Raw genomic sequence first — 57671 nt, forward strand, 5'->3', positions numbered from 1 at the left:
GCGGTCTCCTTGGCGGCGACGCGCTGGAGAATGCGGTCGGCCATTTCGATGACGGTGACTTCAAGGCCCAAATGGCGCGCAACGGCAGCGGCCTCGAGGCCGATATAACCGCCGCCTATAATAAGGACGCGGCGGCCCGGGCGCATTTCGGCAGCCAGAAGATCGGCGTCACGCTTGTCGCGGGCGACATAGACGCCCTCGAGATCACCACCGATCGCCGCCGGCAGGCCGCGCGGCGTGGAGCCCGTCGTCAGCGCCAGCGTGCCGTATTCTATGGTGGACCCATCCTGCAGGACGACGTGCTTCTTGTCGCGCTTGATCTGTTCGACCCATGTGGAGAGGCGAATCTCGACGTCGTTGTCAGTGAACCATTGCTCCGGGCGAAACAGCAGGCGGTCGAAGCTCATTTCGCCGAGCAAATACTTCTTGGTGAGCGGCGGGCGCTGGTAAGGCAGCACGTCCTCGGCGCCAAGAATGGTGATGGGCCTGGTATCCTTGAGCGCACGAAGCTTGGCCGCCATTGCAAAGCCTGCCTGACCCGCGCCGATAATCACCAATCTGTCCGTCACGATATCACTCCCGCATTCACTGTATTGAGCAAAGGCCTATCCCCTGCCCCTTGCGTCGTCAACCGGAGCGGAGCGCCGTCAGGCGATCTCGATCCAGCGGCGCTGGTGATAGGACTCTGCCATGGCGTGAACAGACTTTTCTATCCTAAGACCGTCTTCGAATGTGACGATCACCGACGGCTCACCAGAAATCGCACGAATGCGTTCGCGGCATTCGATGATCTTCAGATCGTTGAAGCCGAGGCCGTGGCCGGGCGCGGGAATGAACCGGCCGACGCCCAATGACTTCATGATATCCTCCCGCTCCGATCATGATTTTGGAATGCTTGGACCATTTTGACAAGACTGGCAAGCGAGCCAAGGAGCAGATGAAAGCCATCAAACACCGGAAATGGCTCGATATTCCCCGAATAAAAAACAAATATGCCGGGGAATGGAAATCATCTATGGTCGGGAAACTGGAATATACGTTTCATTTTCGGATCAGCACATGGACAACGACCCCAAGGCCCCCTCTCGCGTTCCCAGGGATTTTGAGAGCCTGCGCAGCACGATCATCGAGCGCAAGGCGACCATGCCGAAGCGCCTGGCGCAGGTGGCGGCCTTCGCGCTGGCCAATCCCGATGAGATCGCCTTCGGCACGACGGCAAGCATCGCGTCTGCTTCCGAGGTTCAGCCATCGACGCTGGTGCGGCTTGCGCATCACCTGGGATATGAGGGCTTTTCCGACCTGCAGAGCATTTTTCGCGAGCGACTGCGCGACCGGACGCTGACCTACGAAGAGCGGCTGGTGACGCTGGAGCAATCGGGCGGCGAGGACGAGGATGCCAATCTGCTTTCCGGCTTCATTTCGGCCGCCGGCCAATCGATCAACCGGCTGGCCGCGACCGTTCAGTCGGACACTTTCAGCAAGGCCGTGGACATTCTGGCGGCGGCCGACACCATCTATCTGATCGCCAAGCGCCGCTCCTATCCGCTGACAGCGCATATGAGCTACGCCTTCTCCAAGCTCAATATCCGCCACCAGATCGTCGCTTCTCCCAATGGCGTCGACCCCGAGACCGTCCAGTTCGCAACGCCCAAGGATGCGGCGATCGCGGCGAGTTTTTCGCCCTACGCCGCAGAGAGCCTTGGTCAGGCGGAGATGTTGAAGGAGCGCGGCGTACCCGTCGTCGTCATCACTGATTCGGCCTTTTCGCCGCTCGCCACCAGCGCCGCCTGCTGGTTTGAAGTGGCGGAGGCCGACTTTGCCGGCTTCCGTTCGCTTTCGGCCTCGATGGCGCTGACCATGGCGCTGCCGGTTGCGATCGCCGAGCGGCGGCGAAAGCTGGGGCAGCCAAAATCCAAAAAAGCAAAAATGGAATAAACATTCTGAATTGACATTCAAACGGAACCGATGTTTCATTGATCAATATCACCGGCGGACATCCACGCCGGACTGAAAATGATCGGGAGGACATGATGGCACTAACTCAACCGGGCGCGAATCCGGGGCTGTCGCTTGATGTGATCACCATCGGCCGCTCGTCGGTCGATCTCTATGGCCAGCAGATCGGTTCCAAACTCGAGAACATCGCGTCCTTCGCCAAGTCCGTCGGCGGCTGCCCGGCGAATATCGCGATCGGCACGGCGCGCCTCGGCCTGAAGTCGGGCCTGATCACCCGCGTCGGCGACGAACAGATGGGCCGCTTCATTCGCGAGCAATCGGCACGCGAAGGTGTGGCGACCGACGGCATCGTCACCGACAAGGAGCGCCTGACGGCGCTGGTGCTTTTGGCGGTCGAGGCCGAAGGCGTCTCGCCGATGATCTTTTATCGCTCCGACTGCGCCGACATGGCGCTCGAAGAAGGCGATGTCGACGAAGCTTATATCAAGTCCTCGCGCGCGGTGCTGGTTTCGGGAACGCATTTCTCGCGGCCAAACACGGAAGCTGCGCAGCGCAAGGCGATCCGTATCGCCAAGGCCAACGGCCGCAAGGTGATCTTCGACATCGATTATCGCCCGAACCTATGGGGCCTTGCCGGCCACGCGGAAGGGTTCGAACGGTATGTGAAGTCGGACCGCGTATCTTCGAAGATGAAGGAGACGCTGCCGGATTGCGATCTGATCGTCGGTACGGAAGAAGAAATCCTGATTGCATCGGGCGCGGACGACGTGCTTGGCGCGCTGAAGGAGATCCGCCGCCTGTCGCCCGCGACCATCGTCCTGAAGCGCGGCGCCATGGGCTGCATCGTCTATGACGGGCCGATCTCGGACGATCTCGAAGCCGGGATCGTCGGCGAAGGTTTCCCGATCGAGGTGTTCAACGTGCTCGGCGCCGGCGATGCCTTCATGTCCGGTTTCCTGCGTGGATGGCTGAAGGATGAACCGCTGAAGACCTGCGCCACCTGGGCGAACGCCTGCGGTGCCTTCGCGGTCTCCCGCCTGCTCTGCTCTCCTGAGTACCCGACCTGGGCGGAACTTGATTTCTTCCTGAAGAATGGCAGCAAGCATCGGGCGCTGCGCAAGGATGAGGCGATCAACCACATTCACTGGGCCTCGAACCGCAAGGGCGACATCCCGCTTCTGATGGCGCTCGCCATCGATCATCGCTCGCAGCTGACGAGCGTCTGCGACGAACTCGGCGTCGACTACAAGCAGATCGTCGCCTTCAAGCGGCTGGCGGTGGAAGCCGCCGCGCGCGTCGCCGATGGTCGCAGTGGCTACGGGATGCTGATCGACGAGCGCTTCGGACGCGATGCCTTTTTCGACGCGGCGACCAAGAATTTCGCCTGGATCGGGCGGCCGGTCGAGCTGCCCGGCTCGAAGCCGCTGCGTTTCGAGTTCAGCCAGGATATCGGCTCGCAGTTGGTCGAATGGCCGCTCGATCATTGCATCAAGTGCCTGTGCTTCTATCATCCCGACGATCCCGCAGAGCTGAAGAGCGAACAGCAGGAGAAGCTGCGGACGCTATTCGAGGCGGCGCGCAAGGTTGGCCGCGAGCTTTTGGTTGAGATCATCGCCAGCAAGAACGGGCCGCTTACCGACGACACCATCTCGACGGCGATGGAAGAGCTTTATGCGCTCGGCATCAAGCCGGACTGGTGGAAGCTGGAACCGCAGGCATCGAGCGCGGCATGGAAGAAGATCGACGCCGTCATCGCCAAGAATGACCCCTGGTGCCGAGGCATCGTGCTGCTCGGGCTGGAGGCGCCGGCGGACGAGCTGGTGAAGGGTTTCGAGGCGACGCTGGCAGCCCCTTCGGTCAAGGGCTTTGCCGTGGGACGGACGATCTTTTCGGACGCAGCGCGGGCCTGGCTGTCGGGCAAGATCGATGACGAGCAGGCGGTCGCCGACATGGCCGGACGCTTCCGTGAACTGACCGAAGCCTGGTTGAAAACACGCGGGCTAGCTTCTTAATTACGAATAGACTTCTCCCCAGCCCGGTGCATTAGGCGAGGCGTTGGGGAGAGGAAAACGGATACGAGAATTGCGGGAGGAGCCTTATGGGCAAGACTGTACGATTGACGATGGCGCAGGCCGTCACCCACTTTCTGAAGAAGCAGATGACCGTCGTCGACGGCAAGACGGTGCCGATCTTTGGCGGCGTCTGGGCGATCTTCGGCCATGGCAATGTCGCGGGCATCGGGGAAGCGCTCTATCAGGTGCGCGGCGAGCTTAAGACCTATCGCGCGCATAACGAGCAGGGCATGGCACATGCCGCGATCGCCTATGCCAAGGCGAGCTTCCGCCAGCGCTTCATGGCCTGCACGACATCGATCGGCCCCGGCGCGCTCAATATGGTGACTGCGGCGGGTGTGGCGCATGTCAACCGCATTCCCGTGCTCTTCCTCCCAGGCGACGTCTTCGCCAACCGCGCGCCGGATCCGGTGCTGCAGCAGATCGAAGATTTCGGCGACGGCACGGTTTCCGCCAACGACGCCTTTCGCCCGGTCTCGCGCTATTTCGACCGCATTACCCGGCCGGAACAGATCATCTCGGCGCTGAAGCGCGCCATGCAGGTGCTGACCGATCCTTATGATTGCGGTCCGGTGACACTGTCGCTTTGCCAGGATGTTCAGGCGGAGGCCTTCGATTATCCGGAGAGCTTCTTCGAGGAGCGCATCTGGACCACGCGGCGCCCTCGCCCCGATGCGGACGAGTTGGCGAATGCCATCGCGCTGATCCAGAAGTCGGAAAAGCCCGTCATCATCGCCGGCGGCGGTGTGCTCTATTCGCAGGCGACGAAGGAACTGACCGATTTCGCGGACGCGCATGGCATTCCTGTCGTCGTCACGCAGGCGGGCAAGTCGGCGATCGACGAGCGGCATCCGCTGGCGCTCGGTTCGGTCGGCGTGACCGGCACCTCGGCGGCCAACGCGCTTGCCGAGGAGACAGACCTGCTGATTGCTGTCGGCACGCGTTGCCAGGACTTCACCACCGGTTCGTGGGCGCTTTTCAAGAATGAGAAGCTCTCCATCCTCGGCCTCAACATTGCCGCCTACGACGCCGTCAAGCATGATGGGCTTCCCCTGGTGGCGGATGCGCGCGAAGGGTTGAAGGCGATCTCCGAGGGTCTTTCCGGCTGGAAGGCTCCGGCCGCATTGGCCGAGAAGGCCGAGAAGGAGAAGAAGATCTGGATGGAAGCCGCCGCCAAGGCGATGGCGACCACAAACGCCGCACTGCCCTCCGACGCCCAGGTGATCGGCGCGGTCACGCGCACCATCGGCGGCGAGAACGCCATCGCGCTTTGCGCGGCGGGTGGCCTGCCTGGCGAACTCCACAAGCTGTGGCCGGCCACGGCGCCGGGCAGCTACCACATGGAATACGGCTTCTCCTGCATGGGCTACGAGATCGCCGGCGGCCTCGGCGCCAAGATGGCGCATCCCGACAAGGACGTCATCGTCATGGTCGGCGATGGCTCCTACATGATGCTGAATTCGGAACTCGCGACCTCGGTGATGCTGGGCCTGAAGCTCAACATCGTCCTCCTGGACAACCGCGGCTACGGCTGCATCAACCGGCTGCAGATGGGCACAGGTGGCGCCAACTTCAACAATCTGTTGAAGGACTCCTATCACGAGGTGATGCCTGACATCGACTTCCGCGCGCATGCCGAGAGCATGGGAGCGATTGCGGTCAAGGTGTCTTCGATCGCCGAGCTTGAGCAGGCGATCATCGATTCGAAGAAGAACGATCGGACTTCGGTGTTCGTGATCGATACGGATCCGCTGATCACGACGGAGGCCGGCGGGCATTGGTGGGATGTCGCCGTGCCGGAGGTCAGTTCGCGCGAGGAGGTCAACAAGGCGCATGCGGCTTACGTGAAGGCGCGTGCGGCGCAGCGGATTGGGTGACGCTTATTGGACGTTAGAGTGCGGAGCCCCCTCATCCGGCTGCCGCCACCTTCTCCCCGTTGGGGAGAAGAGAATCGTGGTGAGGCGCTCGCTTCATCTTCCCTTCTCCCCAGCGGGGAGAAGGTGGCCCGAAGGGTTCAGATGCAACAAGTTGCACCGGGGATGAGGGGGCCGCGCTCGCTGACATTAGAGAATGACGAGGAGAAACAACAATGAAAGCCAAACTTGGCATGTCGCCCATCGCGTGGTGGAACGACGATCTTCCCGAACTCAGCGACGACGTATCGCTTGAGGAATGCCTGAGCCAATCGCGCGGCGCCGGCTTTACCGGCATGGAACAGGGGCGCCGGTTCCCCAACAATCCGCGCGAGATGCTGCCGATCCTGAAGGCCGCCGACGTGACGCTGTGCGGCGGATGGTTTTCCGGCACGCTCGTTGACGAGGAGCTCGCGGCCAACAAGGATCGCATCCAGCCGATGATCGAGCTCTTCAAGGCCGTCGACGCGCCCTGCATCGTTTACGGCGAGGTCGGCCGCTCGATCCAGGGCGACCGTTCCAAGCCGCTTGCCACCAAGCCGAAACTCTCCGACGACGAGATGAAGGCCTATGCGCGCAAGGTCACGCAGTTTGGCGAATGGTGCGCCGAACAGGGCATGCCGCTCTCCTACCATCACCACATGGCGGCCGTGGTCGAGACCGAGCCGGAACTCGACGCCTTCATGCGCAACTCGGGCGCCGGCATTCCACTGCTGCTCGACGCCGGCCACCTTGCCTTTGCCGGCGGAGACGTGCTGCGCGCCATCGACAATCACCACGCCCGCATCAACCACGTCCATGTCAAGGACATCCGCAAGTCGGTGGTCGACGGTCTCGATCGCAGCAAACAGTCCTTCCTCGACGCCGTGGCGCTCGGCGCCTTCACGGTGCCGGGCGACGGATCGCTAGATTTCGAGGCGATCGTGAAGCGGTTTGCGGATTACGGCTATGAGGGCTGGTTCGTCGTCGAGGCCGAACAGGACCCGCGCAAGGCGCCGCCGCAGAAGATGGCGGAGATCGGTCACGCCGAACTGATGCGGGTGATGACGGCTGCCGGATATACGGTGGAGACGGAAGGGTTTCCGAAGGGGTAGTCGTACGCGAGAAAGGTGGGTGAGATACCCCCCTCTGCCCTGCCGGGCATCTCCCCCACAGGTGGGGAGATTGGCTGGGCGCAGCCGCTCGCTCTACCTTCATTGTTTGGCGTAAACCTCACCGCATGTCGATCTCCCCCCTTGTGGGGGAGATGTCCGGCAGGACAGAGGGGGGCGCCACACCCACGAATGTTCACGAGGAGAAACAAATGCCAAACCTCAAAGTCAAACCAACAGGCACGCACGGCCGCGTCACCCATGTGACGCCCGAGAGCGCCGGCTGGACCTATGTCGGCTTCGACATGCATCGGCTGAAGGCGGGGGAGACCGTGTCCGGCGAGACCGGTGAGCGCGAAGTCTGCCTCGTCTGGGTGAGCGGCAAGGGCAAGGCCAGCGCCGGCACGCGTGACTTCGGCACGCTCGGCGAGCGGATGAGCCCGTTCGATGGGGCGCCGCATGCGCTTTATATCCCGATGGAATCGGCATGGTCGGTGACGGCGGAGACCGATCTGGAGTTGGCGGTCTGCTCGGCGCCGGGCGGTGGCGCATACGAGGCGAAGGCGATTCCGCCGGGCACGCATCCGGCGCTGACGCGCGGCAAGGGTACCAATGTGCGCTACGTCAACAACATCATGCCTGAGGATGACGCGTCGGCCTATTCGCTGCTCGTTGTCGAAGTGATCACGCCGGGCGGGCATACCTCTTCCTACCCGCCGCACAAGCACGACCAGGACAACCTGCCGAACGAGAGCTTCCTCGAGGAGACCTATTATCACCGCCTGAACCCGCCGCAGGGCTTTGGCTTCCAGCGCGTCTATACAGACGATCGGTCGCTCGACGAGGCGATGGTGCTCGAGGATGGCGATGTGACGCTGGTGCCGAAAGGCTATCACCCCTGCGCTGCCACGCACGGCTACGATCTCTACTATCTCAACGTGATGGCCGGCCCGAAGCGCGTCTGGAAGTTCTACAACGCGCCGGAGCATGAGTGGCTGCTCAAGGCCTGAGACCGGAAATGTGACAACAAAAGCCGCGCCTCGACAGCGCGGCTTTTTCGTTTCAGCCACCCGGCATCAGATATCGAGCACCAGCTGCGGCAGGCCGTTCGAGGTCTTGCGCGGGGAAACGCCGTTCTCGTCGACCTGCGCGTTGACCCTCTGGCGAAAGGCCGAGAAGCTCTCGAAGGTGACGACATCGACGGGTTCGTCGAAATGAAGCGTCAGCTTGTGCAGGCCGCCGGATTGTTCACCAAGTGCCAGGATCTTGCCGATGAACGGCTGGTTGAGATAGCGACCGCTTACCCGCGCGCCGACGGTGAGTGCTGCAAGCGGCGGCGTATTGGGCCTGCTTGCCAGCGCCGACAGCGTATTCCAGTCGCGGACGCCGTGCTGGCTGGCGATCAGCTCCAGAGCCGCGCTATGCGATATCGGCGTGCCGCTGGATGCCATGGCGCCACGTAATCGCTTTGCCTGGGCCTTCAGATCGTCGATCGAAGGATATTTCATGGTTCAGCCTTTCAAAAAGGCATGCTGTTCGAAGCAGTTGGGAGCTCGCATTGCCACCAGTCAGCATGCACAAAGGGCTGTGACCGTTCATTGCAGGAGATCTTCACCATGGATTTTCATCCGCGAGCGGCAGGCGTCTCTAACCGGTTTTCGGTATGAGGCAGGGAGGCGCATCTGTCAAGCTGCGTAAATTTCCGGCAAAACTGACGAATATTGCCTAAAAATGGGACTTCTGAGCGCCGCAATCTACATAAGCATCTAGTTTTAAAGATCTTTTTCAGAACTATTCAGCACACTTGCCCTAGATTGAAACCAGACAACCAGCGGAGGCGACCATGGCCTTTCAGATGCACCTCGATACTGCACATCCCGAACCGGAGCAGGCTTACCGGGAATTCGCGCTCGATCGCCCCGGCAAGATCATTTTCGTCGGCCATCACCTCAGCACCGCTACCCAACTCCGCTGCCTGATCCGCAGCATCACGCTCGCCGGCGCGACGCTGGAAGTGAATGCGTCGATCGAAATGCCGAACCATTTCTTCCTCGAAATTCTCGGCATCCAGGATGAAATCGGCGCGACGCTGGTGAAGCGCGAGGGCGACCTTGCGACGATCAGCTTCAACATGCTGATCAATCCGGAATTCCTGCACCACGTGCTGCGCCTGAGCTTCGAAAACTAGGGCTCGACATGTCGCAGAAAAAGAGCGGGCTTGCGCCCGCTCCGGCTTCGCCTGATATCGTCAGGCCGCCAAACGCCGCTCGATCTGGTCGATCGGCAGGTTCGTGTAATCCTTGGGAATTTCGGCCGAGATAATGGCCTGCGCCTCGACGCTGAGGTTGGAACGAAGCGTTCCGAGCGCGCGCGGCGGCGCTACCAACACGATGTTGGTCGCATCCTTCTCGATGATCAGGTCGTCCAGCTTGAATGCGATCTGCTTCAGGAATTCGGCCTCGGCCTGATCATGCCAATCGAGCTCCTCGACCGCGCTGCCCCGACCATCCGCGCTATGGGCCCGGCCGGGCTTATCGGTGCCGATTTCGCGATCGGGTTCGTTCGGTTGCGCCAGGGTTTCCCTGACCTTGAGATCGACGCCGCTAACGTCGCCGTCATTCTGCATAATCAGAGCCTTGCCTCCGTCGCATACCACAACCCAGGAATTTCGCGGCACTCTGATGTCAGCCATATCAGTCTCCTTGATCTTTTTTGCTGAGTGCGGATCCCGCACTCGGGAGCACAAATCTGTGCTCGTGAACAAGAAGCAAACGCCCGGGGTCGTAAAGAGTTCAACGATTTGTGGAATTCGCGCGATAGGCAATCCAATCCGTGTAGAGCACGTACAGAGAGGCAAACGTCAGGACAGGATCATGAAAACAGCTCTCGTCGCCTATGCCGGTTCATTTGGTACGCTGCTCGTGTTGGATGCCATATGGCTCGGCCTCGTCGCCCGGACATTCTATCGCGATCAACTGGGCGATCTGATGCTGCCGTCACCGAATTTCGGCATCGCCGCGATCTTCTATCTTTTCTTCGCCGTAGCCGTGGTGGTTCTTGCCGTGCTTCCGGCAATCGCGTCTGGGTCGCTATGGACCGCCGTCATTTACGGCCTGATACTGGGGCTTGCCGCCTACGGCACCTACGACGTGACGAACCTCGCCACGCTGAAGAACTGGCCGCCGCTGATGAGCATCGTCGATCTCGCCTGGGGCGGCTTCGTCACAGCCATGACGGCCGCCGGTGGATTTTTTGCCGTCCGAGCTTTCAGTTAAATTCTCATTCACTAAAATTGTAGTGACTTCGTTGATGATTGCGCAAAGCATTCATGTGACGCTCCATTGGAAAGACTAGGATTTTCCTGATTTTAGGAGTGTGCCTGCGATGTCGATGCTCAACAACACGCACCTCACGACGGTGAAATCGGAGATTTACGAGACCCGATGGGAGCAGTTCAACGTGCGGCGCCCGGCCCGCATTGTCGCGGTGCGCCCCTGCCTGACGGGTGTCTCGATGCGCAGCGCCGAGATCATCGACATCTCGCGCGGCGGCGCCACGCTTCTTGTCGCTTCGGCGACCGGTCTTCCCAAGCACTACTATCTCAACATTCTCGGGCTCGCCTACCGCATTGGCTGCGCCGAGGTATCACGGCGCAATGAGCGCCTGCATGTGCGCTTCATCAACACGATCGAGCCCGAGGTATTACGCCGCGTCGTGCGTGCCGACTTCATGATCGGCAATATGGAAGCGATCAGCGCGAGCCGCACGATCAGCATGTAAATAGGCTTCCCAGGGGAATAATCGTCCTTGCCATGGCACCATCAGCGCCTATTGTTGGCGCGATTTTCATAGCCTTGGGAAATGCCCTTAAAATGTCTGCCTTCTCGCGCTTCACACCGCTTGTCAGCGCCCTGCCCTCCACCGTTCCCTTTGTCGGCCCTGAGGCCATCGAGCGTCAACGCGGCCTCGCCGTCAAGGCGCGCATCGGCGCCAACGAAAACGGCTTCGGCCCCGCCCCATCAGTGCTGACGGCAATGCGCGAGGCGGGCGCTGATATCTGGAAGTACAGCGACCCCGAGAACCACGACCTGAAGGAAGCGCTTGCCGCCCATCTCGGCACGACGCCGGCCAATATCGCCATCGGCGGCGGCATCGACGAGTTGCTCGGGCAGATCGTGCGCATGGTGATCGAACCCGGTGCGCCCGTCGTCACGTCGCTCGGCGGCTATCCGACCTTCAACTTCCATGTCGCGGGCTTCGGCGGCCGGCTGGTCACCGTTCCCTATGTGAACGATCGGGAAGATCTCGACGGATTGCTGGATGCGGTGAAGCGCGAAAATCCGCCGCTCATTTACTTCGCCAATCCAGATAATCCGATGGGTAGCTGGTGGGATGCCGACCGCGTGGTCGCTTTCGCCCGCGCGATCCCCGAGACAACACTGCTGATCCTCGACGAGGCCTATAGCGAGACGGGTCCAGCCAGCGCGCTGCCGTCGATCGCATCGCTGATCGATTTGCCCAACGTGATCAGGACGCGCACCTTCTCGAAGGCCTATGGCCTTGCCGGCGCGCGCGTGGGGTACGCGATCTCGACGCCGGGGACCGCGCTCGCCTTCGACAAGATCCGCAACCATTTCGGCATGAACCGGATGGCTATCGCCGGCGCAATCGCCGCGCTGAAGGATCAGGCCTATCTCTCGGAGGTGATTGCCAAGATCCACGCCGCGCGCGAGCGGATTGCCGGTATCGCCGATACCAACGGCCTGCAGGCGCTGCCGTCGGCAACCAACTTCGTCGCCGTCGACGCCGGCCGCGACGGCACCTATGCGCGGGCGATCGTCGACGGGCTGATGCAGCATGGCGTGTTTATCCGCATGCCGGGGGTCGCTCCGCTCAACCGCTGCATTCGCGTCAGCGTCGGCCCTGCCGCCGATATGGATCTATTCGAGGCGGCACTGCCTCAGGTTCTGAAGTCGATCGGCTGATCAAACGACAAGAACCGCGCCGGCCTTGTTCCTGCCGGTCGCGGTTCGATATGTCGACGCAGGCGCAAGGCGCCTCGCCATCCCCTCTTCGAGGTTATTGTTTTTATTGAATTGTCGGCACTGACAGTTGCTTAGTGAACCGTCATCCATTCGCGAGCCGCGCGCAGCGCCTCGACAAGCTGCATCTTGTCCATCGTGGCCGCGAGATCGGCGCGCAGTTCGGCGGCGCGATCGTGGCCCTTGATGGCGGCGATGTTCAGCCATTTGTGGGCCGCAACGAGGTCAACGGAGCATCCGCGACCTGTCGCGTACATCAGACCCATTTCGCAGAAGACGTCGGCGTTGTTTTCGCCACCCATGGTGGCCGTTTCAGCATTATGCATTTCAAAGCGTGCCATCGGTTTTATCCCTGTTTAGCCTGTTATCGACTTACCCTGTTTTACCTCGGAGCCTTGCCGTCTAACGCGGCGTTCGGTCTCTTCGGTTCGGCGGGTTTGCCCCGCTCGTTTGATGGGTTCAATATGCAGCAAGCCCTTCAAAAAACGCCTAAAATGCATGATTAATTTGAGACAAACAAAGTGCAAACGCTTGGTAAAATTGGGTTTTTGTTAAACATCGGATCGCCTGCTCATTAAGGGTTCCGGCATTTGTTTAAGGAAAAATTCAGAATTGAAAATCAACCCTTCGTTCACCACGAAATCAGCGGCGAAATGAAAACACACGGAAATTCGTCTTCGCGAACGGGCACTTTCAGGCATGCCGGAACCACGAATATTTACCTTTACGTTCGCGTAAGCTATCGTCCGCAACCTCAGGACATCAGGGAGGAATAAGATGATCCGCAGTCTCATTCTGGCGAGCGCATTGGCGCTCTCCGCAACGCTTGCGCATGCCGAGGAGCCGATCGCAGGCAATTGGAAGACGGTGGCGGGCGATACCGCCGTAATCGCATCCTGCGGCGGCAGCTACTGCATCACGCTGAAGACGGGCAAATATGCCGGGCGCAAGATCGGCACGCTGACGGGCAAGGACGGCACCTATAATGGCGAGATCACCGATCCGAGCAACGACAAGACCTATAGCGGCTCGGGCACGGTCTCCGGCAATTCGCTGAAGATGAAGGGCTGCGTGCTGGCCGTGCTCTGCAAGTCGCAGACCTGGACACGTCTCTAACCGAGTATCCGGTGCGCCCGGCCCATCGGGCGCATCTCCTCCGTCCTTCCCGCCCATGCTTGTTTCATGAACGGCGGATGAATTCCGATCTCAGCATCGGTTCAGCCTGACCATGGCAAAACGGTGTCATTCTAAAGTGCACTGCGTCGCAAGCAGCACCCGGCGCACACATGACATTCGGAACATGGCACATGGGCAAGGATACGGAAGTGCTTATCATGGCAAGACGCTTCACCATCATCACGCTGTTCGCGGCGATCTTCGCCGTCTCGTTTTCGGCGGCCGTCAACCGCAATGCCGGCGGCGGCGCGCAGTCGCATTTCGGCGCGAACTATACCTGCGTCGACAGAACCAACCCGATCTGCACCAGCGTCAACTGACGCCACCACGGCCGGCAACCGCCGACCCCGGCTGCCGGTCATCCTGGTCATTCAGCACATGTCATGCTGGTCATGAACGCGTCGTTTGCTTGTTAAGAACGACGTACTATAATGCCTCATGAGCAACCGAATCTCTCCTTCTGCCCCCCTCGACGTCTCGTCTCCGAGCCCCTTCAAGCCGCAAAGTTTCGACGATCCCATCAAGGCCGTCGAAGCGCTGACAGAGCTTTACGAGCGCAACACGACCTTCCTGATCGAGCACTTCAAGGAACTGGCGCAGGGCGCGCCGATCACCTCGCGCTACCGGGCGTTTTATCCGCAGGTCAGCATCGAGACGACAAGCTTCGGCCATATCGACACGCGCCTCTCCTATGGCCATGTCACGGCACCGGGCATCTACACGACGACGATCACCCGTCCCTCGCTCTTCCGGCACTATCTGAAGGAGCAGCTTGGGCACCTGATGCGCAATCACAATGTGCCCGTCGTCGTGTCCGAATCGACCACGCCTATCCCGCTGCATTTCGCCTTTGGCGAAGGCGCGCATGTCGAGGCATCCGCGTCGGCCTTCGTCGATGTCCCGATGCGCGATCTTTTCGATACGCCCGACCTCAACACCACCGATGACGAGATCGCCAACGGCGAATATATCCCGCCGCCGGGTGAGCCCTCGCCGCTTGCGCCTTTCACGGCGCAGCGCATCGACTATTCGCTGGCGCGCCTCTCGCACTATACGGCCACTGGCGCGCAGCACTTCCAGAATTTCGTGCTGTTCACGAACTACCAGTTCTACATCGACGAATTCTGCGCTTGGGCGCGCAAGCTGATGGCCGATGGCGGCGACGGCTACACCTGCTTCGTCGAACCCGGCAACATCGTCACCCATGCCGGTTCCAGCGCGCCGGAGACGGACGCGACGCTGTCGCGGCTGCCGCAGATGCCGGCCTACCACCTGAAGAAGAAGGGCCATGCCGGGATCACCATGATCAATATCGGCGTCGGCCCCTCCAACGCCAAGACGATCACCGACCATGTGGCGGTGCTGCGCCCGCATGCCTGGCTGATGCTCGGCCATTGCGCCGGCCTGCGCAACAGTCAGCGATTGGGCGACTACGTGCTGGCGCATGCCTATATGCGCGAGGATCACGTTCTCGACGACGACCTGCCGGTCTGGGTGCCGATCCCCGCGCTCGCCGAAGTGCAGGTTGCGCTGGAGGCCGCCGTGGCCGAGATTACCGGCTACGAGGGCTTCGAGCTCAAGCGCATCATGCGCACCGGCACCGTCGGCACGATCGACAATCGCAACTGGGAACTGCGCGACCAGCGCGGACCGGTAAAGCGACTGTCACAGGCCCGCGCCATCGCGCTCGACATGGAATCGGCCACCATCGCCGCCAACGGTTTCCGCTTCCGCGTTCCTTACGGCACGCTGCTTTGCGTCTCCGACAAGCCGCTGCATGGCGAACTGAAGCTACCGGGCATGGCCACGGCCTTCTATCGCACGCAGGTCAACCAGCATCTGCAGATCGGCATCCGCGCCGTGCAGAAGCTTGCGGCCATGCCGCCCGAGACGCTGCATTCACGCAAGCTCAGAAGCTTCTTCGAGACGGCCTTCCAATAGGCCGCCTCGCTTGCCTCACGAGGCGCGACGACGACCGAACGGCAAGGAGATTGCCGTTCCCGTGAGCGCGGAAACAATAATCAGCAAATGGGCATTGATGCTTGCACGGGCGAGCGCCGCGATATCCGCGGCATTGCTCGATGCGCCGAAGGCAACGGCGCCCGCCGTGATGCCCGCCGGATAGGTACCGACACCGCCAGGGGCATGCATCGGCAGCACCGACGACAGCTCGCCGCCAAGTGCGCCGCCGAAGCTCGCAGCCGCCGGCACCACGCCCATTAGCCGCAGCGCCCAGGCAAGCACTAGCACTTTCACCAGCCAGTTGATGACGGTCATCGCCCAGGCACGCGCGAAGGCCAAAGCATTTGCGGGCAGACCGTTTTCGATCTCGGCGACGAAGTGCTGCAGTTTCCTTGGCAGGAGCTTCGCGGCAAGGCGCACCAGCGGTTTGCGCGCCGCGAACGCTGCGACGGGCAGCAGCAGGAACGCCACCCACAGCAGCCACGTAATCAGTTTGTGCGACGACGCGATAGCGAAACCGATCCCTGCGGCTGCAAAGAGCGCATGAAGATCGAGAAGCCGCATGACGAGCAGCGCCGCCGTTCCGCGCGCAAGCGGAATGCCGAATTCGGTGCGCATCAAGAGCGGAAAGCTGGTTTCGCCGGTTCGAAACGGCAGCATGATATTCAAGAGATTATGAACCTGCGTGACACGAAAAAGCGCAGGGAAGCGGCCGCTGGTTTCGCGCGGGAAGTAATCGTAGATGCGCCAGGTGCGCAGGAAATAGGTGCTGGTCAAAAGCGCCAGGGCTGCGATGATCGTCAGCGCGCCGACCTCGGCCCACTGCCGCAGAATGGTCGACCAGCCCCAGAACCACTCGATGAAGGCGGCATAGACTATGACAATTATGACTGTGAACAGCAGCATTCGATTGCGTGCGAACCAGGATTGTCGGCTGGCAACCACCGGAGACTTCATGTACTAGCTTCCTGCCTTCGGCCGACAGAAGAGCGGCACCACTGGGCGGCGTTTTAGGAGAAATACGTGTTGCAGACAACGGCAGAAACACTTTCAGGCGCGACCGACGCCGCCGCTCCCGTCGAACTATCGCTGGTCGTCCCCGTCTTCAACGAAGAAGAAAGCGTTGGCCCGCTGGTCGATCGCATCTGCTCGGCGATGACGCGCTACCCCAACCGCTGGGAGCTCATCCTGGTCGACGATGGCAGCACCGACGCCACGCTGGTCAATGCCCGCAAGCATATCGGCCGTGACGGCCTGTCGCTTCGCATCGTGGCGCTGCAGCGCAATTTCGGCCAGACCGCCGCCATGCAGGCGGGCATCGACACGGCCACTGGCCGCCTCATCGCCACCATGGATGGCGACCTGCAGAACGATCCGAACGACATCCCGCACATGGTCGCCGAACTCGAGCGCCGCGAACTCGACCTGCTCGTCGGCTGGCGCAAGAACCGCCAGGACGGGCTTTTGCTGCGCAAGATCCCTTCGTGGTGCGCGAATTACCTGATCGGCCGCATCACCGGCGTCAAGCTCCACGACTATGGCTGCAGCTTGAAGATCTACCGCACCTCGGTCATCAAGCAGGTGAAGCTGATGGGCGAGATGCACCGCTTCATTCCGGCCTGGGTCGCCGGCGTCGTGCCGAGCTCGCGCATCGGCGAAATGGTGGTCACGCACCATGCCCGCGCGCACGGCCAGTCGAAATACGGCATCTCGCGCACGTTCCGGGTTATCCTCGATCTGCTCTCGGTGATGTTCTTCATGCGCTACAAGGCGCGTCCGGGCCATTTCTTCGGCTCGCTGGGTCTCGGGCTCGGCGCCTTGTCGGCGCTCATCCTGATTTATCTGTTCTTCGACAAGTTCATCATGGGCAACGATATCGGAGCCCGACCGATGCTCATGGTCGGCGTCGTCCTTCTTCTGTCGTCGGTGCAGATGATCACCACTGGTATCCTGGCCGAAATGATCGCGCGTACCTACTACCGCGACGACGTCTCGCCCAACTATATCGTCCAGCGGATCTTCGACGGGAATGAGAATGCGTAATCTCCTGGCGCGCAAGCCGGATGCTGTCGTCTGGCTGATCGCCGGGTATTTCTGCATCCAGTTTATTGTTCGTCTCCTGCAGCCACACGGCCTGAGATTTGACGAGTCGCAGCAGGCGTTCGTCTCGCAGTGGCTGACGCTCGGCTATGATTCGCAGCCGCCGCTCTACAACTGGCTGCAGTCGATCGTCGTCTGGTTTTTTGGCCTGTCGCTGGCAACAGTGTCCGCGACCAAGAACCTGGTGCTATTTCTCGTCTACCTGACCTATTACAAGCTTGCCCGAGAGGTGCTCGAGGACAAGCTATACGCTGTCATCGCGACGCTTTCGCTGCTGACCATCCCTCAGCTCTTCTGGGAAGCGCAGCGCGACCTCACCCACACCGTTATTCAGCTTCTTACGATCAATCTCTTTCTCTACGGCGTGATCAAGACGCTGAAGGCGCCGTCGCTCGGCTCCTATGCCTTCATGGGGCTGGCGCTCGGATTGGGGATGCTGTCGAAGTACAATTTCACGCTCGTGGCCGTGGCCACTATCCCCGCCGTATGGCTGCATCCGCAGGGACGCGCGCGGATCATGGACCGGCGTTTCCTGCTGTCGATCGCGCTTGCCGTGCTGATCTTCCTGCCGCACGGGCTCTGGCTGCTCCACAATCTTGATATCGCGTCGGGGCGTACGCTTGGGATCATGAAGCAGGAAGCGCCAGACACGGCGTTTGCGAAGTTGGTGCAGGGGCCATTCAAGTTCCTGCGGCTTGTCTTGGTTATCATGGCGCCGACTGTAATCGTCTACGCGATCGTCTTCGGCCGCTCCTTCTGGAAAAGCCTTCGCGCATCGTCCGAATGGACAAGGTTCTTCACGGCGCTGTTCGTCACCATCGCGCTTCTGGTGCTCGTTCTGGTCGTCACCATCGGCATGACCTCGCTGCGCGACCGATGGCTATTGCCATTCCTGTTCCTCATGCCGATCTATTTCTGCTTGAAGATGCAGGCTGCCCGCCATCGCTCTGATAATCACTTCCGCCGCTTCATCGTCGTGCCGCTGGTTCTGATGATCGTCATCCCGACGGCGTTGCTTGCCAGGCCGAACCTGCCCACCTTGTTTGGTCGGTACGAGGCCTACAACGTGCCCTATAGCGGCTTTGCCAAACACATTGCTGCCGAGGAGAGCAAGACGCCAGGTCTCATCGTGACCGACAGCTGGCTGCCGGCCGGAAACCTGCATCTGCAATGGCCCGATGTGCCGCTGATGTCGCGGTTCTTCGACAATATGAAGATCGCCTACGAGTGGACAGCTGACCGGCCGATCCTGCTTGTGTGGATCACCAAGGACAGCGGAGAAGCTCTGCCGCCCCTGCTCGCCGAATGGATCACGCAAAATCTCGGCGAGCAATATAGCGCCGTCGACGTGAAGAGCACCTCCGTCCCCTATCATCGGGGACGGCCCGAGGATCAGGTCGGGTTCAGCTACGTCTGGATCTACCCGAAGTAAGCGGGTCTCAAGCCCTGAGTTCCTTCCACGCAGCGTCCAGCGCAAGCTTGGCGATGCGTCCCATTTCGTCCACTTCCTCATGGCTGATGATCAGCGGCGGGGATGCGAGCATGCGGTCGCCGGTGGCGCGCAGGATGAGGCCGTGGGCGAGCGCATGATTGCGCACCAGAGTGCCGACGGCATCGGGCTTCTCGTAACGGGTGCGGGTTTTCTTGTCGGCTGTGAGCTGCAGCGCTGCCATCAGGCCGATGCTCTGGGTCTGACCGACGAGGTCGTGCTCGCCGAGCGCACCCCAGACCTTGGCGAAGTAAGGGCCGATATCGTCGCGGACGCGCTCGACCAGCCTTTCATCCTCGATGATCCTGAGGTTCTCCAGTGCAGCTGCGGCGCAGACGGGGTGGCCGGAGTAAGTGAAACCGTGGTTGAAATCGCCGACCTCGTTGATGAGGACGTCGGCCACGCGGTCGCTGACCAGCACGCCGCCGATCGGGAGATAACCTGACGACAGGCGCTTGGCGATCGGCGCCAGATCCGGCTCGACGCCGAAATGTTGGTGACCGAACCATTCGCCGAGACGGCCGAAGCCGCAAATCACCTCGTCGGCGACCAGCAGGATGTTGCGCGCTTTGCAGATGCGGGCGATCTCGGGCCAGTAGGTTTCCGGCGGGATGATCACGCCGCCCGCGCCCTGCACCGGTTCGGCCACGAAGGCGGCGACGTTATCCTCGCCGAGTTCGTCGATCTTCGCTTCCAGCTCGCGCGCAACCTTGAGGCCGAACTCGGCCGGAGAGAGATCGCCGCCCTCGCCATACCAATAGGGTTGTCCGATATGGACGATCCCCTCGATCGGCAGGTGCCCCTGCTCGTGCATGTATTTCATGCCACCAAGGCTGGCGCCGGCGACGGTCGAGCCGTGATAGCCGTTCTTGCGAGAGATCACTATCTTCTTCGACGGCTGGCCGATGGCGCTCCAGTAGACGCGGGCCATGCGGAACCACGTGTCGTTGGCCTCGGAACCGGAGCCCGTGAAGAACACGTGGTTGAAGCGCGGGCCGGCATGGGCCGTAACCTTTTCGGCAAGCAGGGTCGTCGGCGTCGTCGTGGTGCCGAAGAAGGTGTTGTAATAGGGCAGTTCGTTCATCTGCCGCGCCACCGCCTCGGTGATCTCGTTGCGGCCATAGCCGACATTGACGCACCAGAGGCCGGCAAAACCATCGAGATATTTGCGGCCATGATTGTCCCAGACGTGCACGCCCTCGCCGCGCTGGATGATGCGGGTGCCATCCGCATTCAGCTTCTTCATGTCGGAGAACGGATGCAGATGATGAGCGGCATCGATGGCGGCGAGATTGGAGCGCGCGTAAGTATCAGACATGATTTGCTAAACACCCTCGGATATTGAAAGCCTCTTCCCAATGAGCTACGACCTTGGCCTTGTCCGAGGGGATTTTCAAGATCATGGCGAGCGACAACATGCACGGCAAAGCTGCGGGTGGCGATCCGCGCATCGAAATCCTGCTGGTCGGCATGAATGGCGACCTGCGCGGCAAGCAGATCCCTCTCGAGGCGCAGAAGAAGGTATGGGCCGGCGAAGTCCGCCTGCCCTCCTCCACGCAGTCGCTCGATATCTGGGGCGACGACAATGACGATATCACCGGGCTGTCGCTCTCCGTCGGCGATCCCGATGGACACTGTCTTCCCGACCGGCGCAGTCTTGCGCCGATGCCTTGGGCGCCGGAGGGCTCGGTCCAGGTGCTCGCCACCATGCATGAATTCGACGGCACGCCGAGCTTCATGGACCCGCGCGCCATCCTGCAATCGGTGCTCAACCGCTACGCCGAGCGCGGACTGACGCCCGTTGTCGCAACGGAACTCGAGTTCTACGTGGTGGCGCCCGACTGGCGCGAGACCGGCCGGCCGATGCCGCCGGCAAGCCTGACCTATCAGGGCGATCCGAACGGCTTCCAGCTCTACGACATGAGCGCCGTCGATGCGCTCGACGATTACCTGCAGACGGTGCGCACATACGCGAAGGCGCAAGCGCTGCCGGCAGATGCGACGACGGCTGAGTTCGGCCCCGGCCAGTTCGAGATCAACCTTTTGCACCGCGCCGACGCGCTGGCGGCGGCCGACGACTGCATCTACCTGAAGCGGATCGTGGAACAGGCAGCGCGCAAGCACGGGCTGAAATCCACCTGCATGGCCAAGCCCTATTCGGATCACGCCGGATCCGGCCTGCATGTGCATGCCAGCATCATCGACCGCGATGGACGCAATATCCTCGATGCTGGGGGTGGCGAGGCGACGAAGCTGAAATCGGTCTGCGCCGGGATGCTGCAAAGCATGCGCGATGCGCAGCTGGTGTTCGCGCCTTTCGCCAACTCCTACCGCCGCTTCCAGCCGGGTTCCTTCGCGCCTGTGGATCTCACCTGGGGCTACGGGCATCGTGGCACCGCCATCCGCATTCCCGACAAAAATGGTCCGGCGGCCCGCATCGAACACCGCGTCGCCGGTGCCGATGCCAACCCCTATCTGCTGCTAGCGGCCATCTTGGGCGGCATGCTGCTCGGGCTCGACAATGAGCTCGACCCCGGCGAGGAGACGACGCCGTCGCATATGCCTGACAATACCACCAAGCTGACGCATGACTTCTTGACGGCGGTCGAAACGTTTCGGGCGTCGCCGTTTATCGCGGATGTCTTCGGCGAGGCCTACCAGAGGCTCTACGGTGACACGAAGCGGAAGGAGGCGATCACGCACCTTCGCACCGTTTCCGACTTCGATTACCGCACCTATCTGCCGCGTCTTTAAGACGTCGGCTCGCGGCGTTCGGTCTCGTCGACCTGGGCGGCGAGCCCTTGTCGGACGAGAACCTTGAGTTCGCCGGGATGCAGTTTCAGCGCGACGTCGCGGGCGAGCGGCAACAGCTCGCCGTCCATGACGCAATTGGCCTTCGAATGCACCTTCGGGAAGTGCAGATGCACTTCGGCCGGGTGCATGATCATCACGTCGGCGTTTTCCCTCACCTTCCCGCGCAGGAGATCGATGGCGAGCCGCGCCACGCCCCATGGCTTCAAGGGCTTGGCGGTGTAGAAGCCGAGTTCGCCTGATGTCAGCGTATCGGCGTAAAGCAGCGCATTCTCGCCGAAGGGGTTGTTCGATACCGACACGGCCGAGACCTTGCGGCGTTCCTTGATGCCTATAGCCTCGAACTCGACCTCGAACTCCGGCGGATTGAGCACGACGCCAAAAGCCGCGCGGGTACTGGCGCGCATTTTTCCCAGCCGGGACCGATAGCTGTAGGAATTGCGATAGCGGACCATGCGCGCATGAAGACCGGCGGAGAACTGGTGGATGAAGGGGCGGTCGTTGGCGCTGGCGATGTCGACATGATCGACCTCACCCGAGGCCAGAACATCGAGCGCCTGCCAGATATCGAGCGGAATGCGCAGTGATCGCGCAAACAGGTTCATCGTCCCGGCCGGAATCACGCCGAGCGCCACGCCGTTCTTCCAGGCGATCGAGGACGCCGCCGAGATGGTGCCGTCACCGCCGCCGGCAACGATGCCGTCGATGTCGTCGCGGCGGGCGGCGCGCTCCATGGCCGGAACGATCTCCTTGCCCGGAAAGACCACCGCCTCGAAATCATGGCCGGCTTCGCGGAAAACCCGTTCCGCATGCTTCTCGTACGCCTCCATGTCGGTCGTGCGAAAGGTGCCGCCATCGCGGTTGAAAAAACCTATAAGCTTCATCGAGTTCCCGTTATTCATCGGCTGACGCGCTGCTTAGAAATGGTTGCTGTGCGTGCAATTTCAAGCAGATGGCATGTCAAATGACGCCGTTACGCACGCGTTCAGCCGGCACGCCGCCTACGTATGCGCCAGGCGGGATGCTGCGCTGCATAAAACGCACATGACGGCTCCCGACAAATCGTAAATTAATACCGTGTTGGAGCAGGCGCTCCATCTCCCTCATTTTCCGCTTGTCCGTCTGGCAGTGACACTTCATTGCGCGACTGTTCCAAGCCATTGCATGCCCGAAGGAGCTCGCGCTTGAGCCAGGTCGCCGTAAACGATTCCATCGCCGACATCCCCGTTTCCGAGGCGCCCTCGCCCATGGCGGTCGCGCTCGTGCAGCTGGCGCTGGCCTGTGGCGGCTTCGGGATCGGCACCGGCGAATTCGCGATCATGGGCCTGCTTCCCAATGTCGCCGGCACGTTTTCCGTCACCATCCCGCAGGCCGGCTATGTCATCAGCGCCTATGCTCTTGGTGTCGTGATCGGCGCTCCCGTGATTGCGGTGCTGGCCGCCAAGATGGCGCGCCGCTCGCTGCTCTTGCTGCTGATGGGGATCTTCGCCGTCGGCAATATCACGAGTGCCATGGCTCCCTCGTTCGAGAGCTTCACCGTGCTGCGCTTCATCACCGGCCTGCCGCACGGCGCCTATTTCGGCGTGGCCGCGATCGTCGCCGCATCGATGGTGCCGGTGCACAAGCGCGCCCGCGCCGTTGGCCGCGTCATGCTGGGCCTGACGATCGCGACGCTGCTCGGCACACCGCTCGCCACCTTCTTCGGCCAGTCGCTCGACTGGCGCGTCGCGTTTACCGCTGTCGGCGTGATCGGCCTCCTGACCATGGCGCTGATCTGGTACTACGTGCCGCGCGATGAGGTGTCCGAGGGTGCGAGCTTCATGCGCGAACTCGGTGCCTTCAAGCGCCCGCAGGTGCTGCTGACGCTTGCGATTGCGGCCGTCGGCTACGGCGGCATGTTCGCGATGTTCAGCTATATCGCCGACACGACCACTGATGTCGCCATGCTGCAGCCCGGCATGGTGGCCGTCATGATGGTGCTATTCGGCGTCGGCATGAACGCCGGCAATGTCGTCGGCTCGTGGCTCGCCGACAAGTCGATCATGGGCACGATCGGCGGCTCGCTGGTCTTCAACATCGTCGTGCTGACGCTGTTTTCGCTGACCGCCTCCAGCCCGTTCATGCTCGGCCTTTGCGTCTTCCTGATCGGTTGCGGCTTCGCGGCAGGTCCGGCGCTGCAGACCCGCCTGATGGATGTCGCCGCCGATGCGCAGACGCTGGCCGCCGCCTCCAACCACTCCGCCTTCAACATCGCCAACGCGCTCGGCGCGTGGCTCGGCGGCCTCGTCATCGCCTGGGGCTATGGCTCGGCTTCGACGGGTTATGTCGGCGCGATCCTGTCGGCGCTCGGCATCGTCGTCTTCGCGGCCTCGCTACGCCTCGACCGCCGCAGCCGCGGCTGACCCTCCACAGGCCGCCACATCCCTGAGGTGGCGGCCACTGGGGCGGCAGGATATGTTTTCCTCGCCCCACGCTGCCAAGGCGGCGATGACGGGCTTCAACGTCTTGCCGAGCGGCGTCAGCGCGTAATCCACGCGCGGCGGCACGACGGCAAACACGGTGCGCGACACCAGACCGCATTCCTCCAGTTCACGAAGCTGTTTAGTCAGCATCCGCTGCGTTACCGATGGCAGCTTGCGGCGCAGTTCATTGAAGCGCAGCGTGCCCTCCATCAAGTGAAAGAGGATCACGCCCTTCCACTTGCCATCCAGAAAACTCAACGTCGCCTCGACGGGGCATCCGGGGAAGTTCTCGGTCAGCTTGTCTCTCGGCAACGACATTTGACGGTATCCTTTTGGGTACTACGTACAGAATTTGTGCATTCTTGCGGATGTCCAACGTAAGACGCATCTAGCATCCGTGCAACAAACACTGGAGTCTTTCATGCGCGCCGTCGCCTACACCACCCCGCAGCCCATTTCCGCCGAGACGTCGCTGATCGACGTCGACCTGCCGATGCCTGAGGCTACCGGCCACGATCTCCTGGTCGAGATCAAGGCCGTCTCGGTCAATCCCGTCGACACCAAGATCCGCATCGGCGTGGCGCCCGCGGACGGCGAGTTCAAGGTTCTCGGTTGGGACGCGGCCGGCATCGTGAAGGCGGTCGGCCCCGAGGTTACGCTGTTCAAGGTCGGTGACGAGGTCGCCTATGCGGGCGCGATCAATCGCCCCGGTTCCAACGCCGAATTCCATCTGGTCGATGAGCGCATCGTCGGTCGCAAGCCATCAAGCCTCGATTTCGCGGCCGCCGCTGCCCTGCCGCTGACTTCGATCACTGCATACGAAGCGCTGTTCGACCGCCTGAAGGTGCAGGACGCCGTACCGGGCGCCGCCAACGCCATCCTCATTATCGGCGGAGCCGGTGGTGTCGGCTCGATCGCCATCCAGATCGCCCGCGCCTTGACCGACCTCACCGTCATCGCGACGGCCTCGCGGCCGGAAACGCAGGCCTGGGTGAAAGAACTCGGCGCCCATCATGTGATCGACCATTCGAAGCCGATCGCTGCGCAGGTGGCAGCACTTGGCATCGGTGCACCGGGCTTCATCTTTTCCACGACGAACACCAGCGATCATCTGCAGGATATCGTCGAGGCCATCGCGCCGCAGGGCCGCTTTGCGCTCATCGACGACCCCAAGACGCTCGACATCGTGCCATTCAAGCGCAAGGCCATCTCGATCCACTGGGAACTGATGTTCACGCGCCCGCTCTTTAACACCGCAGACATGATCGAACAGCACAAGCTCCTGAACAAGATCGCGGACCTGGTCGATGCTGGCACCATCCGCACGACGCTGAACGAAACGCTCGGCGTGATCAATGCGGCGAACCTGACGACGGCGCATGCGATGATCGAGAGCGGGAAGACCAAGGGCAAACTGGTGCTCGCAGGCTTCTGATCGCTGCCCGCTCACCCTGATGGATGAGCTTTGCGGCACAAGAAGCGGCTTATCCATCACGCTTACCAAGAAAGCCGCGCGGCCTGCGCGGCTTTCTCGCCGCAACCACCTACCCCGCTTGACTTTTTCAGCGTTTGGGACCACCTACAGCATCACGCACGGAACGCCCGTTCCGAGCGGATATCAACGGAGCCATCTCACGATGCCAAGCGACAGTAGTAGTCGATTGCCTTTGCCGTACGCGGCCTTCGTGCGCTGACCGATATCCATCGGGCTCGCCCGTCGGACGCTGCGGCGGATCGACGGAAAGGCGAGCTATATGAACATCAATCGCTTCCCTCTGCGGGCAGGCCATGCCGCCCGTTTCTTTGCCAGCGACAGCCTCGGTGCCATCACCACGGCTGAACGCGTCGAGCGTCTGAACGCGCTCGAAATTCCAGAAGCAGCGGCTATCCTCGCCACGCTGCCGCAGCAGAAGGCCGTCCGCATACTGGGACGCCCGGAGCTGCACCATGCCGCCGCGATGCTGACCGAAATGCCGGTCGAGCAAGCCGCGCGCCTATTGAACGCCACCGCCAACGACCGCGTCGCCGACCTGTTCCAGGAAATGGACGAGGCCGCGCGCGCGCATCTGTTTTCCAAGCTTGACCGCGCGACCTGCCTCGCCGTGCAGCACCTCATGGGCTACCCGCCGCGCACGGCCGGCAGCATCATGACGACGGAATTCGTCAGCGTGCCTGCAACATGGACAGTCGAGAAGACATTGGAGCATGTCCGCAAGGTCGAGCGTTCGCGCGAGACCGTCTATGCGATCTATGTTCTTGACGTGGAGACACAGGCGCTCACGAGCGTCGTCACGCTGCGTCGCCTTATCAACGGCGAACCGCAGGCCTCGGTGCTGAGCGTCGCCCAGCAGGGCGGCATCGTTCGGGCCGATCCGCTGATGACGCAGGAAGACGTGGCACGGCTGATCCGCAAGCACAATCTGCTGGCGCTGCCTGTTATCGGCGAGAACGGCCATATGCTGGGCATCGTGACCGTCGACGACGTGATCGACACGATGATCGCCGACCAGACGGAAGACGCCCAGAAGTTCGGCGGCATGGAGGCGCTCGGAAAGCCCTACATGGCGATCAGCTTCGCCGGCATGCTGAAGAAGCGCGCCGGCTGGCTTTGCGCCCTCTTCCTCGGCGAAATGCTGACGGCGAGCGCCATGCAGCATTTCGAGGGCGAGCTGGAAAAGGCGATCGTGCTGACGCTGTTCGTGCCGCTGATCATGAGCTCCGGCGGCAATTCCGGTTCGCAGGCGACCTCGCTCATCATCCGGGCGCTGGCGCTGGGCGAGCTGAAGCTGTCCGACTGGTGGCGGGTTCTGCTGCGCGAACTGCCGACCGGCATCGTGCTCGGCTCGATCCTCGGCGCCGTCGGTTTTGCCCGCATCATCCTGTGGCAGAACGTCGGGCTTTATGACTATGGCGAGCACTGGATTCTCGTCGGCTTCACGATCTTCGCGGCGCTGATCGGGATCGTGACGTTCGGCTCGGTCGCAGGCTCGATGCTGCCCTTCGTGCTGCAGAAGCTACGGCTCGATCCGGCGAGCGCGTCTGCACCCTTCGTCGCCACGCTGGTCGATGTGACCGGGCTGGTGATCTACTTCTCGGTGGCGCTGCTGATCCTCAGCGGCACATTGCTTTAAATAGGAAAACGGGGCCGATCGGCCCCGTTTCTCATTGTCGTTCAGGCCGTTGCCTGGATGACGACAACCTGCGCGCCGGGCTCTACGCGCTCGTAGAGATCGATTACGTCGTGGTTAAGCATGCGAATGCAACCGCTCGACATGGCAAGACCGATCGACTGCGGCTGGTTGGTGCCGTGGATACGGAAATGCGTGTCGTTGCCGCCGCGGTAGAGATAGATGGCGCGGGCACCGAGCGGGTTGTTCGGTCCACCCGGCATGCCGCCGGCGAGCTTGCGGTAGCGCTCTTCGCGGCGCTGCATGTTTTCGGTCGGTGTCCAGCTCGGCCATTCGGCCTTGCGCCCGACATAGGCGCCACCTGCAAAGGCCAGCCCTTCCCGGCCGACACCGACGCCATAGCGCATCGCCTGATTGTCGCCGAGGATGTAGTAGAGGCGGCGGGCGGGCGTATCGACGACGATGGTGCCGGGGCTGTAGCTCGAGGCGTAGCTGACCTGCTGGCGACGAAGCTCCGGATCGATCTTGTCGATCGGCATGGCCGGCAGCGGAAACTTCTCGGCCGGAATGGCCGCGTAGTTGGCGCGATGATCGGGACCGCTCGAAGCGCAGCCGGCGAGAAGCGCGGAGACGCCCAGAACGAAACCACGGCGGGAAAGCGACATCGAAGCAGATCCTTAACGTTCGGTTGATGAGACCGAGGTTACGGAGACTATGGTTAATGAACTGCTAAGCGTGTGCCTGCGGTAACGCATTCGTTAAGAGGTTGTGAGGTGGCTGCTCGCACCTCAAAGCCGCAGCAGCATGGCCACGCGCCGTTCCGAATCCATGCCGTTGCTGACCTCGTCATCGATCTTGGCCCGCAGAAATGGCGGCATGGCCTCGCCGTCTACCGTTTCGAAGCCGATGGATTGGTAGAAAGGTGCGTTGAACGGGACATAGCGGTCCGTCGTCAACGTCAGCGCGGAGAGCCGACGTGTCCTTGCCATTTCGACCGCGTGGGACATCAGGCGCCGGCCGACGCCTTTTCGTTGCCAGTCTGTGCTGACATCAAGCTCGATCACATAGAGCGTGTCGTGGATTTCTTCCGCCGCGAGGAAGCCAACCGGGCGATCATCGCCGTCTGCAGCCACGATCAGCAGGCCGGCTTCAAGCGCTTTTCGCAGGATATCGTGCGGCAAGGCATGCGCCGCGTCGGAGATGCCCAACGCCTCCGCCAATGTCGCGAAGGCGTCGAGTTCGATCTCGGTCAGGCGCGGCAATTCTTCCAAGCGCGCCTGCCTGATCTCAAGGGTAGCGCTCATGGCTTATCCCTTACATATTCGGATAAACAGGCCCCTCACCGCCCTGCGGCGGTACCCAGTTGATGTTCTGGTTGGGATCCTTGATGTCGCAGGTCTTGCAGTGGACGCAGTTCTGGGCGTTGATGACGTAGGTCTCCTGCCCATCCTTCTCGACCCACTCGTAAACACCGGCAGGACAGTACCGCGTCGAGGGACCGGCGAAGATGTCGTGCTCCGACGACTTCTGCAGCGCCATGTCCTTGACCTTCAGATGCACAGGCTCGTTTTCCTCGTGATTGGTGTTCGACAGGAACACCGAGGATAGCCGGTCGAAGGTGAGCACGCCGTCGGGCTTGGGGTAGTCGATCGGCTTGTGCTTGGCAGCAGGCTCCAGCGACTGGGCGTCGGTCTTGCCGTGGCCGAGCGTGCCGAAGAAGGAGAAGCCGAAGAGCTGGTTGGTCCACATGTCGAGACCGCCGAGCGCCACGCCGATGGCCGTGCCGAACTTCGACCATAGCGGCTTGACGTTGCGGACCTTCTTCAGGTCCTTGCCGATGTCGCTTGCGCGCCATTCGTTCTCGATCTCGATGACCTCGTCATTGGCGCGGCCTGATGCGATGGCGTCGGCGATCCTGTCCGCCGCCAGCATGCCCGAGAGCACAGCGTTATGGCTGCCCTTGATGCGGGGGACGTTGACGAAGCCGGCGGAGCAGCCGATCAGGGCGCCGCCGGGGAAGGTCAGCTTCGGCACCGACTGGTAACCGCCCTCGGTGATGGCGCGGGCGCCATAGGAAAGCCGCTTGCCGCCCTCGAAGGTGGTGCGGATCGCCGGATGCGTCTTGAAGCGTTGGAATTCCTCGAAGGGATAGAGATAAGGGTTCTTGTAGTTCAGGTGCACCACGAAGCCGACGGCCACGAGGTTGTCCTCCAGATGATACAGGAACGAGCCGCCGCCGGTCTTCATGCCGAGCGGCCAGCCGAAGGAGTGTTGCACGAGGCCCTGCTTATGGTTCTCCGGCTTCACCTGCCAGAGCTCCTTGATGCCGATTCCGAACTTCTGGGGCTCGCGGTCCTTCTGCAGGTCGAACTTGGCGATGAGCTGCTTGGCGAGCGAGCCGCGCACGCCTTCGCCGATCAGCGTATATTTGCCCAACAGCTCCATGCCACGGGTAAAATTCGGGCCGGGTTCGCCGTTCTTCTCGATGCCCATGTCGCCGGTGGCGACACCGATGACGGCGCCCTGGTCGTTGTAGAGCACTTCGGTGGCGGCAAAGCCCGGATAGATCTCGACGCCCAAGGCTTCCGCGTGGCCCGCCAGCCAACGACAGACGTTGCCGAGCGAGACGATGTAGTTGCCGTGATTGCTCATTAGCGGCGGCATGGCGAAGTTCGGCAGGCGGATGGAGCCGGCCGGACCGAGCAAGAGGAAGTGGTCGTCCTTGACCTCGGTCTTGAAGGGATGATCAGCCTCTTCGCGCCAATCCGGCAGCAGGCGGTCGATGCCGATGGGATCGACGACGGCGCCCGACAGGATATGCGCGCCGACTTCGGCGCCCTTCTCCAGCACGACGACGGAGAGTTCGGGATTGACCTGCTTCAGCCTGATCGCGGCCGAAAGGCCGGCAGGACCGCCGCCGACAATCACGACGTCGAATTCCATGCTCTCGCGTTCGGGCAGTTCAGTCGCTTCGGTCATTCATCATTCTCCGCTCAGCCGGCTTTGCGGCCATAATTCCCCGTGTGTAGGCTATCTCTTGGCAAAACATGGCTGGATTGTCGAGCCGGGAAACGACAGCCAATACCCCATTTCGCGCAATGATATTCCTCTTCACCAGAGAACTACATGCCGCTTACGTCAACGTCAATAAATGAAGCGGATCAAGCTATGGCCGGCCTTTCCTTTTGATCGTCGCGCGCCCTATAAACGGAGCGAACAATAGGAGACTTCAAAATGGATCTGGGCATCAAGGGCAAGCGCGCGCTCGTGCTGGCATCGTCGCGCGGACTTGGCCACGGCATCGCGGTCGCTCTGGCGCGCGAAGGCGCCAATGTGCTTTTGTGCGGACGCAGCGGCGAAACGCTGGAGGCAAACTGCAAGGCGATCAATGCCGAGGGCAAGGGCAAGGCCGACTGGATCTGGGCCGACCTTTCAGAAGAGAACTTCGTCGAGACAGTCACGACCGCCGTCAAGAGCAAGCTCGGTGGCGTCGACATCCTGATCAACAATACCGGCGGGCCGACGCCCGGCACCACCGAGGACATGACGGCCGATCGACTAGAGACCTATTTCTTCTCGATGGTGCTCCGGGTGATCACGCTCACCAACGCGCTGCTGCCCGGCATGAAGGAACAGGGGTGGGGCCGCATCCTGACGGTGGCGTCGTCAGGCGTGATCGAGCCGATCGGCAATCTCGCGCTTTCCAACACGCTGCGCCCAGCGCTTGCCGGCTGGAGCAAGACGCTGGCGACCGAAATCGGCCGCTTCGGCATCACCACCAACCTGCTGCTGCCAGGCTCCATCCTGACAAGCCGGCTCGACGATCTCGATGGCGCCGCCGCCAAGCGCACGGGCAAGAGCATCGAAGAGGTGCGTGTCGTCAAGGAAGCGGCCATCCCGGTCGGGCGATACGGCAAGGTGGAGGAGTTCGCGGCGACCGCCGCCTTCCTGTGCAGCCAGCAGGCGAGCTATATCACCGGCAGCCTCGTGCGCTGCGATGGCGGCGCGGCGCGATCCCTCTGATCGCAAACGACAATCGGGCGCCAGCCGCTGGCGCCCGACCGCGGTTGTGTCACATTTGTGCGATCACCCATTTTTTAGAATATGCGAACATTACGAAAATTTAAGCCATTCTAACCACTTAGTGATGCCCCTGTCGGGATTGTGTCTTTTTCGTGCCGCAATAAAAGTGGTTGAATAAGTCATACTCAACAGCCCCCGACCGGTATCAACATGAAGAAACTCTGGATCACCACCTGCCTTGTTGTCGCAGCCGGCTTCGGCGCGTGGCACTATAAGGATCGCATTCCCTATCTCTCGCAATTCGGACCGAAACCGACCGCACAGGCCGATGCTTCCGGCGGCAAGCAGGCGGCAGGCGATGGAGCACAGCAGGGCGGCGACCAGAAGGGCAAGGGGCGCAAGGGCGGCGGGCCGACGCTGGTGAAAACCGTGGCCGCCGTTAAGACGGTGCTGCCGCGCGATGTCACGGCATCCGGTTGGGCCGACGCCGACGACAACACGACGATTGCTGCGCAAGAACAGGGGCTGGTGACCGAGATCATCGCCACTGATGGCTCCACCGTCAAGCAAGGCGACCTCATCGCCAAGCTCGACAACCGCACGGCGCAAGCCGCGGTCGACAAGGACAACGCGATGATCGTGCGCGATACCGCGACGGTTGCCGAGGCAGAGACGGCGCTCACGCGCGCATCCGATCTCTTGACGTCGAAAGCCGGCACGCAGCAGACCTACGACCAGGCCAAGGCGGCGCGTGACACCGCCGTCGCCACCGTGCAGGCGGACAAGGCGACGCTCGCTTCCGATCAGGTACTGCTTGAACATACCGACATCCGGGCGCCCTTCGACGGCCGCCTTGGCGACGTCGCAGTCAGCCCCGGCGCCTTCGTGACGGCAGGTGCGACGATCGTGACGATCGCAAAGTATGACCCGATCTATGTGAAATTCCACCTGCAAGAGCGTGATCTCAGGCAGCTGAAGCTGGCGCTCGCAGCCGGCCCCGTCGACGTGACCACCGTGCCGCCATCGGGCAAGGGCAAGCCGCGCACCGGGCATATCAGCTTCTACGACAACACTGTCGATACCGCTTCCGGCACCATCCTCGCCAAGGCAAAATTCGAGAATGCATCGGGCGCGCTTTGGCCCGGCCAGTCCGTCAACATCGTCGTGCACTTCAACAACAACGAACAGCAGATCGTCGTGCCGACGGTGGCGGTGAGCCCCGGCGCAGATGGCTTCTACTCGTTCGTCGTCAACGACGGAAAGGTGCGGCTCGCGCCCGTCACCGTCGCCCGCGCGAATGGCGGCTATACGGCAATCTCGGCCGGTCTTTCGGAAGGCGACCATGTGGTCATCGAGGGACAGGCGCAGCTCGTCGACAAGCAGGCCGTGAAGGAAGAATTCGATAGCAAGGCGATCAACGTCGCCTCGGCGGATCAGCCGAAGTCAACGGAAACCATCGTGGCGGGCACAGAAGAATGATACCAAATTTCTGTATCCGGCGCCCCGTCGCCACCACGCTTCTTGCCATCGGCGCCGTGCTTGCCGGCATCGCCGGCTACCAGCTCGTGCCGGTGGCCGCCCTGCCGCAGGTCGATTTCCCGACGATCAACGTCTCGGCGGCGCTGACCGGCGCCTCGCCGAAGACCATGGCGACCTCGGTCGCCACACCGCTGATCAAGCAGTTCGAAACGATCCCCGGGATCAGCGAGATCAGCGCCACCAACTCGCTCGGCAATACCAGCATCGTACTGCAGTTCGATCTCAACCGCAGCATCGATGCGGCCGCCGCCGACGTTCAAGCGGCGATCTCGCATGCGACGCGGCAACTGCCCGACAACATGACGACGCCGCCGAGCTACCGCAAGACCAACCCGGCAGACGCGCCGGTGATGTTGCTTGCGGTGCAGAGCGATACGATGCCGCGCAGCAAGCTCGACGATGTCGCGGAAAACATCATCTCACCCTCGCTTTCAACCCTGCCCGGCGTGGCCGAGGTCTCGGTCTTTGGCGCACAGACCTATGCCGTGCGCGTCGAGGTCGATCCGAACAAGCTGCTCAACCGTGGCCTGGGGATCGATACGGTCAACAAGGCGATCCAGGCTGCCAACAGCCAGGTGCCAGTCGGCACGCTGCAGAACGACAGCCAGAGCATGACGATCACTGCCGACACGCAGCGCACCAATGCCGAGCAGTTCCGCACTCTCGTCATTGCCAATCCTGGTGGCGCGCCGATCCATCTTGGCGATGTCGCCGACGTTGAGGATAGCGTCGAGAACCAGAACACCGGCAGCTGGTACGACGGCAAGCAGAGCATCATCCTGGCGATCCAGCGCCAGCCGGATGCCAACACGGTTGCCGTGGTCGATGCGATCAATGCCAAGCTGCCGGCGCTGCACGCTGAGATACCGGGATCGGTGACGACGCAGGTGATGAACGATTCGGCCAAGCCGATCCGCGACGCGATCTCGGACGTGAAGTTCACGCTGTTCCTGACGATCGGCCTCGTCGTCCTCGTGATCTATCTCTTCACCGGCCACCTGACGGCGACGATCATACCGGGCCTTGCCGTGCCGCTGTCGCTGATCACCACCTTCGGCATGATGTATGTGCTGGGCTACAGCGTCGACAACATCTCGCTGCTCGGGCTGACGCTCGCTGTCGGCCTAGTGGTCGACGACGCCATCGTCATGCTCGAAAACATCCTGAGGCATGTCGAGGACGGGATGCCGGTTCTCGAGGCGGCCATCAAGGGATCGGGCGAAGTCAGCTATACGATCATCTCCATGTCCGTCTCGCTGATCGCCGTCTTCATTCCGATCCTGCTGATGGGCGGTGTCGTCGGGCGTATCTTCAACGAGTTCGGCATGGTGGTGGCGATCGCCATCGTGGCATCCGCCATCGTGTCGCTGACAGTCACGCCCATGCTCGCCTCGCGGCTCGGCAGCGGCCACAGCCAGCCGCCTTTCTTCATTCGCTGGTTCGATGCCGGCTTCGAGCGGACGTTGCGCGGCTACGACCGTTCCGTCGCCTGGTGTCTGGCGCACCGTCCGGCCATTCTCGGGCTGTTCCTCGCCTCGGTCGGACTGACCATCTACCTGTTCATGACGCTGCCGACGAGCTTCTTCCCAACCGAGGATATCGGCCGCCTCAACATCTCGACCCGCGCCCGCCAGGATATCTCCTATCCGGCGATGAAGGACCTGCAGAACCAGGCGGCAGCGCTTGTCAAACAGAACCCGGCGGTCAACCACGTCATGTCGATCGTCGGCGGCAATGCCCGCAGCCCGCTCAACAATGGCACGATGTTCGTCGAACTGAAGGACAAGAAGGACCGGCCGCCACTCGACCAGACGCTGCGCGAACTGCGCGCCAGCATCAGCAAGATCCCCGGCCTGCAGGCTTTCATCACACCGCAGCAGAGCTTGCGCTTCGGTGGACGGCAGACGGCCAGCCAGTATCAGCTGGTGGTTCAGGCGCTGAGCGCCGACCAGACGAACCTCTGGGCCAACAAGATCCAGCAGGCAATGCACGGCGATCCGCGCTTTACCGACGTGACATCGGACGCGCAGAACAACGCGCTGCAAGCAGAGATCAAGGTCGACACGGAAAAGGCTGCCGCCTTCGGCATCACCGACGATCAACTGCGCACGACGCTGCAGGAATCCTTCGGTGGCTACGCGGCCGCCCAGATCCAGTCCACCGGAGACAGCTACGACGTGCTCGTCGAGTACGACACCAATGCGCCCTGGGATGACCAGAAACTGCAGGACATCCGCGTGGCGTCTTCGAGCGGCGCGCTCGTTCCGCTGTCGAACTTCGCGACGGTCGAGCGCACGACCGGCCCCGTGACGATCAACCAGACGGGCCAGCTGGTCTCGACCACCGTATCGTTCAACCTGCCCGCCGGCGAAGCGCTCGGCGATGCGACGGCTGCGATCGACCAGATCAAGAAGGACATCGACATGCCCTCGGACGTCTTCACGTCCTATGGCGGTACGGCGCAGATCTTCGAGCAATCGCAGGGCAACACGCCTCTCCTGATCCTGGCTGCGGTGCTGACGATCTATGTCGTTCTCGGCGTCCTCTACGAGAGCTTCATCCATCCGCTGACGATCCTCTCCGGTCTGCCGGCGGCAGCACTCGGAGCACTTCTGGCGCTCAGGGTGATGAACTTCGATCTGTCGATCATCGCGCTGATCGGCCTGTTGATGCTGATCGGCATCGTCAAGAAGAACGCGATCATGATGATCGACGTGGCGCTGGAGAACCTGCGATCCGGCACCGGCATGACCTCGTCCGAGGCCATTCACGAGGCCTGCGTGCGGCGTTTCCGGCCGATCATGATGACGACCTTCTGCGCACTGCTTGGCGCGCTCCCCATCGCGCTCGGCTCGGGCGCGAGCTCGGAGCTTCGCCAGCCGCTCGGCATCGCCGTGGTCGGCGGTCTCATCGTCAGCCAGGCGCTGACGCTGTTCATCACCCCCGTAATCTTCGTCGAGATGGGACGGCTCAGCGACTGGCTGCTCAGCCTTGGGCGGAAGAAGACAGAAGAGCAACACGAGGAGCCCGCCCGGGCCATCGCAGCGGAATGATCGAGACGGGCGCCCATCGGCGCCCGTTTCATTTTGCGCTTACGCGTCTTGAATAAGACAGACCGCTGTGGCATCACGCGCCTCTTGAATTCGGGCGTCCCTTGGCGCCCCGGCGGAGCAGTTGCTCCAGTCTCCAGCAACGATCGACATTGAGAGGTGCGAGCATGGCTCAAGCGCTAGGTTTGGACTTTGGCACGACCAACACCGTACTTGCCACTGCGGACGGGAAGACCACGCATTCCATGGGCTTCACCAGCTCGGCGGGCGAAAGCGACAGCATGCGCACCGCGCTGTCCTTCATGAAGGACGGCAAGCTCGGCGCATCGGCGCTGAAAGTCGAGGCAGGCCATGCGGCGATCCGCCAGTTCATCGACAATCCCGGCGATTGTCGCTTCCTGCAGTCGATCAAGACATTCGCCGCCAGCGCCCTCTTCCAGGGCACGCTGATCTACGCCAAGCGCCACAGCTTCGAAGACCTGATGGAGGTCTTCATCCGCCGCCTCAGCAACTATGCGGGCAGCAACTGGCCTTCGGACGTCGCGCGCATCGTCACCGGGCGGCCGGTGCATTTCGCCGGCGCGAGCCCCGATCCGGTGCTGGCGACGCAGCGTTACAACGAGGCGCTGTCGCGTTTCGGCTTCCCCGAGGTGCACTATGTCTATGAGCCGGTGGCGGCCGCCTTCTATTTTGCGCAGAACCTGAAAAGCGACGCGACGGTGCTGGTCGCCGACTTCGGCGGCGGTACGACCGACTATTCGCTGATCCGCTTCGAGACCGTCGCTGGCCAGCTGAAGGCAACGCCGATCGGCCATTCCGGTGTCGGCATCGCCGGCGATCACTTCGACGCGCGCATCATCGAAAACGTCGTTGCGCCTGAAATCGGCAAGGGGAGTCATTTCAAGAGCTTCGACAAGGTCCTTGAAGTGCCGACCAACTACTACTCCAGCTTCAGCCGCTGGAACCAGCTGTCGATCTTCAAGACTTCGCGCGAATACGAGGACCTGAAGAAGCTGGTCCGCACGGCGCTTGAGCCGGAGAAGCTGGAGCTCTTCATCGATCTCGTCGATCATGACGAAGGCTATCCGCTCTACCAGGCGGTGTCCGCCACGAAGATGGCGCTGTCGGCCTCCGAGGAAGCCGAATTCAACTTCTCGCCGCTTGGCCGCGCCGGGAAGCGCATGGTGGCCCGCGCCGATTTCGAGAACTGGATTTCGGACGATCTCGCCCGCATCGAAGGCGCGCTCGACGATGTGCTCGAAAAGACCAACACGGAAGCGGGCGCGATCGACAAGGTGTTCCTCACCGGCGGCACCTCCTTCGTTCCGGCGGTGCGCCGCATCTTCACCGAGCGCTTCGACACCGATCGTATCGAGACCGGCGGCGAGATGCTCTCGATCGCACACGGTCTGGCGCTGATCGGCGAACGCGACGATATCGCGCAATGGACGGTGCAATAGGCCGGGATGTGTCGGCTGCGCACTTTCATTGAGGCCTCAGCTTCGGTAATGTCGCGCCCATGATCTCCGTCAACGACCTCTCTCCAGGCGAACTCGCAGCCCTTCTGCATTTCCATGCGGATGCCGGCGTCGAGTGGCTGCTGGAAGACGAGGCCGTCGATCGCTTCGCCGAATTCGAGGCGATGAAGGCGGCGCGCCGCAGCGCCGCCCCTGCCCCGCAGGCGGAGGCGCGCGAGACGGCATCCCGCGCACCAATGGCTTCCGCACAGCGCGGTGCGCCCCAGCCCGAGCGGTCGGCGCAGCGGCCTCAGCCGGCGATCCCCGATGGCGAGGCGATCCAGCAGGCGCGGTTCGCCGCCGAAAGCGCGCGTTCTCTCGCGGAGCTTAAGACCGCGCTCGAAGCCTTCAACGGCTGCAATCTCAAGCACAGCGCGCGCTCGACGATCTTTGCCAGCGGAGATCCTGCGAGCGGCATCATGCTGATCGGCTCGGCGCCCGGCGCGGAGGACGACCGCGAGGGGCAGCCGTTTGCCGGACGTCCAGGCCAGCTGCTGGACAAGATGCTTGCCGCGATCGGGCTCGACCGCGCCGGCATCCTGTTAACCCAGGTCATTCCGTGGCGCCCGCCGGGCAACCGCGTCGCCTCCCCCGCCGAGATGGATATCTGCCGTCCCTTCATCGAGCGGCAGATCGCGCTTGCCGAGCCGAAAGTGATTCTCCTGCTCGGGAATTTTGCCGCTCGGGTGTTTTTTGGCGAAGGCGACACCATTCACGGCTTGCGCGGCCAGTGGCGTGAAATTGCCGCAGGCGACCGTGTCGTCCCCGCCATCGCCACGCTCCATCCGCAGGACCTGTTGACCGCGCCGGTCAATAAGCGCTTGGCCTGGAACGATTTATTGGCTTTTCAGGCGAAACTGACAGAAATCAATTCTGCCTCCTAAATAACCAACATTGACAGATTTGCGACGATACCCATGCGCAAAACGCATGCCTGCCGCGTATTCCTATGCCTTGTGAAATCTATTGTGCGCTGCAATATTAGCATTGTGTCTTGGGAGGAATCACTAAGGAACCAAGGCAATGAGCAACACTCGTCGTCCTACACACTGCAGATTTGAAACCTTGAGAAACGCAAACAGCAACGGCCGCACCACGCAGAGCTACTGCCGCACCGGCTTCGCCACCAACGAGCAGATGATCGCTCGTGGTACTGGCGCGAGCGGTCGCATCGTGCGCCCCGCTGCCATCTTCGCGGATTTCCAGCAGTATTGATCGCAGGGCGCGGCCACTCGCCGTCCCTGCCGTTTATCGGCTTATTCTCATGACGACACGCCTCATCTCACTTCTCTGCAAGATCGACGCAATCGAGCATATCCGCGCCGCCTTGTGCGCAGCGGAAGCCTACGATCGCGAATCCTGACGCGTCGCCATCGGCGCACGCCAGAGCCGCCGCGGCGGCCTAGCTCTCTCCCGAAATCTGACTTGCCGCGTGAAACGCCTGATCGACATAGGCGAACTTGATCGCCTGCCACTGGCAGTATTCCTCGACGAACGCGCGCGATATCCATAGCGACGGCTTCTTCATATCGATATCCCAGCCCATGCAGCCATCCTGCGCCGCCTTGGCGAAGAGGCGCTGCATATGCGTGCGCGATATCATGAAGTCGGCTGCCAGCGCCCTGCTGTCGATCGGCCCGACGAAGAAGCGGTCGGGATGCTGCTCTTCCGGGTCGATCCTCGACATCAGATAATCGACGATAAGGCCGCCGGCGTCGTTCCACATAAACATGCCAACGCGCTCCGGCGGCTCACGCCAGGCCGTGTCGCGCAGGCAATCACGCGCGATACGCGGCTGCATCAGCCCTATCCACTGAGGGTTTGCCTCGAAGCGCTCCGCCCTATTGCCGTCGTCGAGGACGTCGAGCGCGAGCAGGTTGGACCAAACCCAGTTGACCATTGCCTGCTGCGCGATTTCGGCCACCTCGTAGCGACGCGGCCGCTTGCGCTCTTCGCCCGGAACGCAGGTGATGAACCTGTAAGTGGCGAGTTCATCGATATAGCTACGAATGGTGTTGCGGCTCGCGGCCTTGAAAGCGGTGATCTCGGTCGTCAGTGCCGTGGCCGTCAGCCCGGACGTTGGATCACCATCGACGCGCTCCATGCTGAGCGCATAGGCGACTTGTGTGAGCAGCCACCGCTGGTGCGATGCGAGCAAGCGCGCAAGCCTTGGGCCGGCATCGAACATGTTGCGCATGCGGCTTGCGTGAAATCGAATACCCAAAATAAACTTGGGGTCGGCGATCAAGTCTGCGGCACTAAACGGCATTGGTCTCCCGGACGGCACTCGACTTGCCCATGCACAAGCTCAACAATGCGAAGCCGTCACTTATTCTCAACATCATGACATATAAATAAATGAAAATTGTTCATGTTCACAAAGCATGCGCAATCGCCCGGCGCTACCCTCAAATTTTGTAGGGACGAGCGCGCGACGTCAAAAACGCATGAATTTTGCGACACTTAGCCGCACCATTTCGTGAGAACCGCGTTACGGGGAACTGGCTTTCCGCGCAGCCGCCCGCTCAAGCTCCAGCTGATGCTCGCGATAGATAATGAAAATGCCGGCGGAGACGATGACGGCGGTTCCGATCAGCATGCTCGTGGTCGGGATATCGTCGAACACGAAGTAAGCGAGCACACTTCCCAGGACGATCGATGTGTATTCGAATGGCGCGATCGTCGAGACATCCGCATGGCGATAGCTTTCTGTGAGCAGGATCTGCGCGATACCGCCGCAGAAGCCGGCGGAGATCAGATAGAGTTGCGGCGCGAGATCGAGCAGATCCCAGCCGAAGGGCACGGTGAACAGCGAAAACACCGAGGCCGTGATCGAGAAATAGAGCACGATCGTCGAGGTCTTCTCTTCTTCCACCAGCTTTCTCACCTGGATCATCGCCAGACCGCCGAGAACTGACGCCAGCAACACCGTGACCGCGCCGATTGCCTGCGCCGTCTCCACGCCACCATCACGAAAGAGTGTAAGCTTCGGCCAGGACACGATCGCCACGCCGATCAGGCCGACGAACACCGCGCTCCAGCGATAGATGCGCACCGTCTCGCCAAGAAGCAGCGCGGCGAAGATCACCGCGATCAGCGGCAAGGCATAGCCGAGCGCGATCGCCTCGGGCAGCGGCAGGTGTAGCAGGCCATAAAAGCCCAGGCCCATCGAAATGATGCCAAGCGTGCCGCGCTTGAGGTGACCGACAGGATTGGCGGTGTAGAACGACGTCTTCAACTGTCCGCGATAGGCCAGAAATGCCATGATCGGGAACAGGGCGAAAAACGACCTGTAAAAAGTAACCTGGCCGGGCTGGATGCCGGCGCCAGCAAGCTTGATGAAGGTCTGCATCGCCAGAAAGAAGACGACGGAGGCGACTTTGCACGCGATACCTCGCATCGGGTTTTCGAATACCGGCCGCATGTCAGAAACTCGCGAATTCACCAATTGAACGTCGGGGGATCGCACCGGATTCGATGCATGCTCACTTTGACAGGGTTTCTGCTAAAGAACAGGTGAAAACGCCGGATGCGCGAATTTGGTCGTCTTTTTGCCCAGACCATCCCATTCAGCGCCCAAATCGCCTCATACGAAGCGGATCATGGGGTCGGAGAATGTGCCTCAAGTATCTCCAGCGCTGGCGCCGCTAAAACCCCGCGAAACTGCCTCTGGCTTTAGCTTTAGTTCAGACTTTAGTGTAATTATACCAATCAAATTTTACGGCAGAGCGCCCACTCTGTTTGCGAAGCATTGTCTAAAGGTCTCAGGGAATATCATGCGCACAGATACCGGCCAGGTCATCAATCTGGCAGATTACCGCCCCACCGATTTCGTACTCGAGCGCGTGGATCTGACGTTTGAACTGGACCCGACCGCGACCAAGGTAGATGCCCGCCTGATCTTCCATCGCCGCAAGGGCGCCGATCCCAAGGCGCCGCTCATTCTCGACGGCGACGAACTCGCCCTTTCCGGTCTGCTCTTCGACCAAGCGGAAATGAAGCCCAGCCAGTATACGGCGACACCAGACAGCCTGACGATCCGCAACCTGCCGAAATCCAAGCCGTTCGAGCTGACGATCACCACGATCATCAATCCCGAGGCCAACACCAAGCTGATGGGCCTCTACCGCACCAACGGTGTCTATTGCACCCAGTGCGAGGCCGAAGGCTTCCGCCGCATCACTTACTTCCCCGATCGTCCCGATGTTCTGGCGCCCTATACGATCACCATCATCGGCGACAAGGCCGCCAACCCGGTCATGCTGTCCAACGGCAACTTCCTCGGCGGCGCCGGTTATGACGAAGGCCGCGCCTTCGCCGCCTGGTTCGATCCACATCCGAAGCCGAGCTATCTCTTCGCGCTGGTCGCCGGCGATCTCGGTGTCGTCGAAGACAAGTTCGTCACCATGTCGGAACGCGAGGTCACGCTGAAGATCTACGTCGAGCATGGCAAGGAAGCGCGTGCTGCCTACGCCATGGACGCGCTGAAGCGCTCGATGAAGTGGGATGAGGAGCGGTTCGGCCGCGAATACGATCTCGACATCTTCATGATCGTCGCCGTGTCCGACTTCAACATGGGCGCCATGGAGAATAAGGGCCTCAACGTCTTCAACGACAAATACGTGCTGGCCGATCCGGAGACCGCGACCGACCAAGACTACGCCAACATCGAAGCGATCATCGCCCACGAATACTTCCACAACTGGACCGGCAACCGCATCACCTGCCGCGACTGGTTCCAGCTCTGCCTGAAGGAAGGCCTGACGGTCTATCGCGACCACGAATTCTCGGCCGACATGCGCTCGCGTCCGGTCAAGCGCATCGCGGAAGTGCGCCATCTGAAGTCCGAGCAGTTCCCCGAGGACGGCGGCCCGCTGGCGCATCCGGTGCGCCCGACCACCTATCGCGAAATCAACAACTTCTACACGACGACGGTCTACGAGAAGGGCAGCGAAGTCACGCGCATGATCGCGACGCTGCTCGGCAAGGACCTGTTCAAGAAGGGCATGGATCTCTATTTCGATCGCCATGACGGCCAGGCCGTCACGATCGAGGATTTCGTCAAGTGCTTCGAGGATTCCAGCGGACGCGACCTGACGCAGTTCTCGCTCTGGTATCACCAGGCCGGCACGCCGCTCGTCACCGCATCCGGCAGCTATGATGCGAGCGCCAAGAGCTTCACGCTGTCGCTTGAGCAGATGGTTCCCGCAACGCCCGGCCAGAGCGACAAGAAGCCGATGCACATTCCGCTCAGCATCGCGCTCTTTGCCGAAGACGGCACGCCGCTCGAACCTTCGTCGGTCGATGGCGCCGAGTATGGCGACAACGTGCTGCATCTGACCGAGCGCAGCCAGAAAGCCACCTTCAAGGGCATAGGCTCGCGGCCGATCGTATCGATCAACCGCAGCTTCTCGGCGCCGATCAACCTGCATTTCGATCAGTCGCCCACCGATCTGGCGCTTCTCGCCCGCTTTGAGACCGATCACTTCTCGCGCTGGCAGGCGCTGACGGACCTCGCACTGCCGACGCTGCTTGCAGCCGCCCGCGATGCGCGTGACGGCAAGCCGGTCGTCGCCTCCAAGGACTTCGTCGAGGCATTGCTTGCGGCAGCCGCCGACGAGACGCTCGAGCCCGCCTTCCGCGCCCAGGCGCTGGCGCTCCCGAGCGAATCCGACATCGCCCGCGAACTCGGCGGCAACAACGATCCTGACGCCATCCACGCCGGCCGCTCCGCCGTGCTGCAGCAGGTCGCCGATGCCGGAAAGAGCGTCTTCGCCGCACTCTACGACAGCATGACCACGCCAGGCGATTTCAGCCCCGACGCCAAGAGCGCCGGTCGCCGTGCGCTCCGTAACAGCGCGCTCACCTATCTGTCCTACGCCGAGAATACGCCTGATCGCGCCAAGGCCGCCTTTGACGCCGCCAACAACATGACGGATCTGATGCAGGCGCTGACGATCCTCGCGCACCGCTTCCCCGATAGCAGCGAGGCGGCCGCAGCGCTGTCCACGTTCCATGATCGCTTTGCCGGAAACGCGCTTGTTATCGATAAGTGGTTCTCCGTCCAGGCGACCATTCCGGGCGCAAAGGCGCTCGATCGCGTGCTGAAGCTGATGGACAATCCGCAGTTCAAGCGCACCAACCCCAACCGCGTGCGCGCGCTGGTCGGCACGTTTGCCTTTGGCAACCCCACCGGCTTCGGACGCGCGGATGGAGAGGGCTACCGCTTCCTCGCCCGCGAGATCCTCGACATCGACATACGCAACCCACAGTTGGCGGCGCGCATCCTCACCTCGATGCGCTCCTGGCGCTCGCTGGAGCCGGCAAGAGCCGAGCATGCCCGCAAGGCGCTGACCGAGATCGCCGAAGCACCGGCTCTCTCCACCGACGTTCGCGATATCGTCGAGCGCACCCTCAAGGGGTGATTTGCGACACGAGGCGGCCGAGCCTGTCGAAGCCGCCTCCCACGCATGCTGGAAAAATCAGCACTTAGAATCGGTTAACAGATTTTTACCTTTTCCTCTGGACAAGGCGAATCACCAATGATTCATTGAGTCAGGTTCGGGCGAGCGGCGCAGCGAATCACGAGGGACAAGGCTCAGAAAATGATGAACGTGCGGCGGGCAACCGTGGCCGAAGGACGGCTGCGTGTCGATTTCGAGAGCTTCCGCGCCTGGCGTGAGAGCTTCACCGGCAAGGCTACCGCGACCTCGCGACCATCATCTTCCCGAAATTACACGCATGCCGAGGCCGTGTTGAAGCGCGCCATTCCTATCCTTATCGTTGCATTTTTGACCGTCGTCGCTGCCTCGCATTTCTTCGGCATGCTCTCCGAACACGACCGCATGCAGGCCGCCGCCCGCCACTCCACGGCGCTCGCCGCCGCCACCGCAGCAGCGGCCTTCGCCGACTCCGCCGCGATCTTCGACAGCGGTAACGCCGCCGAAGGCCAAGCCCGCCTCGCCCGCTTCCTGCCTCAGGACCGGCTCGACGACGACGCCTTCGTTCTGCTCGTGCAATCGAGCGGCAAGGTGTTTGCGGCGTCCGCCGCCGGTGCGGCCTATGTCGGCGCCGGTATCGGCGATTTCTTCTCCGAGGTCTCCGCGATCCGCCGCTTCGGCGACCGCGCGGGCGTGATTGAGACCACCATCGCCGGCCGACCGCATTACGCGCAGATCACGCTCATCGGCGACAGCGGCGGCTATGTGGTCGCGGCGACCTCGCTCGATCGGATCAGCCAGCTATGGCGCGAGGAGCTGACGCTCAACGTCACGCTGTTCGCCGGAATTTCCTCGATCCTGCTGGTCATCCTCTACGCCTATTACATGCAGGTGCGGCGCGCCCGCCATGCCGACGAGATCTTCGTTGAATCGAACCAGCGGGTCGAGACGGCACTCTCTCGCGGCCGCTGCGGCCTTTGGGATTTCGATTTCGACCGTCGCGAGTTCTTCTGGTCGCGCTCCATGTACCAGATGCTCGGCCTTCCAGGCGGCGACGGCAACATGTGCTTCGGCGATGCCGCCCGGCTGATGCACCCCGACGACAGCGGTATCTACGAGATCGCCCGCTCGGTTGCCCGTGGCGACGCCGAGCAGATCGACCAGATCTTCCGCATGCGCCACGCCGCCGGCCACTACGTCTGGATGCGCGCCCGCGCGCAGGTCATCCGCACCAATGCCGGCCAGGTCCACATGATCGGCATCGCCATGGATGTGACCGAGCAGCACCGCCTTGCGCAGCGCTACGCCGAAGCCGACCAGCGGCTGGCGGACGCGATCGAGAGCACGTCGGAAGCCTTCGTGCTGTGGGACAAGAACGACCGACTGGTGATGTGCAACACGCACTTCCAGCAGGCCTACGGCCTTCCCGACAGCGTGCTGGTGCCGGGCACCGAGCGCGCCGCCGTCAACGCCGCCGCCGCCCGTCCCGTCATCGAGCGCCGGATCGCCGATGCCCATGGCAATGGCTACTCGCGCACCAGCGAAGTGCAGCTTGCCGACGAACGCTGGCTGCAGATCAACGAGCGGCGCACCCGCGACGGCGGCATGGTTTCCGTCGGCACCGATATCACGCTTCTGAAGCGCAACCAGGAGCGTCTGCGCGATTCCGAACGTCGCCTGATGGCCACGATCGGCGACCTCTCCTCCTCCCGCCAGACGCTGGAACGGCAGAAATCGGCACTGTCGCTGGCGAACGCCAATTATCTCTCGGAAAAGGAACGCGCCGAGGCCGCCAACAAGGCGAAGTCGGAATTCCTGGCCAACATGTCCCACGAGCTGCGCACGCCGCTCAACGCCATCCTCGGCTTCTCCGAGATCCTGCAGGACGAGATGTTCGGCCCGCTCGGCTCCGCCAAGTACGACGAATATGCCCGCGACATCCATCACAGCGGCCGTCACCTGCTCAACGTCATCAACGACATTCTCGACATGTCGAAGATCGAAGCGGGCCACATGAAGCTTCAATGCGAGACGATCGACCTCGCGCCGCTGATCGAGGAAAGCCTGCGCTTTACCGCGATCCCGGCCAGCGAAAAGCGCATCGAGATCCAGCAGCGCATCTGTGATGGCATGACGCTCAACGCCGATCGCCGGGCGATGAAACAGATCCTGCTCAACCTGCTTTCCAACGCCGTGAAATTCACCGACGAAGGCGGCCGGATCGCGGTGCGCACCCGCCGCACCTCGGTCGGCGTCATGCTCACCATCGCCGATACCGGCATCGGCATTCCGACGACCGCGCTCAGCAAGATCGGCCAACCCTTCGAACAGGTCCAGAACCAGTATGCCAAGAGCAAGGGCGGCTCCGGACTTGGCCTGGCCATCTCACGCTCGCTGACGACCCTGCACGGCGGCCGCATGAAGATCCGCTCGCGCGAGGCGATCGGCACGGTGATTTCGCTGCTGATCCCTGACAGCGCTGCATAACGCTTCGCATGTCGGCGCCGCAAAACCGCTACACACTTTTGCGCGACATGCGCTACGCCTTCACCACCGCCTGAAAGACCTTCCGCACAGTCTTCGAGAGCTGCTTCATCTCCCCCTCGAGGGTCTTGATGTCAGGGCAATCGCCGGCACGGCAGACGAGATCGATCAGGCCCGCCGGCGCATCCTTGGGATCGAAGGGGCCATCGATGCATAGCCGGATGAGCTGTGACAGCTCAGTATAGAGCCCGAAGGCCTCGCTGCAGCTATCGACATCGGCCGATGCCATCAGCGGCGCTCCCAGCTGTTTCAGTGCTTCACCGGTGCTGATGCCATTGACCTTGATGGCAACATCCTTCGTCGGCGCGATCAGCGCCAGATATTGCGCGATGAACTCTATATCGACGACACCGCCGGGGATGAGCTTCAGGTCCCACATGTTGGCCGGTGGTTTTTCCTGTTCGATCAGCGCGCGCATCTCGGCCACATCCTTGGCCACCTTGCGCAGATCGCGCCGCGTCGACAGCACCTCCTCGATCACACGCTCGACATCATCAATCAGGCTGGCATCGCCGCAAATCAGCCGCGCGCGGCTGAGCGCCATGTGCTCCCAAGTCCAGGCTTCCTCGCGCTGGTATTTCGCAAATGAGCTGATGCGGGTGGCGACGGGTCCCTTATTGCCCGAGGGGCGCAGGCGCATGTCGACCTCGTAGAGCACGCCCTCGGCTGTCGGCGCCGACAAGGCGGCGATCAGCCGCTGGGTGATGCGGGTGAAGTAGCGAACCGCGTCCAGCGGCTTGGCGCCGTCGGATTCTTCGGCCGCATCGTCGTAGTCGTAAAGCAGGATGAGGTCGATATCGGAGCCCGCGGTCAGCTCGAAGCTTCCGAGCTTGCCCATTCCGGCGACGGCGACGCGGCCCCCGGGGAACTTGCCGTGCGCCGCCTCGATCTCGGAGAGCACCGCGTTCAGCGCCGCCTCGACGATCAGATCGGCCAAATGCGTGAACGCGCGGCCCGCCATCGCGCCATTGATCGAGCCCGTTAGCAGGCGAATGCCGATCAGGAAGCGTTGCTCGGCGGCGAAGATGCGCAGCCGGTCCAACACCTCCTCATAATACCGCGCCTGCTGCAGCGAGCCCTTGAGGCGTCCCGCCAGATAATCGCGCGTCGGAAGCTCGGCCATCAGGCCTGGATCGAGCATGCCGTCGAAGACATGCGGCCTCGCGGCAATGACCTCTGCGAGCTTCGGCGCCGCCGACATGATATAGACGATCAGCGAGAGCAGCGCCGGATTGCTGCCGAGCAGTGAGAACAGCTGGATGCCGGCGGGCAGGCCCGAGATGAAGCTGTCGAACCTGAGGATTGCCTCGTCGGCACGCTTGCTTTCGCCGAACACGCGCAACAGCTCCGGCGTCAGTTCGGTCAGCCGTTCGCGGGCCTCGACCGATTGCGTCGCCTTGTAGCGCCCGTAATGCCAGGTGCGGATGACCCGCGAAATGTCGGAGGGGCGTTCGAAGCCGAGCTTGCGCAGGGTGATCAGCGTGTCGGGGTCGTCGTTCTGGCCGGTGAAGACGAGGTTGCCCGTCTCCGTCGACAGCTTGGTCTCCTGCTCGAACAGCCGGGCGTAGCGGCGCTCGACGGTCCTGAAGACCTCGACAAGGCGCTCGGAAAAGCTCGGCGTGTCGCTGAAGCCCATCATGTAGGCGATGCGCTTCAGTTCGCCCTCGGTCTCAGGCAGCAGGTGGGTTTGCTCGTCGCGCACCATCTGGATGCGGTGCTCGACATCGCGCAGGAACCAGTAGGCGTCCGTCAGCTCCTCGCAGGTCTCCTCGTCGATCCACTTGGCCTTGGTGAGCTCGTTGAGCGTTTCCTCGGTGGCGCGCGAGCGCAGCGCCGGCATGCGGCCGCCGGCGATCAGCTGCTGCGTCTGGGCGAAGAACTCGATCTCGCGAATGCCGCCACGGCCGAGCTTGACATTGTGGCCCTTGACCGCGATCGCCCCGTGCCCCTTGTGGGCATGGATCTGCCGCTTGATCGAATGGATGTCGGAGATCGCCGCGTAGTCGAGATACTTGCGGAAGACGAAGGGAGTGAGGTCGCGCAGGAAACGGTCGCCGGCCGTGATATCGCCCGCGACTGGGCGCGCCTTGATGAAGGCCGCACGCTCCCAGTTCTGCCCCCTGCCCTCGTAATAGACCATGGCGGCATCGATCGAGACGGCCAGCGGCGTGGCGCCGGGGTCCGGGCGCAGCCGGAGATCGGTGCGGAAGACGTAGCCGTCGCCGGTGCGCTCCTGCATGATACGGACGAGCCGCCGCATCAGGCGCGGGAAGATATCGATCGCGTCGTCGGGATCCGACAGGATGCCCGCCTGCTCGTCGAAGAAGACGACAAGATCGATGTCGGAGGAATAGTTGAGCTCGCAGGCGCCGAGCTTGCCCATGCCGAGCACGACGAGGCCGGATCCTTCGCTCGGCCGCGCGACGTTCTTCAGCTGCAGCTTGCGGGCTTCGTGCGAGGAGAGCAGCAGATGATCGATCGCGGCCGAGACCGTGGCCTCGGCAAGCCCGCTCAACCACGCCGTGGTGGTGCGGCCATCGAAGACGCGGGCGAGATCGGCGAGCGCCAACAGGAACGCCACACGGCGCTTGACCGTGCGCAGGCGGCCCATGATCTCACTCTCGCTCGGTGAGGCGCCTTCGCGCGGCATCCAGGCGTCACGCGCTTCCGCGATCAGCGCCTCCAGGCGCGGCTCGAGCGGCTCGCTGATCGCGATGGTGAGAATGCCGGGATCGATGTTGGCGATATCGCGCAGATAGGGCGAGAGCGTCAGTGCGGCGGAGATGAAATCGCGAAGCGCGCCCTCGGTCTTCAGCATGGCGGCCACGACGGGTTCGTCGGCGCCGATCTTCTGCAGATCATCAAGCACGAGCTTCAATTCTGTCTTGCTCAACGGCTTCAACAGGCCGTCGACCACCTCGCTCAGGCTGTGCGTCGAATTCGTCAGCATGCGCCCTCCCTGGCAACAGGCAGCGAAAGTCGAAGCAGAATCAAAGCCGCTCGCCGCCTGAGGCTAAGTTAGGGTCTGAGACGCAAATGGCCAACAGACAATTCGGGGTAGTGCGGAAACGCCTACTTCAGGGGAAAGACGAGCGTGACGGCGAGCCCGCGATTGGTCGCCGCATCCGGGTCGGTATCGCTGAGTTCCAGCTTACCGCTGTGCAATTCCATCACCGCTTCAACAAGCGACAGGCCAAGGCCCGTACCGGGCTTCGAGCGGCTCTCGTCCAGCCGCACGAAGCGCTTGAGTACGTCCTCGCGCTTGTCTGCAGGGATGCCGGGGCCATGATCGGCGACCTGAAGGCAGATGGCATCCGGACGGCGTGTCAGCCGCAGCGAGACTTCGCCACCCGCCTCCGCACCCGCCGAATACTTCACGGCATTGTCGATCAGGTTGAAGATCGCCTGGCCGATCAGTTCGCGGTTGCCCTGCACCTCGATGCCGGGCTCGATATCGGTGGTCATCGCAAGCCCCGCCTCGTCGGCCACCGGCTCGTAGAGCTCGGCACTATCGGCGACGATGGCCGAGAGATCGATCGTCGACATCTCAGCGGCCACCGATCCGGCCTCGACGCGGGAGATCATCAAGAGCGCATTGAAGGTGCGTATCAGCTGGTCCGATTCCGAAATGATCCCTTCCAGCGCCACGCGGCGGGTATCGGCATCCGGCGTATCGATCGCGTCCGCAGCCTTGTTGCGCAGGCGTGTCAGCGGCGTCTTAAGGTCGTGGGCGATGTTGTCGGAGACCTGGCGCAGCCCCTCGTTCAGCTTCTCGATACGGCCGAGCATGGTGTTCAGCGACACGGAGAGGCGATCGAACTCGTCACCGGAGCCGCCGACCGGGAGGCGCTGCGAGAGATCGCCGGCCATGATCTTCTTGCTCGCCGCCGACATGCGGTCGATGCGCTTCAGCGCGTTGCGGCCGATGCCGAACCAGATGATGACGGCGCCGAGACCCATGATCGCCAGCGCGACCATCAGCGCCTGCCTGACGAGCACGCGGAACGCTTCCGGCTCGCCGAGGTCCCGGCCGATCAGGATGCGCAGGCCATTGTCGAGCACGTTGATATTGGCGACAGCCATATGCGGCTTGCTCTGGCGTCCCTCCGCATAGCGCTGATAGCGAAACGGCAGGCTGGTCCAGCCCTGCTCGTCGAGCACGCCCGGCTGGACGGACGCGACGTTGCCCGCGAGGATATCTCCCGAGGGACCGGCGATGATGTAGAGATTGGCGCCCGGCTGGCGGGCGCGGCGCTCCATGGTGCGCAACAATAGATTCATGCCGCCATTGTCATAGGCGCGCTGAACCTGGTCGACCTCCTGCTGCACCGCCTCGCGGATCTGGCTGGTGAGCAGCCGTTCCGACATCGCCGTCACATAGAAGACGAGCGTTGCGGCGCAGATGGCGAAGAGCAGGATGTAGAGAGCCGAAAGGCGGACTGCCGTGGACTTGAAGAGAACCCAGAAGCGGTTCATCCGTCATCCTTGATCATGTAACCGGCGCCGCGAATGGTCTTCAACAGCGGCAGGCTAAAATCCTTCTCGATCTTGGAGCGCAGCCGCGACACATGCACGTCGATGACGTTGGTCTGCGGATCGAAGTGATAATCCCAGACGTTTTCGAGCAACATGGTGCGGGTGACCACCTGGCCGGCATTCTTCATCAGATATTCGAGCAGACGGAATTCGCGCGGCTGCAGCGGGATTTCCTTGCCGCCGCGGCGTACTTCGTGGGCGAGACGGTCGAGCTCGAGATCGCCGACGCGGTAGACGACGTCCTGATCGGGCGTGCCCTTGCGGCGGCCGAGAACCTCGACGCGCGCCAGAAGCTCGCTGAAGGCGTAGGGCTTGGGGAGATAGTCGTCGCCGCCGGCGCGCAGACCCGTGACGCGGTCGTCGACCTGGCCGAGAGCGGAGAGAATAAGAACGGGGGTGTGGATGCCCTTGCGGCGCAGCTCGGCGATGACGGAAAGGCCATCGCGGCGCGGCAGCATGCGATCGATCACAAGCACGTCGTAGGTATTTTCGGTCCCCATGAAGAGGCCGCTTTCGCCGTCGCTTGCATGGTCGGCGACAATACCCGCCTCACGAAAGGCTTTCGTGAGATAGGCGGCCGCTTCCAGATCGTCTTCGATGATGAGAATCTTCATGCGGCCGACATTACCCGCCGGCTGTGTTTCGGCAAGGCTCAAAGCGTGATCGTCTTGCTGGAAGGTCATTGTCGTCACCTGCGATGGGTTGACAGGAAGAGCCGCGCGAGCGCGCGACCCTTCTAATTCGATCCGGAGAACCGGGGCGTTTAGCCCTGGTTTTCGACCGGAAGGGCCACGAAGCGGCTGCCTTCCTTGGACTGGATCTGGAACAGCGCGCGGGTGCGGCCATCCTTCTTCGCCTGGTTCAGCACCTTGACCACATCATCGGCCGAGGAGACTTCCTGGTTGTTGACCGAGGTGATCTTCTCGCCTTCCTTGATGCCCTTGTCGGCAGCATCCGAGTTCGGGTCGATGCCGGTGATCTGCAGGCCCTTGCCGTCATCGGCAGGACCAACCGTCAGGCCGAGATCGGCGAGCGCCTTTTCGGATGCCGGGGTCTGTGCTTCCGGTGCCTGATCGCCATCGTCGGTCGAAGCCTGCTGCTGTTCTGCCGGCAGGGTGCCGAGCTCGACCGTCAGGGGCTGAGACTTGCCGGAGCGCCAGATGGAGAGCTCGACCTTCTTGCCAGGCGTCATCGCGCCGATGCGGCGGCTCAGATCACGGGCGTCCTTGACGGTCTCGCCGTTGACGGCAGTGACGACGTCGCCCGCCTTCATGCCAGCCTTTTCACCCGGCGTTCCGGCCTGAGCGTTGACGACGAGCGCGCCGCTGGCTTCAGACAGTCCGAGAGAGTCGGCGATGTCCTTGGTGACCGGCTGGATCTGCACGCCGAGATAGCCGCGCGAAACCTGGCCGTCCTTCATCAGGTCGGCAACCACGTCCTTGGCGGTCGAAGCGGGGATCGCGAAGGCGATGCCGACGCTGCCGCCCGAGGGCGAGAAGATGGCGGTGTTGATGCCGACCACCTGGCCGCTGAGGTTGAAGGTCGGGCCACCGGAGTTGCCACGGTTCACCGCAGCGTCGACCTGGAGATAATCGTCATACGGGCCGGAGCCGATATCGCGACCACGGGCCGAAACGATACCTGCCGTCACCGTGCCGCCGAGGCCGAACGGGTTACCAACGGCAACCACCCAGTCGCCGACGCGGACGTTGTTGTCGTCGGCCCAGTTGACGTAGGTGAACTTCTTGCCCTTGCCGTCGACCTTGAGCACGGCGAGGTCGGTGCGCGGGTCCTTGCCGATCAGCTTGGCGTCGAGCTCGGTACCGTCCTTCATGACAGCGACGAAGGCCGCGCCATCGGAGACGACGTGATTGTTGGTGACGATGTATCCGTCTTCGGAGATGAAGAAGCCGGAGCCCTGGGCGACCGGACGCAGACGACCCTCATGCTGGCCGGGGCCGGGAGGATGCGCGCCGGGAGGGCCACGACGACCCTGCTGTTCGCCGAACTGGCGGAAGAAGGGCTTCAGGGCATCGGGGAGATCATCGAAGCCACGGCCGTTGAAATCGAAGGAGAAGCCATTGTTGCCGTCCTCATCGGAGACAGGCTTGACGCGGCTTTCGACGCGAACGGAAACGACGGCAGGCGAAACGGCGTCGACGACATTGGCGAAGCTCGGCACGGATGGTGCCTCGACCTTGACCGCTTCGGCGTAGGAACGCGTGATTTCGAGGGGGACGCCAGTCGCCAGGACGGCGGTGGCAAGACCGGCAACGGTCGAGGCCTTGAGCACGGTCGACAGTGACGGAGCTTTGATAGTCTTCAGCATAAGACGCACCTTCTTATATTTAAATCCACGGGACCGGCGGTTACCGGATCGGTCGATGGATGAAGATATAGGACGGCACACCTTACTGCGAACTGTCCGAGGCATGAAAAATTCGTAATGTCCGAATTCTTCCGCCTGGAGCGCGTATTTACTTCTTCAGCAGCTCGTTCAAGCGTGCCTGCTCGTCGCTCGTCAGCGCCGATCCGGTCGGCTGGCCGGCATAGCGGCGGGCGAAGACGACGAGCGACAGGCCGCCCAGCACCGCGAGCAGGATCGGAGCGCCCCACAAGAGCAGCGTCTTTGTCTCGAAGCGTGGCTTCAGCAGCACGAATTCGCCGTAGCGGGAGACGATGTAGCTCATCACCTGCTGGTCACTGTCGCCATCGGTAATGCGCTTTCGCACTAGCAGACGCAGATCCTTGGCCAGTTCGGCATTGGAATCGTCGATCGACTGGTTCTGGCAGACCATGCAGCGCAATTCCGCCGAGATCGCGCGCGCACGGCTTTCAAGCGCGGGATCTTTCAGCATCTCGTCCGGGTTGACGGCGAAGGCTGGTGCTGCGGACGCGATCAGGAAGAGAGCCAGAAGGAAGCGACGCATCATTCGGCCGGCTCCATGACAGGCTGCAGCGCCTTTGCCTTGCGGCGCGGCGCGCCGACGCGCAGGCGCCGGTCGCTGAGCGAGACGAAGCCACCGAGCGCCATGACGAGCGCACCGCCCCAGATGCAGAGAATATAGGGCTTCCACCAGATGCGCACGACGATACCGCCGTCATCTGTGGGATCGCCGAGCGAGACGTAAAGCTGGCTCGCGCCGAAAGTCAGGATACCGGCTTCCGTCGTCGGCATCTGGCCGGCGGTGTAGATGCGCTTGGCCGACCAGACGTCAGCCACCTCGACCCCGCCCCTGGCGATGGTGAAATGACCGCGATCCTCGGTGTAGTTCGGACCGGTCGCCTTCTTCATGCCGTCGAAGCGCAGCGTGTAGCCGCCGGCATCGGTCACCTCGCCCTGCTTCATCTGCAGGACGTGTTCGGTCTGGAAGGTGGAAACGGCGACGATGCCAAGCACGGAAATACCGAGGCCCGCATGGGCGAGCGCCGTGCCGAAGGCCGAACGCGGCAGGCCCTTGAGGCGGCGCCAGGCGATGCCAAGAGGCTGCTTGCCGACGCCGGCGCGATACCAGAGATCGGCGATGGCGCCGAGGACCAGGAAGAGGCCGGCCGCGAGACCGAGAACCGACATGACCGGGCCGCCATGCTGGAGATAGAAGAACAGGACGGCGGCGACGAAGGCGAGTGCGGCAACCGCATAGAGCCGCTGCAACGCGCCCAGCAGGTCGCCACGCTTCCAGGCGAGCAGCGGGCCGAATGGCACGATGACGAGCAGCGGCGCCATCAACAGGCCGAAGGTCATGTTGAAGAAGGGAGGGCCGACTGAGATCTTGTCATTGGTCAGCGTTTCCAGAACCAGCGGGTAAAGCGTCCCCGTCAGCACGGTGCCGCAGGCAACCGTGAGGATCAGATTGTTGACGACGAGCGCGCCTTCGCGCGAGATCGGCGCGAACAGGCCGCCGGCCGTCAGCCTCGGCGCGCGGAAGGCAAAGAGCGACAGCGCACCGCCGATGAAGAGCAGCAGGATACAGAGGATGAAGACGCCGCGCGAGGGATCGCTGGCGAAGGCGTGAACCGAGGTCAGCACGCCCGAGCGCACCAGGAAGGTGCCCATCAGCGACAGCGAGAAGGTGAGGATGGCGAGCAGCACCGTCCAGATCTTCAGCGCCTCGCGCTTTTCCATGACGAGCGCCGAGTGCAGCAGCGCCGTGCCGGCGAGCCAGGGCATGAAGGAGGCGTTTTCGACCGGATCCCAGAACCACCAGCCACCCCAGCCGAGCTCGTAATAGGCCCAGTAGGAGCCCATGGCGATGCCGAGGGTCAGGAAGGTCCAGGCGGCGAGCGTCCAGGGGCGCACCCAGCGCGCCCAGGCGGCATCGATGCGGCCTTCGATCAGTGCGGCAACGGCAAAGGAGAAGCAGACGGAGAAGCCGACATAGCCGAGATAGAGCAGCGGCGGATGGATGGCGAGGCCGATATCCTGCAGGATCGGGTTCAGATCCTTGCCCTCGGCCGGCGCCGGATCAAGGCGCGCGAAGGGGTTGGAGGTGAGCAGGATGAAGAGGATGAAGGCGACAGAGATCCAGGCCTGCACCGAGAGTACATTGGCCTTCAGCGTCTCGGGAAGATTGCGGCCGAAGACGGCGACCAGCGCGCTGAAGAGAGCCAGGATCAAGAGCCAGAGCATCATCGATCCCTCGTGATTGCCCCAGACGCCCGAATATTTGTAGATCAGCGGCATCAGCGAGTGCGAGTTTTCCCAGACGTTCTTGACCGAGAAATCGGAGACGACATGCGCATAGGTCAAGACGCCGAAGGAGAAGGCGACCAGCGCGAAAAGAACGACAGAGCCGATCGGACCGACATCCATCATCGCCTGATCCACGCGCCGGGCGCCGATCAGCGGCACCAGAGACACGATGATCGCGGTTGCGAGCGCCAGAATGAGAGCGTAGTGGCCGATTTCGATGATCATTTCGCCGCCTGTTCGTCTTTCCAGAGCCCCTGCTGCTTCAGCCTGTCGGCGACATCCTTGGGCATGTATTTCTCGTCATGCTTGGCAAGCACGGTATCGGCGGTGAAGACATCGCTGCCGCTCTCGAAGGTGCCCTCGGTCACCACGCCCTGCCCCTCGCGGAAGAGATCGGGAAGGATGCCGGTGAAGCGGACGTGAACCAGATCACCCGAGGCATCGGTCACCGCGAAGCGCACCGTCGAGCCAGCGCCCCTGACCACACTGCCCTCGCCGACCAGACCGCCGAGGCGGATACGGGTTCCCGGAGGGACCGGATTGCTGGCGAGATCGGCCGGCATGTAGAAATAGGCGACCGAATTGCTGAAGGCGAACATCACCAGCAGAACGGCTGCGACAATGAAGCTCATTCCGCCGCCGATTACCGCAAGGCGTTTCTGCTTGCGCGTCATTGCATCGTTCCTTGTGTCGCCGCTGCGTCCGCGGGAAGACCGAGTTCATGGGCGAGTGCCACAAGCTGCTTGCCCTTCTCGCCATCAGCGGGGAAAGCCGTCAGCCCGCGCTTCAGCGCCGCCGCCGCGCGGTCCTTGTCGTTCAATACCATATAGGAGCGGACCAGCCGCAGCCATCCGTCGAGATTGTCGGGGTTCTCGGTGAGCTTCGCGTCGAGACTGTCGACCATGCCGCGGATCATCTGCTGGCGATCGCCGCTGTTCATCTGATCGGCCGCCGCCACGTCAGCCTGCGTCGGTCCACCAAGCGGTGCGGCTGCCGTGGCCGGAGCATTGCCCGCAGTCGGCGAGCCGCCGTTCTTTGCGATATGCTCGTTCACCAGCGGCATCCATGGCGCATCGGGCGGTGACTGCTTGGCGATCGCCTCGAAGCCGGCGCGGGCCTCGTCGGCCTTGCCCGCTTGTTCGAGGCCGAGCGCGATGTAGAAGCGGGCGCGCGGGTTTTCCGGCTCCAGCTTCAGCGATCGGGTCAGCACATCGCGCGCATCGTCGGTGATCACGCCGCTAGAGGCAGCGATCAGCGTTTCGGCCAGCCCGTCGAGCCGGGCCGCCGTTTCGCCGAGCAGGCGGATGGCGTTGCGGTAGGCGGTTTCGGCGTCGGCGATGCGCATGGTGTTGAAGTAGATCGGCGCCAGGATGTCCCAGCCCTTGCCGTCGTCCGGATTCTCGGCGAGATGCCGCTCAGCCTTCGCGACAAGGATCGCCATGTCGTTGCCAGGATTCTCCAGGCGCGCCTCGAGAGGCTGCGAGGGCAGATCGGGTCTGCCCATTATGATGTAAAGACAGAGCCCCGTGAGCGGCAGGAGCATCAGCACGAAGACTTCGGCGGCGCGACGGTATCCGCGTCCCGCCTTGGGGGCAGCCGACGTCTCGGCGCTCGATACGGCAAGCAGTCGTCGGCCGATTTCGGCGCGGGCGTACTCGGCTTCCTCGGCGGAAATCAGGCCGCCGGCGCGGTCGCGGTCGAGTTCGGCAAGCTGGTCGCGGTAGACGGCGGTTTCGCCGGCACGGCTATCGCCGGTCGCCTTCGAGCCCCGCAAAAGCGGATAAAGCAGAAGAGCGGCAACGGATGCCGTCATCACGGCCAGGAGAATCCAGAAAGTCATGACCGCCAATTACTCGAAGCGCGCGATCATTCCAATATGCAAAGCTGCGATGACGATGATTTGAAGTAATTTGCCGCACCTTGCCAGATGGGCCTGACATCAACGCTCCGGATCAGCCGAGCGGCGACCAGCTACCGTCGCCATTGCGGCAGGCCGATCCGCGCGCCAGCGTGTCCTTGCCGTCGACGGTGAGCGTGTGGGTGTACTGGCGGCAATTCTGCGAGCCGACCTGATAGGGAGCCGCGGCCACGACCTTGCCGCTAACATTGCGGCCGCTCCAGACGACC

48 protein-coding genes and 1 pseudogene (2 of these 49 only partly in view) are annotated in these 57671 nt (G+C 62.4%); 26 read left to right on the forward strand and 23 right to left on the reverse strand.

The features are described from left to right. Both ACODTZ_RS14420 and ACODTZ_RS14425 read right to left on the reverse strand, forming a co-directional pair. Window positions 1–569, reverse strand: partial view of an NAD(P)/FAD-dependent oxidoreductase gene (locus ACODTZ_RS14420; RefSeq protein WP_489026497.1) — the 5' portion only. Its footprint begins 649 nt before the window's first position; 569 of the gene's 1218 nt are visible here — the first part of the coding sequence; it begins with the start codon at window positions 567–569; its stop codon lies beyond the left edge, outside the window. 78 nt (window positions 570–647) lie between these two features. After that, window positions 648–839: pseudogene (locus tag ACODTZ_RS14425) on the reverse strand (Gfo/Idh/MocA family protein); the annotation flags it as partial. 220 nt (window positions 840–1059) lie between these two features. Between ACODTZ_RS14425 and ACODTZ_RS14430 the strand changes: the two are divergent. The 5 genes from ACODTZ_RS14430 (at window position 1060) to iolB (ending at window position 8042) form a co-directional block, all read left to right on the forward strand. Then, a complete protein-coding gene (locus ACODTZ_RS14430; RefSeq protein ID WP_047513501.1) occupies window positions 1060–1935 on the forward strand; it encodes a MurR/RpiR family transcriptional regulator in 876 nt (291 codons plus the stop codon). A gap of 95 nt (window positions 1936–2030) precedes the next feature. Beyond that, window positions 2031–3968 carry a bifunctional 5-dehydro-2-deoxygluconokinase/5-dehydro-2-deoxyphosphogluconate aldolase gene (locus ACODTZ_RS14435; protein ID WP_489026499.1) on the forward strand — a complete coding sequence of 646 codons (1938 nt, stop codon included), beginning with the start codon at window positions 2031–2033 and terminating at the stop codon, window positions 3966–3968. An 86-nt stretch (window positions 3969–4054) separates the two neighbouring features. Then, complete coding sequence (gene iolD / locus ACODTZ_RS14440) at window positions 4055–5905, forward strand: 3D-(3,5/4)-trihydroxycyclohexane-1,2-dione acylhydrolase (decyclizing) (RefSeq protein WP_489026501.1); 1851 nt, start codon at window positions 4055–4057, stop codon at window positions 5903–5905. 212 nt (window positions 5906–6117) lie between these two features. Then, window positions 6118–7035, forward strand: a complete 918-nt coding sequence (gene iolE / locus ACODTZ_RS14445) for a myo-inosose-2 dehydratase (protein WP_489026502.1) — start codon at window positions 6118–6120, stop codon at window positions 7033–7035. A gap of 209 nt (window positions 7036–7244) precedes the next feature. Beyond that, window positions 7245–8042 carry a 5-deoxy-glucuronate isomerase gene (gene iolB / locus ACODTZ_RS14450; RefSeq protein WP_111561063.1) on the forward strand — a complete coding sequence of 266 codons (798 nt, stop codon included), beginning with the start codon at window positions 7245–7247 and terminating at the stop codon, window positions 8040–8042. Window positions 8043–8108: 66 nt separating this feature from the next. Here iolB and ACODTZ_RS14455 read toward each other — a convergent pair whose 3' ends face one another. Further along, complete coding sequence (locus ACODTZ_RS14455; RefSeq protein WP_489026504.1) at window positions 8109–8540, reverse strand: glyoxalase superfamily protein; 432 nt, start codon at window positions 8538–8540, stop codon at window positions 8109–8111. A gap of 347 nt (window positions 8541–8887) precedes the next feature. Here ACODTZ_RS14455 and ACODTZ_RS14460 point away from each other — a divergent pair, with 347 nt between their 5' ends. Beyond that, window positions 8888–9220, forward strand: coding sequence for a hypothetical protein (locus ACODTZ_RS14460; protein ID WP_026283067.1), 333 nt, complete (start codon window positions 8888–8890; stop codon window positions 9218–9220). Window positions 9221–9280: 60 nt separating this feature from the next. Here ACODTZ_RS14460 and ACODTZ_RS14465 read toward each other — a convergent pair whose 3' ends face one another. Continuing rightward, window positions 9281–9724 carry a baeRF12 domain-containing protein gene (locus tag ACODTZ_RS14465; protein ID WP_018898832.1) on the reverse strand — a complete coding sequence of 148 codons (444 nt, stop codon included), beginning with the start codon at window positions 9722–9724 and terminating at the stop codon, window positions 9281–9283. Between the two features lie 181 nt (window positions 9725–9905). On the opposite strand from ACODTZ_RS14465, the gene ACODTZ_RS14470 reads away from it, so the two are divergent. From ACODTZ_RS14470 to ACODTZ_RS14480, 3 genes are all read left to right on the forward strand, one after another. Continuing rightward, window positions 9906–10307, forward strand: a complete 402-nt coding sequence (locus ACODTZ_RS14470) for a DUF2177 family protein (protein WP_209233066.1) — start codon at window positions 9906–9908, stop codon at window positions 10305–10307. A gap of 109 nt (window positions 10308–10416) precedes the next feature. Further along, window positions 10417–10812, forward strand: coding sequence for a hypothetical protein (locus tag ACODTZ_RS14475; protein WP_018898834.1), 396 nt, complete (start codon window positions 10417–10419; stop codon window positions 10810–10812). Between the two features lie 92 nt (window positions 10813–10904). Further along, window positions 10905–12017, forward strand: coding sequence for a pyridoxal phosphate-dependent aminotransferase (locus ACODTZ_RS14480; protein ID WP_489026507.1), 1113 nt, complete (start codon window positions 10905–10907; stop codon window positions 12015–12017). A 131-nt stretch (window positions 12018–12148) separates the two neighbouring features. Here ACODTZ_RS14480 and ACODTZ_RS14485 read toward each other — a convergent pair whose 3' ends face one another. Next, entirely contained in the window at window positions 12149–12415 is a 267-nt protein-coding gene (locus ACODTZ_RS14485) for an SEL1-like repeat protein (RefSeq protein WP_018898836.1), read from the reverse strand. A gap of 436 nt (window positions 12416–12851) precedes the next feature. Between ACODTZ_RS14485 and ACODTZ_RS14490 the strand changes: the two genes are divergently transcribed. From ACODTZ_RS14490 to amn, 3 genes are all read left to right on the forward strand, one after another. Beyond that, window positions 12852–13190, forward strand: coding sequence for a DUF2147 domain-containing protein (locus ACODTZ_RS14490; protein ID WP_047513524.1), 339 nt, complete (start codon window positions 12852–12854; stop codon window positions 13188–13190). Between the two features lie 170 nt (window positions 13191–13360). After that, on the forward strand, window positions 13361–13570 hold the full coding sequence (locus tag ACODTZ_RS14495) for a hypothetical protein (RefSeq protein ID WP_247750131.1): 210 nt from the start codon (window positions 13361–13363) through the stop codon (window positions 13568–13570). Window positions 13571–13688: 118 nt separating this feature from the next. Then, window positions 13689–15191, forward strand: a complete 1503-nt coding sequence (gene amn, locus ACODTZ_RS14500) for an AMP nucleosidase (protein ID WP_489026510.1) — start codon at window positions 13689–13691, stop codon at window positions 15189–15191. A 15-nt stretch (window positions 15192–15206) separates the two neighbouring features. Here the strand turns inward: amn and ACODTZ_RS14505 are convergent, their stop codons facing one another. Further along, the gene (locus tag ACODTZ_RS14505; protein WP_489026511.1) at window positions 15207–16169 is read right to left on the reverse strand and encodes a lysylphosphatidylglycerol synthase transmembrane domain-containing protein; all 963 of its coding nucleotides are present in this window, start codon (window positions 16167–16169) and stop codon (window positions 15207–15209) included. Between the two features lie 69 nt (window positions 16170–16238). Here ACODTZ_RS14505 and ACODTZ_RS14510 point away from each other — a divergent pair, with 69 nt between their 5' ends. Continuing rightward, a complete protein-coding gene (locus ACODTZ_RS14510; protein ID WP_111561523.1) occupies window positions 16239–17255 on the forward strand; it encodes a glycosyltransferase family 2 protein in 1017 nt (338 codons plus the stop codon). Continuing rightward, a complete protein-coding gene (locus ACODTZ_RS14515; protein ID WP_489026512.1) occupies window positions 17248–18744 on the forward strand; it encodes a glycosyltransferase family 39 protein in 1497 nt (498 codons plus the stop codon). Before ACODTZ_RS14510 ends, ACODTZ_RS14515 begins: the two co-directional genes overlap by 8 nt. A gap of 7 nt (window positions 18745–18751) precedes the next feature. Here the strand turns inward: ACODTZ_RS14515 and ACODTZ_RS14520 are convergent, their stop codons facing one another. Beyond that, window positions 18752–20119: an aspartate aminotransferase family protein gene (locus ACODTZ_RS14520; RefSeq protein WP_489026514.1), complete on the reverse strand. Its 1368-nt coding sequence runs from the start codon at window positions 20117–20119 to the stop codon at window positions 18752–18754. An 83-nt stretch (window positions 20120–20202) separates the two neighbouring features. Here ACODTZ_RS14520 and ACODTZ_RS14525 point away from each other — a divergent pair, with 83 nt between their 5' ends. Then, the gene (locus tag ACODTZ_RS14525; RefSeq protein ID WP_489026516.1) at window positions 20203–21555 is read left to right on the forward strand and encodes a glutamine synthetase family protein; all 1353 of its coding nucleotides are present in this window, start codon (window positions 20203–20205) and stop codon (window positions 21553–21555) included. Here the strand turns inward: ACODTZ_RS14525 and ACODTZ_RS14530 are convergent. Next, complete coding sequence (locus ACODTZ_RS14530) at window positions 21552–22496, reverse strand: diacylglycerol/lipid kinase family protein (protein WP_489026517.1); 945 nt, start codon at window positions 22494–22496, stop codon at window positions 21552–21554. The genes ACODTZ_RS14525 and ACODTZ_RS14530 overlap by 4 nt on opposite strands. A gap of 300 nt (window positions 22497–22796) precedes the next feature. On the opposite strand from ACODTZ_RS14530, the gene ACODTZ_RS14535 reads away from it, so the two are divergent. Next, entirely contained in the window at window positions 22797–24014 is a 1218-nt protein-coding gene (locus tag ACODTZ_RS14535) for an MFS transporter (RefSeq protein WP_489026519.1), read from the forward strand. Here ACODTZ_RS14535 and ACODTZ_RS14540 read toward each other — a convergent pair. Next, window positions 23985–24392 (reverse strand): winged helix-turn-helix transcriptional regulator, encoded by a 408-nt coding sequence (locus ACODTZ_RS14540; protein WP_489026521.1) that lies wholly within the window; start codon window positions 24390–24392, stop codon window positions 23985–23987. The two genes, ACODTZ_RS14535 and ACODTZ_RS14540, sit on opposite strands and share 30 nt — an antisense overlap. 103 nt (window positions 24393–24495) lie before the next feature. Here ACODTZ_RS14540 and ACODTZ_RS14545 point away from each other — a divergent pair, with 103 nt between their 5' ends. Together ACODTZ_RS14545 and mgtE are read left to right on the forward strand one after the other, a co-directional pair. Beyond that, on the forward strand, window positions 24496–25509 hold the full coding sequence (locus ACODTZ_RS14545; protein ID WP_489026523.1) for a zinc-binding alcohol dehydrogenase family protein: 1014 nt from the start codon (window positions 24496–24498) through the stop codon (window positions 25507–25509). A gap of 319 nt (window positions 25510–25828) precedes the next feature. Further along, entirely contained in the window at window positions 25829–27205 is a 1377-nt protein-coding gene (mgtE, locus tag ACODTZ_RS14550) for a magnesium transporter (RefSeq protein ID WP_112980829.1), read from the forward strand. A gap of 41 nt (window positions 27206–27246) precedes the next feature. Here the strand turns inward: mgtE and ACODTZ_RS14555 are convergent, their stop codons facing one another. The 3 genes from ACODTZ_RS14555 to ACODTZ_RS14565 form a co-directional block, all read right to left on the reverse strand. Then, window positions 27247–27867: a L,D-transpeptidase gene (locus ACODTZ_RS14555; RefSeq protein ID WP_111561050.1), complete on the reverse strand. Its 621-nt coding sequence runs from the start codon at window positions 27865–27867 to the stop codon at window positions 27247–27249. 123 nt (window positions 27868–27990) lie between these two features. Then, window positions 27991–28506: a GNAT family N-acetyltransferase gene (locus ACODTZ_RS14560; RefSeq protein ID WP_489026526.1), complete on the reverse strand. Its 516-nt coding sequence runs from the start codon at window positions 28504–28506 to the stop codon at window positions 27991–27993. A gap of 10 nt (window positions 28507–28516) precedes the next feature. Then, a complete protein-coding gene (locus ACODTZ_RS14565) occupies window positions 28517–30181 on the reverse strand; it encodes an electron transfer flavoprotein-ubiquinone oxidoreductase (protein WP_489026527.1) in 1665 nt (554 codons plus the stop codon). 255 nt (window positions 30182–30436) lie between these two features. On the opposite strand from ACODTZ_RS14565, the gene ACODTZ_RS14570 reads away from it, so the two are divergent. The 6 genes from ACODTZ_RS14570 (at window position 30437) to ACODTZ_RS14595 (ending at window position 38546) form a co-directional block, all read left to right on the forward strand. After that, the gene (locus ACODTZ_RS14570; protein ID WP_489026529.1) at window positions 30437–31225 is read left to right on the forward strand and encodes an SDR family oxidoreductase; all 789 of its coding nucleotides are present in this window, start codon (window positions 30437–30439) and stop codon (window positions 31223–31225) included. 210 nt (window positions 31226–31435) lie between these two features. Beyond that, complete coding sequence (locus tag ACODTZ_RS14575) at window positions 31436–32704, forward strand: efflux RND transporter periplasmic adaptor subunit (protein WP_489026531.1); 1269 nt, start codon at window positions 31436–31438, stop codon at window positions 32702–32704. Then, the gene (locus ACODTZ_RS14580) at window positions 32701–35817 is read left to right on the forward strand and encodes an efflux RND transporter permease subunit (RefSeq protein WP_111561046.1); all 3117 of its coding nucleotides are present in this window, start codon (window positions 32701–32703) and stop codon (window positions 35815–35817) included. The genes ACODTZ_RS14575 and ACODTZ_RS14580 overlap by 4 nt, the downstream gene beginning before the upstream one ends. Window positions 35818–35981: 164 nt before the next feature. Continuing rightward, on the forward strand, window positions 35982–37274 hold the full coding sequence (locus ACODTZ_RS14585) for an Hsp70 family protein (RefSeq protein ID WP_489026533.1): 1293 nt from the start codon (window positions 35982–35984) through the stop codon (window positions 37272–37274). 59 nt (window positions 37275–37333) lie between these two features. Continuing rightward, the gene (locus ACODTZ_RS14590) at window positions 37334–38215 is read left to right on the forward strand and encodes a uracil-DNA glycosylase (protein ID WP_489026534.1); all 882 of its coding nucleotides are present in this window, start codon (window positions 37334–37336) and stop codon (window positions 38213–38215) included. Between the two features lie 181 nt (window positions 38216–38396). Next, on the forward strand, window positions 38397–38546 hold the full coding sequence (locus tag ACODTZ_RS14595; RefSeq protein ID WP_018898858.1) for a hypothetical protein: 150 nt from the start codon (window positions 38397–38399) through the stop codon (window positions 38544–38546). Window positions 38547–38733: 187 nt separating this feature from the next. On the opposite strand, the gene ACODTZ_RS14600 is transcribed toward ACODTZ_RS14595, so the two are convergent. Further along, window positions 38734–39600 (reverse strand): hypothetical protein, encoded by an 867-nt coding sequence (locus ACODTZ_RS14600; protein WP_489026536.1) that lies wholly within the window; start codon window positions 39598–39600, stop codon window positions 38734–38736. Between the two features lie 222 nt (window positions 39601–39822). Beyond that, entirely contained in the window at window positions 39823–40755 is a 933-nt protein-coding gene (locus ACODTZ_RS14605) for a DMT family transporter (RefSeq protein WP_489026537.1), read from the reverse strand. 352 nt (window positions 40756–41107) lie between these two features. Between ACODTZ_RS14605 and pepN the strand changes: the two genes are divergently transcribed. Further along, on the forward strand, window positions 41108–43756 hold the full coding sequence (gene pepN / locus ACODTZ_RS14610) for an aminopeptidase N (protein ID WP_489026539.1): 2649 nt from the start codon (window positions 41108–41110) through the stop codon (window positions 43754–43756). 180 nt (window positions 43757–43936) lie between these two features. After that, on the forward strand, window positions 43937–46258 hold the full coding sequence (locus tag ACODTZ_RS14615) for a PAS domain-containing sensor histidine kinase (RefSeq protein ID WP_489026541.1): 2322 nt from the start codon (window positions 43937–43939) through the stop codon (window positions 46256–46258). A gap of 52 nt (window positions 46259–46310) precedes the next feature. On the opposite strand, the gene ACODTZ_RS14620 is transcribed toward ACODTZ_RS14615, so the two are convergent. The 9 genes from ACODTZ_RS14620 to ACODTZ_RS14660 all read right to left on the reverse strand — a co-directional run. Continuing rightward, a complete protein-coding gene (locus ACODTZ_RS14620; protein WP_489026543.1) occupies window positions 46311–49265 on the reverse strand; it encodes a bifunctional [glutamine synthetase] adenylyltransferase/[glutamine synthetase]-adenylyl-L-tyrosine phosphorylase in 2955 nt (984 codons plus the stop codon). Between the two features lie 122 nt (window positions 49266–49387). After that, complete coding sequence (locus ACODTZ_RS14625; RefSeq protein WP_047513591.1) at window positions 49388–50791, reverse strand: sensor histidine kinase; 1404 nt, start codon at window positions 50789–50791, stop codon at window positions 49388–49390. Continuing rightward, window positions 50788–51465, reverse strand: coding sequence for a response regulator transcription factor (locus ACODTZ_RS14630; RefSeq protein ID WP_156144896.1), 678 nt, complete (start codon window positions 51463–51465; stop codon window positions 50788–50790). The genes ACODTZ_RS14625 and ACODTZ_RS14630 overlap by 4 nt, the downstream gene beginning before the upstream one ends. 149 nt (window positions 51466–51614) lie before the next feature. Next, complete coding sequence (locus ACODTZ_RS14635; RefSeq protein ID WP_047513596.1) at window positions 51615–53180, reverse strand: Do family serine endopeptidase; 1566 nt, start codon at window positions 53178–53180, stop codon at window positions 51615–51617. A gap of 148 nt (window positions 53181–53328) precedes the next feature. Continuing rightward, window positions 53329–53784 carry a cytochrome c-type biogenesis protein gene (locus ACODTZ_RS14640; protein ID WP_489026545.1) on the reverse strand — a complete coding sequence of 152 codons (456 nt, stop codon included), beginning with the start codon at window positions 53782–53784 and terminating at the stop codon, window positions 53329–53331. Beyond that, a complete protein-coding gene (locus ACODTZ_RS14645) occupies window positions 53781–55769 on the reverse strand; it encodes a heme lyase CcmF/NrfE family subunit (protein ID WP_489026546.1) in 1989 nt (662 codons plus the stop codon). Before ACODTZ_RS14645 ends, ACODTZ_RS14640 begins: the two co-directional genes overlap by 4 nt. Continuing rightward, entirely contained in the window at window positions 55766–56218 is a 453-nt protein-coding gene (gene ccmE, locus ACODTZ_RS14650) for a cytochrome c maturation protein CcmE (protein WP_018898871.1), read from the reverse strand. Before ccmE ends, ACODTZ_RS14645 begins: the two co-directional genes overlap by 4 nt. Continuing rightward, window positions 56215–57384 (reverse strand): c-type cytochrome biogenesis protein CcmI, encoded by a 1170-nt coding sequence (ccmI, locus tag ACODTZ_RS14655; protein ID WP_489026548.1) that lies wholly within the window; start codon window positions 57382–57384, stop codon window positions 56215–56217. The genes ccmE and ccmI overlap by 4 nt, the downstream gene beginning before the upstream one ends. A gap of 112 nt (window positions 57385–57496) precedes the next feature. Continuing rightward, window positions 57497–57671 carry the end of an RT0821/Lpp0805 family surface protein gene (locus tag ACODTZ_RS14660; RefSeq protein ID WP_113237404.1) on the reverse strand. The gene runs 254 nt beyond the window's last position, so only the last 175 of its 429 coding nucleotides appear in the window; the start codon falls outside the window, past its right edge — the gene reads right to left on this strand; it ends in the stop codon at window positions 57497–57499.

It is taken from the genome of Rhizobium sp. FG113 (genome assembly GCF_057809895.1).

Coding starts and splice junctions, on each gene's coding strand:
- ACODTZ_RS14430 (WP_047513501.1), top strand. CDS start 1,060: ATGGACAACGACCCCAAGGCCCCCTCTCGCGTTCCCAGGGATTTTGAG.
- ACODTZ_RS14435 (WP_489026499.1), top strand. CDS start 2,031: ATGGCACTAACTCAACCGGGCGCGAATCCGGGGCTGTCGCTTGATGTG.
- iolD (WP_489026501.1), top strand. CDS start 4,055: ATGGGCAAGACTGTACGATTGACGATGGCGCAGGCCGTCACCCACTTT.
- iolE (WP_489026502.1), top strand. CDS start 6,118: ATGAAAGCCAAACTTGGCATGTCGCCCATCGCGTGGTGGAACGACGAT.
- iolB (WP_111561063.1), top strand. CDS start 7,245: ATGCCAAACCTCAAAGTCAAACCAACAGGCACGCACGGCCGCGTCACC.
- ACODTZ_RS14455 (WP_489026504.1), bottom strand. CDS start 8,540: ATGAAATATCCTTCGATCGACGATCTGAAGGCCCAGGCAAAGCGATTA.
- ACODTZ_RS14460 (WP_026283067.1), top strand. CDS start 8,888: ATGCACCTCGATACTGCACATCCCGAACCGGAGCAGGCTTACCGGGAA.
- ACODTZ_RS14465 (WP_018898832.1), bottom strand. CDS start 9,724: ATGGCTGACATCAGAGTGCCGCGAAATTCCTGGGTTGTGGTATGCGAC.
- ACODTZ_RS14470 (WP_209233066.1), top strand. CDS start 9,906: ATGAAAACAGCTCTCGTCGCCTATGCCGGTTCATTTGGTACGCTGCTC.
- ACODTZ_RS14475 (WP_018898834.1), top strand. CDS start 10,417: ATGTCGATGCTCAACAACACGCACCTCACGACGGTGAAATCGGAGATT.
- ACODTZ_RS14480 (WP_489026507.1), top strand. CDS start 10,905: ATGTCTGCCTTCTCGCGCTTCACACCGCTTGTCAGCGCCCTGCCCTCC.
- ACODTZ_RS14485 (WP_018898836.1), bottom strand. CDS start 12,415: ATGGCACGCTTTGAAATGCATAATGCTGAAACGGCCACCATGGGTGGC.
- ACODTZ_RS14490 (WP_047513524.1), top strand. CDS start 12,852: ATGATCCGCAGTCTCATTCTGGCGAGCGCATTGGCGCTCTCCGCAACG.
- ACODTZ_RS14495 (WP_247750131.1), top strand. CDS start 13,361: ATGACATTCGGAACATGGCACATGGGCAAGGATACGGAAGTGCTTATC.
- amn (WP_489026510.1), top strand. CDS start 13,689: ATGAGCAACCGAATCTCTCCTTCTGCCCCCCTCGACGTCTCGTCTCCG.
- ACODTZ_RS14505 (WP_489026511.1), bottom strand. CDS start 16,169: ATGAAGTCTCCGGTGGTTGCCAGCCGACAATCCTGGTTCGCACGCAAT.
- ACODTZ_RS14515 (WP_489026512.1), top strand. CDS start 17,248: ATGCGTAATCTCCTGGCGCGCAAGCCGGATGCTGTCGTCTGGCTGATC.
- ACODTZ_RS14520 (WP_489026514.1), bottom strand. CDS start 20,119: ATGTCTGATACTTACGCGCGCTCCAATCTCGCCGCCATCGATGCCGCT.
- ACODTZ_RS14525 (WP_489026516.1), top strand. CDS start 20,203: ATGGCGAGCGACAACATGCACGGCAAAGCTGCGGGTGGCGATCCGCGC.
- ACODTZ_RS14530 (WP_489026517.1), bottom strand. CDS start 22,496: ATGAAGCTTATAGGTTTTTTCAACCGCGATGGCGGCACCTTTCGCACG.
- ACODTZ_RS14540 (WP_489026521.1), bottom strand. CDS start 24,392: ATGTCGTTGCCGAGAGACAAGCTGACCGAGAACTTCCCCGGATGCCCC.
- ACODTZ_RS14545 (WP_489026523.1), top strand. CDS start 24,496: ATGCGCGCCGTCGCCTACACCACCCCGCAGCCCATTTCCGCCGAGACG.
- mgtE (WP_112980829.1), top strand. CDS start 25,829: ATGAACATCAATCGCTTCCCTCTGCGGGCAGGCCATGCCGCCCGTTTC.
- ACODTZ_RS14555 (WP_111561050.1), bottom strand. CDS start 27,867: ATGTCGCTTTCCCGCCGTGGTTTCGTTCTGGGCGTCTCCGCGCTTCTC.
- ACODTZ_RS14560 (WP_489026526.1), bottom strand. CDS start 28,506: ATGAGCGCTACCCTTGAGATCAGGCAGGCGCGCTTGGAAGAATTGCCG.
- ACODTZ_RS14565 (WP_489026527.1), bottom strand. CDS start 30,181: ATGACCGAAGCGACTGAACTGCCCGAACGCGAGAGCATGGAATTCGAC.
- ACODTZ_RS14570 (WP_489026529.1), top strand. CDS start 30,437: ATGGATCTGGGCATCAAGGGCAAGCGCGCGCTCGTGCTGGCATCGTCG.
- ACODTZ_RS14575 (WP_489026531.1), top strand. CDS start 31,436: ATGAAGAAACTCTGGATCACCACCTGCCTTGTTGTCGCAGCCGGCTTC.
- ACODTZ_RS14580 (WP_111561046.1), top strand. CDS start 32,701: ATGATACCAAATTTCTGTATCCGGCGCCCCGTCGCCACCACGCTTCTT.
- ACODTZ_RS14585 (WP_489026533.1), top strand. CDS start 35,982: ATGGCTCAAGCGCTAGGTTTGGACTTTGGCACGACCAACACCGTACTT.
- ACODTZ_RS14590 (WP_489026534.1), top strand. CDS start 37,334: ATGATCTCCGTCAACGACCTCTCTCCAGGCGAACTCGCAGCCCTTCTG.
- ACODTZ_RS14600 (WP_489026536.1), bottom strand. CDS start 39,600: ATGCCGTTTAGTGCCGCAGACTTGATCGCCGACCCCAAGTTTATTTTG.
- ACODTZ_RS14605 (WP_489026537.1), bottom strand. CDS start 40,755: ATGCGGCCGGTATTCGAAAACCCGATGCGAGGTATCGCGTGCAAAGTC.
- pepN (WP_489026539.1), top strand. CDS start 41,108: ATGCGCACAGATACCGGCCAGGTCATCAATCTGGCAGATTACCGCCCC.
- ACODTZ_RS14615 (WP_489026541.1), top strand. CDS start 43,937: ATGATGAACGTGCGGCGGGCAACCGTGGCCGAAGGACGGCTGCGTGTC.
- ACODTZ_RS14620 (WP_489026543.1), bottom strand. CDS start 49,265: ATGCTGACGAATTCGACGCACAGCCTGAGCGAGGTGGTCGACGGCCTG.
- ACODTZ_RS14625 (WP_047513591.1), bottom strand. CDS start 50,791: ATGAACCGCTTCTGGGTTCTCTTCAAGTCCACGGCAGTCCGCCTTTCG.
- ACODTZ_RS14630 (WP_156144896.1), bottom strand. CDS start 51,465: ATGAAGATTCTCATCATCGAAGACGATCTGGAAGCGGCCGCCTATCTC.
- ACODTZ_RS14635 (WP_047513596.1), bottom strand. CDS start 53,180: ATGCTGAAGACTATCAAAGCTCCGTCACTGTCGACCGTGCTCAAGGCC.
- ACODTZ_RS14640 (WP_489026545.1), bottom strand. CDS start 53,784: ATGATGCGTCGCTTCCTTCTGGCTCTCTTCCTGATCGCGTCCGCAGCA.
- ACODTZ_RS14645 (WP_489026546.1), bottom strand. CDS start 55,769: ATGATCATCGAAATCGGCCACTACGCTCTCATTCTGGCGCTCGCAACC.
- ccmE (WP_018898871.1), bottom strand. CDS start 56,218: ATGACGCGCAAGCAGAAACGCCTTGCGGTAATCGGCGGCGGAATGAGC.
- ccmI (WP_489026548.1), bottom strand. CDS start 57,384: ATGACTTTCTGGATTCTCCTGGCCGTGATGACGGCATCCGTTGCCGCT.